The following is a 55,937-nucleotide window of genomic DNA, read 5'->3' on the forward strand; positions in this document are numbered from 1 at the left end:
GTTCAGATACGTCATCAGCGGCATGGGTTCGCCGAAGTTCACGTAGCCCTGACCGAGGTTGCGTAGCTTGCTCAAACCGCGCAGCATCTGCGGCAGGCTCTCTTTCTCTTTGGTCGCACCGCGCAGCTCTTTGGCGTACGTGCCCACTTCCATCACGTGCTCATAGCCAATGTAGATTGGCACCAGCGTGATTGGACGGGTTCCTCCGCGCAGCATCGCCTGAATGGTCATCGACAGCGTGCCGGTCTTCGGATCGAGCAGACGTCCGGTACGGGAACGACCGCCTTCCACGAAGTACTCCACGGAATAGCCGCGGCTGAACAGCTCGCCCAGATACTCGCGGAACACGGTGGAGTAGAGCTTGTTGCCCTTGAAGGTGCGACGGATAAAGAACGCGCCCAGGCGGCGGAAAATCGGACCTGCTGGCCAGAAATTCAGGTTGATACCGGCAGCAATGTGCGGCGGTACCAGCCCCTGGTGATAGAGCACGTAGGAAAGAAGCAGGTAGTCCATGTGGCTGCGGTGGCAGGGAACATAGACAATCTCATGGCCATCGTGCGCCAGCTGACGCACACGTTCAGCATTATGAACGTTGATGCCCTGATACAGGCGGTTCCAGGTAAAGCCGAGAATACGATCGGACAGGCGAATCATCTCGTAAGAGAAGTTCGCTGCAATCTCTTCCATCAGCGCAATGGCGTTCTGCTGGGCTTTCTCATGCGATATTTTCTTGCTGCGCGCTTCGTCTTCAACGGCGCGGGCAATCGCTTTGGAGGCCAGCAGCTTGTTGAACAGATCCTGACGCGCCGGGAGACGCGGTCCTACGGCAGCGAGGCGCTGGCGGGCGAAGTGCATACGCGCCACGCGCGCCAGTTTTTGCGCGATGATCTTGTCGGTACCGTGCTCGTCCGCCATACGACGCAGCGAAACGGAAGGGGAGAAACGCACAAAGCTGTCGCGTCCCAGCCAGGAGACCGCGAAGAACTTCTGGATGCCGTTAAGCATGCGCAGCGGCGGATTCTCTTCACCTTTTTCACGGCCCGGACGACGACCAAACATCACCGATACCGGCACCATCTGCACATCCAGATCGGGGTTGCTGCGGTGCAGGTCAAGATAGTCGTGGAACAGCTTGATGGACTCTTCTTTTGGCGTGTAGTAGGTAAACACGCGCGGTCCACCGTGAATGAACACGTAGCGCGGCAGCAGCGTACCGTCAACTTCAAGCGGTTCAAGCGGGTCCGGTAAGTCATGCGCCAGACACTGGGCGCGAAGCGTCAGTAAGTCTGCCTTCGAGTTATAAGGCAAAACGTACATAATAGGACGCGAGGTATCGAGCCCCAATTCCAGCGCGGGTTCTGCTGGGATAGACTTGCTTTTTACCAGGATGCTTAATGGTAAATTAAGTAATTTGTAGTAAATTCGTGGCCAGCCGGACATAAACGATGTAAAGCCTCTGGTTAATAATGCAATTGCGGCGCAAGGATAACAGAAAGCGCGCAAAATTTCTGTTGTTACCCGTCATACTTCAGGCTGTAGCGAAACGCGCTACAGTTCCTGTTACTGACGCTTTTTTTCATAAAAGGTTCTTTTAATGGCCAATAATACCACTGGGTTAACGCGTATCATCAAAGCCGCCGGCTATTCATGGAAAGGTTTCCGTGCCGCGTGGATCAACGAAGCCGCCTTTCGCCAGGAGGGCGTCGCCGCTATCATCGCGGTGATCATCGCCTGTTTCCTTGATGTTGATGCTATTACCCGCGTACTTCTAATCGGTTCCGTGCTTCTGGTGATGATAGTGGAAATTCTTAATAGCGCTATTGAAGCCGTTGTTGATCGCATTGGTTCAGATTTCCACGAGCTTTCTGGCCGCGCAAAAGACATGGGCTCTGCTGCCGTGTTGCTGGCGATTATCACTGCCGTTATCACCTGGGTCACGCTGCTTTGGTCACATTTCCGATGAGCCTCGAGGAATAATTAAGTCCCTGGTTTTTTGTGCAGTTTTTGGTTCCAAAATCGCCTTTGACTGTATATACTCACAGCATAACTGTATATACACCCAGGGGGCGGAATGAAAGCGTTAACGACCAGGCAGCAAGAGGTGTTTGATCTCATCCGGGATCATATCGGCCAGACGGGTATGCCACCCACGCGTGCGGAAATCGCGCAGCGTCTGGGCTTCCGTTCTCCGAATGCTGCCGAAGAACACCTGAAAGCGCTGGCGCGTAAAGGCGTGATTGAGATTGTTTCAGGCGCGTCACGCGGTATCCGCCTGCTGGTGGAAGAAGAGACGGGCATTCCGCTGATAGGCCGTGTTGCCGCCGGTGAGCCTTTACTGGCACAGCAACATATTGAAGGCCACTACCAGGTCGATCCTGGCATGTTCAAACCGAGCGCAGATTTCCTGCTGCGCGTTAGCGGTATGTCGATGAAAGACATCGGTATTCTTGATGGCGATCTGCTTGCGGTGCACAAAACGCAGGATGTGCGTAACGGCCAGGTAGTTGTCGCGCGCATTGATGATGAAGTTACCGTCAAGCGTCTGAAAAAACAGGGTAACACCGTTCAGCTGCTGCCTGAAAACAACGAGTTCTCCCCGATTGTGGTCGATCTCCGCGAACACAACTTCTCTATCGAAGGACTGGCGGTTGGGGTCATTCGCAACGGTGAATGGCTGTAATCTCTTCCTGACAGGCTATGGCGCCGCTGTAGCCTGCTTCATTCTCCACTCCCGGTATTTTTCATGTCACTGCTGACGGAATCAGATAAGGCATTGTGGCGTCTCGCTCTGCCGATGATTTTTTCCAATATCACCGTGCCCTTGCTGGGGCTGGTCGATACTGCCGTTATTGGTCATCTTGATTCGCCTGTTTATCTTGGCGGCGTGGCGATTGGCGCAACGGCAACCAGCTTCCTGTTTATGCTGCTGCTCTTTTTGCGCATGAGCACCACCGGACTCACGGCACAGGCTTATGGTGCAAAAGATCCGCTGCGTCTGGCGCGCGCGCTGGTCCAGCCGCTGATCCTTGCGCTTGGCGCGGGAGTGTTAATCGTTTTATTACGTACGCCCCTGATCGACCTTGCGCTCCATGTTGTTGGCGGCAGCGAGGCGGTACTGGCGCAGGCGCGACGTTTCCTTGAAATTCGCTGGCTCAGCGCGCCCGCCTCGCTGGCAAACCTGGTTCTGCTGGGGTGGCTACTGGGCGTTCAGTACGCCCGTGCGCCAGTGATTTTGCTGGTGGTAGGCAACCTTCTCAACATTGTGCTGGATGTCTGGCTGGTAATGGGCCTGAATATGAACGTGCAGGGCGCGGCGCTGGCGACGGCGATTGCCGAATACGGAACCTTGATTATCGGTCTGTGGATGGTCTGGCGCGTGCTGGCGATGCGCGGGATCTCCCTGGCGCTGCTCAAAACCGCATGGCGCGGCAATATCCGTAGGCTGCTGGCGCTCAATCGTGACATCATGCTGCGCTCGCTGCTGCTTCAGCTCTGCTTCGGCGCGCTGACGGTTTTCGGGGCCCGACTGGGGCCAGAAATCGTCGCGGTCAACGCGGTATTGATGACGCTGCTGACCTTTACCGCCTACGCGCTGGACGGATTTGCCTATGCGGTAGAAGCGCATTCCGGGCAGGCGTACGGGGCGCGCGAAAGCGAGCAGCTTAGGGACGTCTGGCGGGCAGCCTGCCGCCAGTCTGGGCTGGTGGCGCTGGCGTTTGGCCTGGTTTACGCCTGCTTTGGTGAGCAAATTGTCGCGTTGCTTACGTCTCTTCCTGCGCTGCGCGAGCTGGCGAGTCACTATCTCATCTGGCAAGTCATCTTACCGGTGGTCGGCGTCTGGTGTTATCTGCTGGACGGCATGTTCATTGGTGCGACGCGCGGAGCGGAAATGCGTAACAGCATGGCGGTCGCGGCGGCCGGGTTTGGTCTGACGCTGCTGACGCTTCCCTGGCTGGGTAATCACGGTTTGTGGCTGGCCCTGGCCGTTTTCCTCTCGCTGCGAGGGATATCGCTGGCTTTTATCTGGCACCGCCACTGGCAAAACGATACCTGGTTCCCTTCACGTCACGATATATCGTGACGGTTAAAGATTCCGAATATGAAATCAACTGCCGAATCCTTAACTACAATAATTATCACGTCCAGCAGAAAAGAACGTAACGGACGTTACGACCCGACGCTTAACTAAGAGGACACGATGATGAATAAAGACGAAATCGGCGGCAACTGGAAGCAGTTCAAAGGTAAAGCGAAAGAACAGTGGGGTAAGCTGACCGATGACGATATGACCGTCATTGAAGGTAAACGCGATCAGCTTGTCGGTAAAATCCAGGAGCGTTACGGCTACGCGAAAGACCAGGCGGAAAGAGAAGTGGGCGACTGGGAAAAACGCAACGACTACCGCTGGTAACCGGGCTATACCCGCAAGTACAAGGAAGTACACCCTGAGGGCGGCCATGAGCCGCCTTTTCTTTTGCCGTTAACGCGGTTTTTTCTTCACAAGAATAGAGTGGTCGTGCTGACACGCGTCCTGATGACGGCAGGCTTCCACTTCCACGCAGGCAGAGCACAGTCCGTGCGCTTCAATCACGTTATGACGCAGGGCAAAACCCATTTTCGCCGCCAGCGTATGCATAATATCTTCCACGCCTTCCGCAGCCTCTTCTTTCACCACGCCGCAGCGGTCGCAGATAAACATCGCCGATGTATGGGTGGGCTGATCGAACAGATGGCACAACACATAGCTGTTTGTGGACTCAACTTTGTGCACGAATCCTTGTACCAGCAGGAAATCCAGGGCGCGATACACGGTCGGAGGTTTCGCCTGCGGCTCGCTTTCGCGGAGCAGGTCCAGCAGATCGTAGGCGCTGATAGCACCCTGCTGCAGGCTCATCAGACGTAAGACTTCAAGGCGCTGCGGAGTCAGGCGCACATTGCGTTGCGAACACAGCTTTTCGGCCTGCGCTAACAGCTCTTTTGTGGACTTATCCATTTAGCACCCCGGATGTTATAGGACGGAAACCCCTACTTTATCATGTTCTGGTAAAAACGCCGAGATCCGCCAGTCTGTGCTATACCTGACCCATTGCAAACCGGGAAATAAACAATGAAAAAACCTGACTGTATTCGACACTGGCGCGACGTTGAAGGCGCGGATGATTCGACCTATCCAGATAGCGATGAGCGTTTTTCTATCGGCGCCCCGTTGGCTCGCAAGCTTGGGCTCGGGCGCATTGGTATCCATCACGAGCGTTTACCGCCCGGGCGCAGGACGTCCTATCCGCACGCGGAAAGCGATGAAGAAGAGTTCGTTTATGTGCTCGAAGGTCATCCAGAAGCGTGGATCAATGGCTATTTATGGAAACTTGAACCGGGCGACAGCGTGGGGTTTCCTGCCGGAACCGGTATCTGCCACACCTTTATCAACAACACGGACGAAGAGGTGCGGTTACTGGTCGTTGGCGAGGCCAACAAAAAGCACAACCGCATCTACTATCCGCTCAACCCCGTGTATGCCGCTACCCGTGAGGATCGCTGGGTAGACCACCCGCCCCAGTTTTTTGGACCGCATGATGGAAAACCTGGGAAAAAATAATTTCCTCTTCTATAAATATTGAGGGCCGTCACAAAATATAACAGGCCGTAAGGGAGTTTTACTTAGGGATAGAAATAGCGGGTCTTTTACTACTTATTCACAGCAATAGTTCGTTCCTGTTTGGGTGATAACAGACAGGGGTTATTTCATAACAGACTATAACGGGCATACTGTGAAAAAAAATTTTAAATTTTCGGTGGTTAGTATCGCTGTTTCCTTGTTTATGGCAAATCAGGCGGGAGCAGCCAATACCTGGACAGAATCACGTAGCGACGCAATGGGTGGCACTGGCGTTGCCTCCGGGAGCTATGGTAGCGGGGCGTTAATCAACCCTGCGTTGCTGGCAAAGGCAAAACCGGACGATGATGTGACGGTCATTTTGCCGTCCGTTGGCGTACAGGTGACGGATGAGGACAATCTTCAGGACGAGATTGATACCATCAACGACAAAATCAATCACTATAAGGATGTGGTTGATGACCTCACGCCAAGGGAGATCATCACCAATCCGTTAGGTTCCATTAATCAATTCCAGGGCGCGGCCAAAGATCTGGCCGATGAGCTGGACTATCTCAAGGGTAAAACCGCACGCGCGACGGCAGGTGCTGGGCTTGCCGTGAGTATCCCTAACGATGTGCTTTCCGTGGCCTTTATGGCGAAAGGCTACGCCCATGGGCGGGTGAGTTCGTCTATCGATCAGCAAGATATTGATTATCTGCGCGGTATTCAACAAAGCAAGGTGGTGGCTGCCGGTGTTGCCCTGGACGCTGCGCTGAACGGCACGGATCAAATCACTAAAAATCTCAACTCAACGGCGTCTGGCCGGGCAGCGATTGTGTCCGACTATGGTGTTGCCGTTGCCCGTCAGTTTGACCTCGGCGGTGTCCCTGTTTCCGTGGGCGTGACGCCAAAGCTGCAAAAAACCTGGGTCTATAACTACACCACGTCAATCTACGATTACGACAGTAACAAGTGGAACGACAGCCGCTACCGCACGGACGACACGGGCTTTAACGTCGATGCCGGTATCGCGGCTGATTTCGGCGAACACTGGACGGTTGGCGTGAGCGGTCAAAACCTGATGTCGCGCGATATCGACACCAAAGATATCCGTATCCGCAACGGCCGGACGGGAGAAGTGGTGAGCTACAAAGACACCTACCAGATCCGTCCGCTGGTGACCGCCGGCGCCGCCTGGCATAACGACCTGGTGACGCTGACCGCCGATGGCGATCTGACGGAAACCAAAGGCTTCAAGAGCGAAGATACGTCGCAGTACGTGGGCGTCGGTGCTGAGGTTACGCCGCTCAGCTGGCTGGCGGTGCGTGCGGGCTATCGCGCGGACGTGAAGGGTAACGACAGCAATGTCTTTACCGGCGGTGTCGGCTTCGCGCCGTTCAGTACCGTTCATGTTGACCTGATGGGCCTGTACGGCGAGGACGAAACCTGGGGCGCCGGGGCTCAGCTGAGCATGACGTTCTAAAGTCCACCGGAGGCGCTGCGCCTCCGGCTTTTCTTTGTGCTATAGTAGCGCCCCTTTTCCACCAGATGCTTAAAACTTCGCCATGTCGTCAGAATTACAGACCGCTTTCCCTGCACACCGTTTCTCCATTGCGCCGATGCTCGACTGGACGGACAGACACTGTCGCTACTTCCTGCGCCAGCTCTCCCGCCATACGCTGCTGTACACCGAAATGGTGACCACGGGCGCAATCATTCACGGGAAGGGCGACTATCTGGCCTATAGCGAAGAAGAGCATCCGGTTGCCCTGCAGCTGGGCGGCAGCGATCCGGCCGCGCTGGCGCAGTGCGCGAAGCTGGCGGAAGAACGCGGCTACGACGAGATCAACCTGAACGTTGGCTGCCCGTCCGACCGCGTGCAGAACGGCATGTTTGGCGCCTGTCTGATGGGGAATGCACAGCTTGTAGCGGACTGTATCAAGGCGATGCGCGATGTGGTCTCCATTCCGGTAACGGTCAAAACCCGTATCGGCATTGACGACCAGGACAGCTACGAATTCCTGTGCGACTTCATCAACACGGTATCCGGGAAAGGCGAGTGTGAGATGTTCATCATCCACGCGCGAAAAGCCTGGCTCTCCGGCCTCAGCCCGAAAGAGAACCGTGAGATCCCGCCGCTGGACTATCCGCGCGTGTATCAACTGAAGCGTGACTTCCCGCACCTGACGATGTCCATCAACGGCGGCATCAAGTCGCTGGAAGAGGCCAAAGCGCATCTGGCGCATATGGATGGCGTGATGGTCGGCCGCGAGGCGTATCAGAATCCGGGCATTCTGGCGACGGTCGATCGCGAAATCTTTGGCATCGAAGGCGCGGACACCGATCCGGTTGCCGTCGTGCGTGCGATGTACCCCTACATTGAGCGTGAGTTGAGCAATGGCACCTATCTCGGTCATATCACCCGCCATATGCTTGGCCTGTTCCAGGGTATTCCGGGCGCGCGTCAGTGGCGCCGCTACCTGAGCGAGAATGCGCATAAAGCCGGAGCCGATATTGAGGTGCTGGAACATGCGCTGCGACTGGTGGCGGACAAGCGATAACTTTCGCTAAAAGTTCGTCAAATTCACCACGCCCTGCGAACGTTCGCGGGGCGTTTTGCTTTAATAACAACAGGTTAATACTGGCATGATTCTTGTAATGCTGACTGCATTACTCGGGAACTCGTGGGAGAGCACCATGCTGGAACTACTTTTTGTGATTGGCTTTTTTGTCATGCTGTTAGCGACAGGCGTTTCGCTGCTCGGCATTCTGGCGGCTATCGTGGTGGCGACGGTGGTCATGTTTATTGGCGGACTGTTTGCGCTGACGATCAAACTATTGCCGTGGCTACTGCTGGCCATTGCGGTCGTGTGGGTGATTCGGGCGATTAAAGCGCCAAAAGTGCCCAGTTATCAGCGCAATAACCGCTTCCGTTACTAAGGTATTGAGGGGTTCGTCACATACTTGTAACTTTTCCGGCGGCATGGCTTAGAACAGAATAGGATTTAGTTATCGAATCTGTCACTATGACTGCCGTTAAAGAATTCATCGAGCTGTACCCTACATACAGCCGAACTAAAAAAAGAAAGGGCTTCCCACGGGAAGCCCAATTTCTTTTTGGGGCTCAGGGAATCAACAAGCTCGACCCCTGCGTTGCCCGGCTCTCCAGCACCTCATGCGCACGCTGCGCATCGGTCAGCGCGAATTTCTGCGCATCTGCCACATCCACTTTGATGACCCCGCTGGCGATCAGCGAGAACAGCTCGTTGCTGGCTTCCTCAAGTTCTTCCCGGTTGGTGATGTATCCCTGCAGGGAAGGGCGAGTCACATACAGCGAACCTTTCTGATTCAGAATACCGAGGTTAACGCCGGTGACCGCGCCAGACGCATTGCCGAAGCTAATCATCAGACCACGGCGCTGCAGACAGTCCAGCGACGCCTCCCACGTGTCTTTCCCCACCGAGTCATACACCACGCGCACTTTTTTGCCGCTGGTGATCTCCTTCAGCCGCTCAACAATGCTCTCTTCACGGTAGTTAATCACCTGCCAGGCGCCCGCCTGCAGCGCGCGCTGCGCTTTTTGTGCATTTCCGACGGTGCCGATCAGCTTCGCGCCCAGCGCTTTTGCCCACTGACAGGCGATGAGCCCGACGCCACCCGCTGCGGCATGGAACAGGAACTGCTCGTCGGGCTTAATTTCATAGGTTTTGCGCAGCAGGTAGTAAACCGTCAGACCTTTCAGGAACGAGGCCGCCGCCTGCTCAAAGGAGATGGCGTTAGGCAGCAGGGCGGCTTTATCCGCCGGAATGTTGTGGACGGAGCTGTAAGCGCCCAGCGCAGACTGCGCGTACACCACGCGGTCGCCCTCTTTAATATGCTTAACCGCGCTGCCCACTTTGACGACGACACCGGCTGCCTCGGTGCCCAGGCCGCTCGGCATTGACGGCGGCGGGTAGAGACCGCCGCGAATATAGGTGTCGATGTAGTTAATGCCGATGGCTTTGTTTTCAACCTGCACTTCGTTTTCGCCAGGCGCGGCAGGGGTGAACTCCACCGCTTTCAGTACGTCTGGCCCACCGTGTTTCTGGAATTCAATGCGCGTTGCCATGCTCCCTCCGTAAGAAAAATATGGTAATCTTTCGACCCACTCTTTATCTCGGTAACTCCATTCACTATGGCAGGAAACAAACCCTTCAACAAACAGACTGAACCTCGCGAGCGTGATTTCCAGGTCGCAGGGTTAAAGGTCCCGCCGCACTCGATTGAAGCGGAACAGTCGGTGTTGGGCGGTTTAATGCTGGATAACGAGCGCTGGGACGACGTCGCCGAGCGCGTCGTGGCGGAAGATTTCTACACCCGCCCGCACCGCCACATCTTTACTGAAATGGCGCGCCTGCAGGAGTCGGGCAGTCCGATCGACCTGATCACGCTCGCGGAATCGCTGGAGCGTCTTGGTCAGCTCGACAGCTGCGGCGGGTTTGCCTATCTGGCGGAACTGTCAAAAAACACGCCTAGTGCAGCGAACATCAGCGCTTATGCCGATATCGTGCGCGAACGTGCCGTCGTCCGCGAGATGATTTCGGTGGCGAATGAGATCGCCGAAGCCGGTTTTGATCCACAGGGGCGTACCAGCGAAGACCTGCTCGATCTGGCTGAATCCCGCGTCTTTAAAATCGCCGAAAGCCGCGCCAATAAAGACGAAGGTCCAAAAAACATCGCCGATGTCCTCGACGCCACCGTTGCCCGTATCGAACAGCTGTTCCAGCAGCCGCACGACGGTGTGACCGGGGTAAACACCGGCTATGACGATTTGAACAAGAAAACCGCCGGTCTGCAGCCGTCGGATTTGATTATCGTCGCCGCGCGTCCGTCGATGGGTAAAACTACCTTTGCGATGAACCTCGTCGAAAACGCGGCGATGTTGCAGGATAAGCCGGTATTGATCTTCAGCCTTGAGATGCCCTCCGAGCAGATTATGATGCGTTCTCTGGCGTCGCTGTCGCGCGTGGATCAGACCCGCATTCGTACCGGCCAGCTCGATGATGAAGACTGGGCGCGCATTTCCGGCACCATGGGCATTCTGCTGGAAAAACGTAACATATATATCGATGACTCCTCCGGCCTGACGCCGACGGAAGTGCGCTCCCGCGCGCGCCGTATCGCCCGTGAACACGGCGGCATCGGCCTCATCATGATCGACTACCTTCAGCTGATGCGCGTCCCGTCGCTTTCCGACAACCGTACGCTTGAAATTGCGGAGATTTCCCGCTCGCTCAAGGCGTTAGCCAAAGAGCTGCACGTACCGGTCGTCGCGCTGTCGCAGCTGAACCGCTCTCTGGAACAACGTGCCGACAAGCGCCCGGTCAACTCTGACCTGCGTGAGTCCGGCTCCATCGAGCAGGATGCCGACTTAATCATGTTTATCTACCGTGATGAGGTTTATCACGAGAATAGCGACCTGAAAGGGATCGCCGAAATTATTATTGGTAAACAACGTAACGGCCCAATCGGGACGGTGCGTCTGACCTTTAACGGACAGTGGTCGCGTTTCGACAACTATGCCGGTCCTCAATATGATGATGAGTAATTTCTAAGGAATTCAAATGCAAGCGGCAACTGTTGTTATTAACCGCCGCGCTCTGCGACACAACCTGCAACGTCTGCGTGAACTGGCGCCTGCCAGCAAGCTCGTTGCAGTCGTGAAAGCGAACGCTTACGGACACGGTCTTCTTGAGACCGCGCGAACGCTCCCCGATGCCGACGCCTTTGGCGTCGCCCGTCTTGAAGAAGCCCTCCGCCTGCGTGCGGGCGGCATTACTCAACCCATTTTGCTCCTCGAAGGCTTTTTCGAAGCCACAGATTTACCGACCATTGCTGACCAGCATCTGCACACGGCGGTACATAACGAAGAACAGCTAACCGCACTCGAAACCGCCGAACTGAGCGAGCCGGTGACCGTCTGGATGAAGCTCGACACGGGCATGCATCGTCTGGGCGTGCGTCCGGAAAGCGCGGAAGCGTTTTATCAGCGTTTATGCCGGTGCAAAAACGTGCGCCAGCCGGTGAATATCGTCAGCCACTTCGCCCGCGCCGATGAGCCCGAGTGCGGTGCGACCGAGCGCCAGCTGGATATCTTTAACACCTTTTGCGAAGGCAAGCCGGGGATGCGCTCGATTGCGGCATCCGGCGGTATTCTGCTGTGGCCGCAGTCGCACTTCGACTGGGCGCGACCGGGCATCATTCTCTACGGCGTGTCGCCGCTGGAGAACAAACCCTGGGGGCCGGACTTTGGCTTCCAGCCGGTCATGTCGCTGGTCTCTAACCTGATTGCCGTGCGTGACCATAAAGCGGGCGAGCCGGTGGGCTACGGCGGTACCTGGACCAGCGAGCGTGATACCCGTCTCGGAGTGGTGGCGATGGGCTATGGTGACGGCTATCCGCGCGCCGCGCCGTCGGGTACGCCGGTTCTGGTCAACGGTCGCGAGGTGAAGATCGTCGGCCGCGTGGCGATGGACATGATTTGTGTCGATCTGGGGCCTGAAGCCCAGGATAAGCCCGGCGACGATGTCGTGATGTGGGGTGAAGGTTTGCCCGTCGAACGCATTGCTGAAATTACGAAAGTGAGTGCTTACGAACTTATCACGCGCCTGACGTCAAGGGTTGCGATGAAGTACATCGACTGAGACTCGCAGATAGTCGTCCAACGGCATTAGCTGCCGTTGGACGCGTAACGCTTATTTCAACACGTTATAGATCGCCTGATTAGTCAAATAATCCGACGCGAGCCCTGACTCCGGACTGAAGCGCGAACCCTGGATGGACGAGAACCGTTTTCCGGTGCTGCCCAACGAGACATAACGCTCCCCCCCATCGTTTTCCGAAATGGTGTACACCGTTTTCTGCATTTCGGCGAATAGCGGAGCGTTACGCTGGATGGCCTGATGCAATTCCAGCAGCTGCACTCCATCCAGATTGAGCTTTTTATCCAGCGTGACGCCCCATCTTTGCAGGCAAACTTCGGCGAAATGACGCACGATCGTGCCGGGCTCATGGACCACTTTTTCCCCGCTATTCCCATTGGCCGAAGCATTCCCTACCAGCGTAGCGTGGCGACCAGACATGGGATAAATATGGACTTTTGTCGCGCTATCGGTCTGTGGAATGACGCACGAGAAACCTTTTGATCGCTCATGTCTGGCATAGAAAGCCACATACTCCTTCACGTTGCTGCCCAGAGTGACTTTGTCCGCCTGGAAATTACCCATACCCGGAACCGGATCGACCGCAAAAATATTCACCGGAATCGTCGTTAAAAGGGGATCGGCAAGCATTGCATTGGCAAGCATATGGCAGCTAATTCCGCCCCGGCTCCACCCAACAAGGTTCACCTGAGTGGGCAGGATCTGACCCTGGCGGAAGGTTTTGATGATTTGCTGCTGCAGCGCCTGCTGGGTCACTTTACGATCGCCATAGTCATATTTGCGCCACCAAAATGAGCCGGTAACCTCAACGTCCTGAATCGGTACACCCGCCTTTTTAAGCTGCTCATAGTTTTCTTTTGTGAGCTTCTCACGCTGCCAGTCAACGTGTCCTTTGATAATATTGATCGCATGCTGAACATTCTCATTCCAGCCGCTGCCCAGAAGCTGGGCGCGAAGCTGAGAATATTCTCCGCTTTTGACCCAAAGCTCATCGCTTTGTAGATTGCCGCTCCCCGGACCATCAAGAATGACCCATTCGGCGAACTCTTTACCCTTGTTATTGGCTGCCAGAGAAGAGATGAGCTCGCCGTTCCAGTAATTAGCATGAGACTCATCAAATTTATTAGATCCAGTACCACAGAAATACACTGTTAGTATTGTCATAAATGACCTCATTGAAATATTAATATGTAGGTGGATGGCACGCGTGCAGTAAAATAATAAGTGCCAGCAATATTTCTGGGAATATGCTATTGAGCCCAGGCTGTTTTTAATAACGATAAGATCGTTCTTAATTAAATATGGCTATGTTTAATGTGTAGTACTGCTTAACTTTTTGCTTTGGATATATGACATTTGCCTTATGCCGAATGCTGTTTTTACAGTTTTGTAATAGCACGCATACTTAATTTCGGAATAAGTTGGTTGAATAACCTAAGAAAATAGATTTCACACGGGGTTATGCTACGATGAATATATTAATGATCGATGAATTACCGATCTTCATTCACGGTATGAAAACAGAGCTGGAACGCGTCATGCCGGAATGCACTGTTTTTGCAGCGAGCAATTTTGAAGATGCACACGCAATTTTAACCTCTATGCCGGTCAGCATTATTTTGCTGGATGGTGAAATGAAGTGCCGTGATTTTATCACTAATTTGATGACAAACTGGCCTGAGCTACCGATCGTGGTGATGTTACGAAAAACGACGGATAAGATATTCAACTTCTACATCCGCCAAAGCATTAAGGGCATTTTTACCAAGGATCTCCCCGCCGAGAAAATCAGCCAGATACTTTGTATGGTCTCCTCGGGGGTGGTCTGTTTTCCGGAGCAAGCCGTGGTCCAGCGAGAACAACCCACTGGCGGGTTGCCGATCTACTCCCTGAGTCGTCGGCAGAAGGAAGTTCTTAAGCTGCTGGCGAATGGAGGAACAAATAAGCAGATCAGCCGGCAATTGAATATCAGCGCAGGTACGGTCAAAGTGCATCTGGAATCCATCTTTCACCGACTACAGGTCAACAATCGGACGCAGGCCGCAATGCTCTATTTTAAATATATGTCTAATTAGCCGATTTTCAGCAAAGCGAAGGGCTGCAGTCAAAATGCGTTAAAAGAAAAGCGCAACAGACAGACCTCTGTTGCGCTTTGTTTTTTTAACGGTACTGAGATTTGAAATAATATATCACCACCACCAGCGTTCCGAAGTCCTGCAATAGCCAAAATGGAAAGCTGTCACTCAGTATATCAGCACCGGTAAGAATAAATTTCATGTTTAAGCTGCTCTCACCAAAAAAACCAAAGGCGAGGGCGGCTAAGCCAATTTTACACATTACCGGCAGGGCATGGACTCTTCGGCTATAGGCGGCAAACAAAATCAGCAGCGATGTTATCAGGTCGACGAAGATAATAAAGGGAAGCACCCAGCCATTCATTATGTTAAGCATTTATTCTCCATCGGGTTTGTTGTGGGTTAAATCAGGCGGAGAAAGTGATTCATGTCTGACTTTACTTTTGATGACGCTTGCAACATCAAAAATATCGCGCTGTTCATGCCGGCGAAAAAAGTTTGCCAGCCAGACGATCAGGCCATTACTCATTGCCCCGAGGATATACCCTAAACCAAGCGTGATATCGGCCTGATTAAGGTCTATCTTTAACCAGCGGGCTGCTAATCCACCTAATGCGACGGCCGCGCCCATGCTGATTCCACCAAAAATAATGCCTGCCATAAATCGGCTGTGCTGGTGCAATCGCTGCGGTTGCCAGAAAAACGAGATACTGACGCCGCCAAATAAACCTGAAAAAGCCAGCAAGGCTTCACTGATGAGGGTCGGGAGATAGATGTCAGACATACGTTCATCCTCTGCAAGGATAAATCCCCTCGGAAAAGGGGATTTATTATCGTAACGGGCGCTTATTATTGGCAGGGATCCAGCTCAACAATATGCTGATACTTATCGGTCGTAATAAAGCGCTGTTGCCCTGACAGGCTGTAAATCAAACGCTTGGGAGAGCGATACCCCTTCACGACATCGATATCCGCGCTAAGCCAGGGCTGACTGGAAGGAAGAGCGCGATCGCTGTATTTATCGCCACCGATCCATTTTTGATTGGTGGGTTTAAGACCCCAAAGCGATTCGCTTTCACTTCCCGACCAGCCGAGGCGTTTGGCCTCATCCGAGGTAATATAGCGGTCGGGCAGGCGCCCAAAATTTTTTATATGACGAAGCGTTGTCGCCAGATCGGTCACGTTATTGACGGGCACCATACCCTGAGAAGATAAAAAGGTGTTGGCTTCCTTTATTTCCTCTTCGCAGGTTGGCATGGCGGCGGTTGCCTGTAACACGTTGAATAACGAAACAGACAGTACGGCCATTTTCACTATGTAAAGTGGTTTCATTGTAATTTTCCTGTTGAATTAACTAAGAAATAGCTTCATTTCCGCCTCGCGGCGTCGGGTAAGCCCGGTCAAAACCTTACCGCCTGCCTTATTCCAGCTTTTGAACTGCAGTGCGGCGCCCTGGATATCGCCTGCGTTGAATTTTTTGAGCAGCGTGGATTTCTTTAAATTGCCCACGCCAAGGTTGAAGGCGAACGAAACCAGCGCGTCGAATTGGTTCTGCGTCGAAGCGTTGTTCAGCAGTTTTTTCACGCCGTCCTCGGTGCGTTTCAGATCTTTGCGCAGCAGATCTTTGGCTTCACCGGTGGTAATTTTGGTGAGCTTTTCCATCTCCTCTTTGAGGATCAAATGGCCGTAGCCGATGGTCCATAAACCTACGGCATCGCGATAACGCTCCAGCCTCAGCCCTTCAAACTGGCAAATAAGCTGAATGCCCCTGTCACCTGTACGTTCTGGTTGTTTTTGCATTACGGAGTCTCCTCTGCTTTCGGGCGGGGAATCACCTTGTTGGTGTATTCGTCAATCAAACGCATGACGCTTTCCGGTGGCTCAAGTGCGGTAAATTGCATCTCTACATCGACGTGGCGGCTGTCACGCCCGCCTTTGTTATCGCTGGAAGGCGAAAGGCTGACGTGAAAGCGGCCAAATTCGTTTTCACCGGACTGGCGGGAAGGCGCCTGCATGCCTTCCGTACGGATCGTCAGGTTGACCTTCATCTTTTCCAGCATCAGCCCGCGCGGTGTCGAAAGCGCGACTAAGGGCAGGTCAAAGTAGTGCTTTTCATCCAGCGCCAGCTGTACCGTGCGTGGAATTAACGAACCGTCTTCTGCGGGTTCGAAAAAGGGATCCAGCGCCTTCATATACTGCTGAGCAATCAGTTCGTTGGCCGCAGTGGCCGCGTACTGCATCCCACGCGTGATATCTTCAAGCGAGATCGGCACGCCGGGAATATCGGCTGGAGGCGATGGAAGCGTGTTTTCCTGTACCGGCGGCGTGCCTTCATCCTCTTTGCCCGCACTGTTTTCCGGCTCCTCATCCTTGCCGCCGCGCAGCCATTTTTTAAAAGACATATTTCGCTCCTGGAAAAAGGGCTACCCGGGTAGCCCCTGCGTTACGGAATCGCACGTATGTCGCGGCGTGGAAGATTATTGCGCGGCGACAGGCTTGGTTTTGGCGTTGGTCAGGTAATCAATCACGCGCTGCAGAGCTTCAGGTGGCTCCTGGCGTTTAATCTGGGTATGAATGGAATATTTCGCGCGTGTATCGGTCGAACGGGTCTGCTCCGATTTATGGGAGACCTTGCCGGTCATTTTCGCTTTGAAAACGCCCCAGCCGACGGACGCTTCCACGGAGGCCTCCGCTTCGGTGCTGCTGGAACTGGCTTCGCTCTGGCTCACTTCCAGCTCAAAGTCGATGGTACCGTCCTCGATACAGATGATGGGGTGGGTGACCGCCGCCAGGAGCGGAATACTCATCTTGCGAGTCACGCTGCCTTTATTGACCCCCTGTTCGTCTACCACGGTTTCGTCGTAATCGAACTCGATCGCGACAGCTTTGCCGTCTTTAATACAGACGGAGAGCAGGAAGTCGGTATAGGCCTTACTCGCCTGGACCTGTGCTTTGATCATCGCCTGCAGCGGACCGCCGATCATATGTTCCAGCGGCAGGGCGTTAATAACTGAACCAATAAATTGTGAATCCATGATGTGAACTCCTTGAATCAGTGAATGCGCGGTTGCGCAGGAGCCACATTACGAAAAGCGAGAAGGGGAAAATATTGGGTAAATGTCATGGCGAGAGGACGCAAAAAACCTATGCCGATCGCAGGATAATCTTAAGGGGTGGTGTTGAGTGATATTCCGGTTTATTGTTGAAATCCCTGCCTCATCGAATTCCGGAGAACCATCGCGTGTTTCAGAAAGTTGACGCCTATGCCGGCGACCCTATCCTCTCCTTAATGGAGCGTTTCAAAGAAGATCCTCGCAGCGACAAAGTGAACCTCAGCATCGGTCTGTATTACAACGAGGATGGCATCATTCCTCAATTAAAAGCCGTTGCCGAAGCCGAAGCGCGTCTGAACGCTGTTCCACACGGTGCTTCTCTTTATCTGCCGATGGAAGGGTTAAACGCCTACCGCAACACCATCGCTCCGCTGTTATTCGGTGCCGATCACGCGGTGCTCGCGCAAAAACGCGTGGCGACCATCCAGACGCTGGGCGGCTCGGGTGCGCTGAAAGTGGGTGCAGACTTCCTGAAAAAATACTTCCCGGATTCAGGCATATGGGTCAGTGACCCGACGTGGGAAAACCACGTTGCGATCTTCGAGGGCGCAGGTTTCAACGTGGCGACCTATCCGTGGTTCGACGGTAAAACGAACGGCGTACGCGTTGAAGCGCTGCTGGAAAAACTGAACACCCTGCCGGCGCGCAGCATTGTGCTGCTGCACCCATGCTGCCATAACCCGACCGGGGCAGATCTCACCAACGCCCAGTGGGATGCGGTGATTGAGGTACTGAAGGCCCGCGACCTGATTCCGTTCCTCGACATCGCCTACCAGGGCTTTGGCGCAGGTATGGAAGAAGATGCTTACGCCATCCGCGCCGTGGCCAGCGCCGGGCTGCCAGCGCTGGTCAGCAACTCCTTCTCTAAAATCTTCTCCCTGTACGGTGAACGCGTTGGCGGTCTGTCCCTGGTCTGTGAAGACGCCGAAGCGGCGGGTCGCGTCCTGGGCCAGCTGAAGGCGACGGTGCGCCGTATTTACTCCAGCCCGCCAAACTTTGGTGCGCAGGTGGTGGCGACGGTTCTCGGTGACGAACAGCTGAAAGCGTCCTGGCTTGCCGAAGTGGAAGCGATGCGTAAGCGCATCCTGTCCATGCGTCAGGAGCTGGTTAACGTGCTGAAAGAGGCCGTGCCGGGACATAACTTCGACTATCTGCTCAAGCAGCGTGGGATGTTCAGCTATACCGGTCTGAGCGCGGCGCAGGTCGATCGCCTGCGGGAAGAGTTCGGCGTCTACCTGATCGCCAGCGGCCGTATGTGCGTGGCGGGCCTGAATGCCAGCAACGTTCATCGCGTGGCGCAGGCATTTGCTGCTGTGATGTAAGCGCTTACCAACCGGCCCTCTCCCCGTGGGAGAGGGCCGGGGTGAGGGCATCAGGCCGCACAAATACGTTGCCCGGCATTCTGTGATCGTCTTCTTTTTATTCCGCTTCATAAGCAAAAACTCCTTCCCTTCACCTCCCGCTGGGGTTATGGTCGGATAGTTTTTTGACCATCCGCTCAAATTAAAACGATAACAAACTGAATATTCAGGGGAAAATATGCGCAAGATCACACTGGCGCTCAGCGCCGCCTGCTTATTGTTCTCGCTTAACAGCGCCGTCGTCGCGCGAGCTTCTGCCCCGACGCCGCTTTACACCGGCACCACCGCCGCCATTCTCGCCGAGCAGGCGCCCATTCACTGGGTTTCCGTGGCCCAAATCGAAAACAGCCTGATTGGCCGCGCGCCAATGGCCGTGGGCTTTGACATTGACGATACCGTGCTGTTCTCAAGCCCCGGCTTCTGGCGCGGGAAGAAAACGTATTCACCCGACAGCGAAGCGTATCTGAAGAACCCGGAATTCTGGGAAAAAATGAATAACGGCTGGGACGAATTCAGCATCCCGAAAGAAGTTGCCCGTGCGCTTATTGCCATGCACGTGAAGCGCGGTGATAGCATTTACTTTGTCACCGGCCGCAGTCAGACCAAAACGGAAACCGTCTCGAAAACGCTGCAGGATGATTTCCAGATCCCGGCGACCAGCATGAATCCGGTCATTTTTGCCGGTGACAAAGAAGGGCAAAACACCAAAACCCAGTGGCTGGAAAAGAAAAATATCAAAGTATTCTACGGCGATTCGGATAACGACATCACCGCCGCGCATGACGTGGGAGCCAGAGGGATCAGGGTGTTACGTGCTTCTAACTCGACCTATCGACCGCTGCCGATGGCCGGAAAGTTTGGCGAAGAGGTGATCGTCAACTCGGAGTATTAAGTACCCAGCAGCGTGTTTGACTCTTTTTTAATCAAATCTCGCTGCTGCGGGTTTTACCTTTCGTCTTCTTGCTGCACACTTAGAAAGATTCATCTTTCATCACGGAGCAGCACATGTGGTACCAACAGACCCTGACCTTAAGCGCTAAACCACGCGGATTTCACCTGGTGACGGATGAAGTCATCGGGCAACTCCGCGACCTGTCGCGGGTGAAAACGGGTTTGCTGCATCTGCTGCTTCAGCACACGTCCGCCTCTCTCACGCTTAATGAAAATTGCGATCCCACCGTCCGGTCCGACATGGAGCACCATTTTCTGAAGAGCGTCCCGGACAACGCGCCTTACGAGCATGACTATGAGGGGGCGGACGATATGCCTTCGCATATTAAATCCTCCCTGCTGGGCGTATCGTTGATACTGCCGGTTCACAACGGGCGGCTGATGTTGGGAACGTGGCAGGGGATCTGGCTGGGAGAGCATCGCATTCACGGTGGTTCGCGTAAAATTATCGCCACGCTACAAGGGGAATAAAGATGACAATTTCGGAGATACTTCAGTACTGCATGAGCAAGCCCGGCGCGGCGCAGAGCGTCCACAGCGACTGGAAAGCCACGCAGATTAAGGTGGGAGATGTCCTGTTTGCGATGGTGAAAGAGGTGGAAGGCCGTCCGGCGGCGTCGCTGAAAACCAGCCCTGAACTGGCGGATTTGCTACGCCAGCAGCATGATGACGTGAGGCCGAGCAAGCACCTCAATAAGGCGCACTGGAGTACCGTCTATCTGGATGGGTCGATTCCAGGCTCGCAGATTTACTACCTGGTGGACGCGTCCTATCAGCAGGCGGTTGAGCTGCTGCCGGAAACCACCCGACAGCAACTCTCCGTGTGACAATTACAGCAACGGTTTAAGGAAGCGCGCGGTGTGCGAGGCTTCGCACTCTGCAACGGTCTCTGGCGTACCGGAGACGAGAATTTCACCGCCGCCGCTGCCGCCTTCCGGACCGAGATCGACAATCCAGTCCGCGGTTTTAATCACGTCCAGGTTATGCTCGATGACCACGATGGTGTTGCCCTGGTCTCTGAGCTGATGCAGAACCTCGAGCAGCTGCTGGATGTCGGCAAAGTGCAGGCCGGTGGTCGGCTCGTCCAGAATGTAGAGCGTCTGACCGGTGCCGCGTTTTGACAGCTCACGCGCCAGCTTCACGCGCTGCGCTTCACCGCCGGACAGCGTGGTTGCCGACTGCCCAAGACGAATGTAGGTCAGGCCTACGTCCATCAGCGTCTGCAGCTTACGCGCCAGTGCAGGCACAGCGTCAAAGAACTCGCGCGCCTCTTCAATGGTCATGTCCAGCACTTCGTGGATGGTCTTGCCTTTGTACTTAATCTCCAGCGTTTCGCGGTTATAGCGTTTGCCTTTGCACTGGTCGCACGGCACGTAGATATCCGGCAGGAAGTGCATCTCAACCTTGATCACGCCGTCGCCCTGGCACGCTTCGCAGCGGCCGCCGCGAACGTTAAAGCTGAAACGTCCTGGCGTATAGCCGCGGGAGCGCGCTTCCGGCACGCCGGCAAAGAGTTCACGTACGGGCGTGAAGACGCCGGTATAGGTTGCCGGGTTAGAGCGCGGGGTACGGCCAATCGGGCTCTGGTCGATGTCGATAACTTTATCGAAATGCTCCAGACCCTGGATGTCGCGGTACGGTGCAGGCTCGGCCAGCGTCGCGCCGTTCAGCGCCGTCTGCGCAATCGGGAACAGCGTATCGTTGATCAGCGTCGATTTACCGGAACCGGACACGCCGGTGATGCAGGTAAACAGGCCAACCGGCAGCGTCAGGGTGACGTCTTTCAGGTTGTTGCCGCGCGCGCCGGTCAGCTTCAGCACTTTTTCCGGATCTGCCGCTACGCGCTGTTTTGGCACCTCAATCTTACGCTTGCCGCTCATGTACTGGCCGGTCAGCGATTCGGGTACCGCCATGATGTCCTTCAGCGTTCCCTCCGCGACCACCTGGCCGCCGTGCACGCCAGCGCCTGGGCCAATGTCGATGACGTGGTCGGCCGCGCGGATCGCATCTTCATCGTGCTCGACCACAATTACCGTGTTGCCGAGGTTGCGCAGGTGAACCAGCGTCCCGAGCAGGCGCTCGTTGTCGCGCTGGTGCAGGCCGATGGACGGCTCATCCAGCACGTACATCACGCCGACTAAGCCCGCGCCAATCTGGCTCGCCAGACGGATACGCTGGGCTTCACCGCCGGAGAGCGTTTCTGCCGAGCGGGAAAGTGTCAGGTAGTTCAGGCCGACGTTCACCAGGAATTTCAGGCGATCGCCAATCTCTTTCAGCACTTTTTCGGCGATTTTCGCGCGCTGGCCGGAGAGCTTCAGATTGTTGAAGAAGTCCATCGCATGGCCGATGCTCATGTCTGAGATGGTCGGCAGCGCGGTGTTTTCCACAAACACGTGGCGCGCTTCGCGACGCAGACGCGTTCCTTCACAGGTGGCGCAGGAGCGGTTGCTGATGAACTTCGCCAGCTCCTCGCGCACCGCGCTGGATTCGGTCTCTTTGTAGCGGCGCTCCATGTTGTGCAGCACCCCTTCGAACGGGTGGCGGCGCACGGAGGTATCGCCGCGATCGTTCATATACTTGAACTCGATGTTCTCTTTGCCGGAACCGAACAGGATCACTTTATGCACGTTCGGGCTCAGGCTCGCCCACGGTGCTTCGACGTCAAACTTGTAGTGCTCTGCCAGCGATTTCAGCATCTGGAAGTAGTAGAAGTTACGCTTGTCCCAGCCGCGAATGGCCCCGCCCGCCAGCGACAGCTCCGGGTTCTGGATCACGCGGTCCGGGTCGAAATACTGCTGGACGCCCAGGCCGTCACACGTCGGGCACGCGCCCGCCGGGTTGTTGAATGAGAACAGGCGCGGCTCGAGCTCGCGCATGCTGTAGCCGCAAATCGGGCAGGCGAAGTTGGCGGAGAAGAGCAGCTCTTCCGCTTTTGGGTCGTCCATGTCGGAGACCACGGCCGTGCCGCCAGAGAGTTCCAGCGCCGTTTCAAAAGATTCCGCCAGGCGCGTGGCGAGATCGTCGCGTACCTTAAAGCGGTCAATCACCACTTCGATGGTGTGCTTCTTCTGCAGCTCCAGCTTTGGCGGGTCGGACAGGTCACACACCTCGCCGTCGATACGGGCGCGGATATAGCCCTGGCTTGCCAGGTTTTCCAGCGTTTTGGTGTGTTCGCCTTTTCGCTCTTTAATGATCGGCGCCAGCAGCATCAGGCGTTTGCCTTCCGGCTGCGACAGCACGTTATCCACCATCTGGCTTACGGTCTGGGCCGCCAGCGGGACGTCGTGGTCCGGGCAGCGCGGCTCACCCACGCGGGCATACAGCAGACGCAGGTAGTCATGAATTTCGGTAATGGTACCGACCGTTGAACGCGGGTTATGCGAGGTGGACTTCTGCTCAATAGAGATAGCAGGGGACAACCCTTCAATGTGGTCGACATCCGGTTTTTCCATCAGCGACAGGAACTGACGCGCGTACGCAGAGAGCGATTCAACGTAACGACGCTGTCCTTCGGCATACAAAGTGTCGAAAGCCAGTGAGGATTTGCCAGACCCCGAAAGCCCGGTCACGACAATGAGTTTGTCGCGAGGGATTATGAGGTTGATATTCTTGAGATTGTGGGTGCGGGCGCCCCGAACTTCGATCTTATCCATTCACCTTTCCCGGTTGGAACACGGATTGCCTGATTTGTTTGAAGGACAAACGGCTGTCAGAAACGGCTAATTATGACACAATTTGACCTGTTTGAATATACAGTATTGGAATGCATTTTCTGATTGGCTGTGTAACAATGTAGAGTCCGCGAGAGATTTCTGAACCGACTACGCAACTATGCAAATTGCCGCGTGGAAATGGTACACTCGCGCGTTTACACTATTAAGAAACGTATTCAGGAGACACGAACATGGCCAGCAGAGGCGTAAACAAGGTGATTCTCGTCGGTAATCTGGGCCAGGACCCGGAAGTACGCTACATGCCGAGTGGTGGCGCAGTTGCCAACATTACGCTGGCTACTTCCGAATCCTGGCGTGATAAAGCGACCGGTGAGATGAAAGAGCAGACCGAATGGCACCGTGTAGTGCTGTTTGGCAAACTGGCCGAAGTGGCCGGTGAGTATCTGCGTAAAGGTTCTCAGGTCTATATCGAAGGCCAGCTGCGTACCCGCAAATGGACCGATCAGGCCGGCGCTGAGAAGTACACCACAGAAGTCGTGGTCAACGTGGGCGGCACCATGCAGATGCTGGGTGGCCGTCAGGGCGGTGGTGCACCGGCAGGTGGCGGTCAGAGCCAGCAGCAGGGCGGTTGGGGTCAGCCTCAGCAGCCGCAGGGCGGCAACCAGTTCAGCGGCGGCGCACAGTCTCGTCCGCAGCAGCAGTCTGCTCCGGCGCCGTCTAACGAACCGCCAATGGATTTCGACGACGACATTCCGTTCTGATTTCCGCGTGCTGAAAACAAAAAACCCAGACTAGCGTCTGGGTTTTTTTATTCCGGAAGGGATCAGGTAATCACCATCGGCCAGTCTGGCGGCGTATGGCTCATCGCCTCAACCATCACCACTTTAATGTTTTCCCAGACGGCAGCGATATCCAGCAGGGTGATGCCAAGCAGGCCCGTTGCAAACCAGCAGGCCGCACCCAGCCCCAGCAGGGTGCTGATGACAGCAAGGCCCGCATAGTCAGATTTACGAAACTGAATGTTCAGCGTGCTGGCTAGAAACATCAGTACCGCACTCAACAAAGGCCAGCGCAGGAGAACCATGCTGGTAGTAATGGTTGCCATAAAACCCATCCTCTATAAAACAGACGAACTGAATGAAACGGTGTTTCTCGTTACAAAATATGTGTGAACTATATCGCATTTGTTGATTTATTCGCCAGTATCTGTGCGATCAAAAAAGAGGATTTTATTCCTCAGAAAAGGCGATTGTGCGGGCTGGTCCTGCCTTCGGCGCATGAGGAGGCGGACCCACAGCGTGCCGAAAACGCGCTTCGGGCAAGTGGGGATAGCGCAAATTCGTTTTTTATAAGAGGGGCATTATTCTCCGCCAATACTCAAAATATTGTGGTGTAGGCTGACTATTTATAAATCAACGGACACAATGCCTCAGAGCAAATAGCATAAAACGTCATGATGAAATTGTACTTTTTTCATGCTGTCAGACGTTTGGCTTAATCAACGATTGTCTGTTGTGTTATCTTCCCGTCTGCCTGACGGGCTGGATAATTATTTTCCTTAATTGAAACGGAACGAATACTTACAGTTTAACTTACGGGAAAATATTATCGGCATAACGAAATTTAAGATTTTTAATACTAAAAGTCAGTTGCTAACTTCGCATGATTCATGCAACGTAATCACCTGTTTAACAAAGCATCCGGCCTTAAGTACTACAGGCGTACAACATGCAGGGATATAGGGCGGGAAATGAATCGTAGCGCGCGGCGCAAAATGCTCAGGGTGGTAGGGATCATCATGGTAGTTATGCTGCCGGTGATGCTTGCGCTATGGTTTGCCCAACTGCGTGCCGTGTCTGAAACAAGCGCCCAGCTACGCACATTTGCTGAACTGGCTTTAGACAAAACAGAGCTGGTTATTCAACAGGTTGAGCTTGCCAGGGACGAGGCGGTAAAATATCAGGGCGAGCTTTGCACGCCGGGACACCGTCAATATATGCTGAACGTTGTTCGTGGCCGCCTGTTTGTCGCCGATTTAATTTACGCTGAAGGTCAGAATTTTCTTTGTTCGACCGTTTTTACACCGGATCACCCCTACGCCATTCCTGTCGCTAATTACACGCGCAAACCTGACGTCGCTATCTATTATTATCGCGATACCCCATTTTATACTGGCTATAAAATGACATATATGCAGCGCGGAAATTATGTGGTGGTCGTCAATCCGCTTTCATACAGCGAAGTCATGTCCGCGGATCATTCTCTCTCCTGGGGTGTGTACGACACGGTAACCAATGCTTTCTTTTCCGTCAGCCAGAAAGCCAATGTTTCTTTATTAAATTCGATGATTCGGGATAAGGAATCGGTATTTCAAAAAGATAACCGCTTTTATACGATCGTAACATCTCCCAAAAGACCGATTGCGGCCATTGTCTCGACATCAAATAAACGCTTTTATGAAACGCTTTATCACCAGGCGACGTTGACGCTACCGCTGGGCATGATCTGCAGCATTATTATTTTGCTGGTATGGTCGCGTACCCATCGTGAGCTTAATTCGCCGGGGCGCTTACTGCACCGCGCGCTGAACAAACGACAGCTTTGCGTCCACTATCAGCCGATTATTGATATTAAGAATAACCAGTGTGTGGGTGCGGAGGCGCTGTTGCGCTGGCCTGGCTTTAATGGGCAGGTGATGAGCCCGGCTGAGTTTATCCCGCTGGCGGAAAATGAGGGGATGAGCGAGCGGATTACGGACTATGTCGTTGAGGAGGTGTTCAACGATCTGGGCCATTTCCTGGCCGAGCATCCGCATCTCTATATTTCGATTAACCTGTCGGCCACGGATTTCCACTCCTCGCGGCTGATCGCCATGATTTCCGACAAGGCCCGCCACTACGCCGTCCGTGCGCAGCAAATCAAAATAGAAGTGACGGAACGCGGTTTTATCGATGTGCCAAAAACCACCCCGGTGATTCAGGCTTTCCGTCAGGCGGGTTATGAAGTCGCGATCGATGATTTCGGTACCGGTTACTCGAACCTGCACAACCTCTACTCGCTGAACGTGGATATTCTGAAAATCGATAAATCGTTTATCGATACCTTAACGACCAACAGTACCAGTCACCTGATCGCCGAGCATATTATCGAGATGGCGCAAAGCCTGCGGCTGAAAACCATTGCGGAAGGGGTAGAGACGGCAGAGCAGGTAAGCTGGCTGTTGAAGCGCGGCGTCCAGTTTTGTCAGGGATGGCACTTCGCGAAAGCGATGCCGCCCCAGGAATTTATGACCTGGCAGCAGCAGCCTTTGCACTGAGGGCGATTAATTCAACTGGTGGCGATAGTCGCTCGGCGTGCGGTCAAACTCGCGGCGAAACACGCGGGAAAAGGTTTGTTGCGACACATAGCCAAGGTCCATCGCGATATCAAAAATGGGCCGCTGCGTTGAGCGTAGCGCCTGCGCCGCCAGCAGCAGTCTGCGCTGGCGAATGTACTCACCCAGCGTCTGATGCATGACCGTGCGGAACATTCTCTGTAAATACCATTTCGAATAGCCCGACTTTTTAGCGACCACATCAATGTTCAACGGTTGGTCGATATGTTCATCAATCCATTCAATAAGCGTCTGAATAATCTGCTGATGCGACATAAGGTTGCCCCTCTGTAGATACAACTATCTCGGTTAATTCGTCGTTTTCTCTGCGGGCGAGTATAATTCCTCAAGTTAACTTGAGGTAAAGAGGTTTTATGGAAAAGAGATTGCCGCGAATTAAAGCGCTGTTAACTCCCGGTGAAGTGGCGAAGCGAAGCGGCGTTGCGGTATCCGCGCTCCACTTCTATGAAAGCAAAGGGTTAATTAAAAGCATCCGCAACGGGGGCAACCAGCGTCGCTATACTCGCGACGTGCTCCGCTACGTGGCGATTATCAAAATTGCGCAACGAATCGGAATTCCCCTGGCCACGATCGGCGAGGCGTTTGGCGTGCTGCCGGAAGGGCATACGCTTAGCCCGAAAGAGTGGAAAGAGCTGTCGTCCCAGTGGCGTGAAGAGCTGGACAGGCGTATTCATACGCTGGTCGCGCTGCGTGACGAGCTGGATGGCTGCATCGGCTGCGGCTGCCTGTCGCGTAGCGATTGTCCGTTGCGTAACCCCGGCGACAGGCTGGGCGAGCAGGGGACGGGGGCGCGGCTGCTGGAAGAGGATTGAGATTGTGCGGCCGGTTTGCCGGGTGGCGGCTGCGCCTTACCCGGCCTACAAAACCGGGAACGTAGGCCGGGTAAGCGAAGCGCCACCCGGCAAAAGCATTATAAAGAACTAAAGCGCCACATAAGGGCGCTTTAGTTTTTCCCGGTCTTTGTCTTTCACTCTATCCCGCTGGTTCACGGGAGGGTTTCCCCCGACATCAGCACCCCTCAGTGTCGAGCTGGTTGGGGAGGTTCCGGATTGTGCTGACACTTTAATTCTATGCAAGACCCGTTTTTTCGCCAGCCTCACCGACCGTTTTTTAGACGAATTTTTTTCGCGGTGTTGTTCAATTTTCTATAGTTAAAAAGTATGAATAACAGGAGAAAACCATGCTCACGGTACACCACCTTAACCAGTCGCGCTCGCACCGCGCGATCTGGGCGCTGGAAGAACTCGGCCTGCCTTATGAGATCGTCCACTACCAGCGCGAAAAGAATATGCTGGCGCCGGAGGCTCTCAAAAAGGTGCATCCGTTGGGCAAATCGCCGGTTATCGAAGATAACGGACTGATCCTTGCAGAGTCGGGCGCCATCCTGGAGTACCTGCAGGAAACGTACGATCCCGAGTCACGCCTTAAACCTTTAGATCCGGCGCATAAGGTGCAATACCGCTTCTGGCTGCATTACGCCGAAGGATCGCTGATGCCGCTGCTGTTAATGAAGCTTGTCTTCAACAGCCTCGGCAAGCCGCCGGTGCCGTTTGGTATCAGAACCCTGGGCAAAGCGCTGGGGCAGGGGGTGCAGAAAGCGTATCTCAACCGTCAGCTGGAAACCCATGCGCGCTTTATTGAGTCACATCTTGCCGAAAACAGCTGGTTTGCCGGGGATTCGCTCAGCATGGCCGATATCCAGATGAGCTTCCCGATCTTTGCCCTGCTGGCGCGAGGCGGTATCGCTAATCTGCCGCATATTCTGGCGTGGAAGACAAAAGTTGAGAACACCCCAGGCTGGCAAAGAACCCTGGAACAGGGGGGCCCATTATCTATCCCGGGCGAGGACTGAAATGTAAACAAATTGCGCATAGACGATAACGTTTGCGCATCCTCTGTTTATTTCTTCAGCGTCATAAGTGAATTTTAGCGAAAAACGAGAAAGTTCAGTTGAAAAGGGCGGGGATTACGCTAGATAATCGTTTGCCTTAATTTGACCACCCGTTTGTAAGCGCGGAGCTAAACGTTTGCTTTTTTTGTGACGCCCTTTCGTCACAAACGCAACACAAGGATTTGACGTTCAGCTGGCAGTGGCGTCTCCACCTCGCTTACGGACTTCCTAAAAAACTCTCAGGGGATGTTTTCTATGTCTACGCCATCTGCGCGTACTGGCGGTTCACTTGACGCCATGTTTAAAATTTCGGCCCGCGGCAGCACCGTGCGCCAGGAAATTGTTGCCGGTTTGACAACGTTTCTGGCGATGGTTTATTCCGTCATCGTTGTGCCGGGCATGCTGGGCAAAGCAGGCTTCCCGCCAGCGGCTGTCTTTGTGGCGACCTGTCTTGTGGCCGGCGTGGGCTCCATCGTGATGGGTCTGTGGGCGAACCTGCCGCTGGCGATTGGTTGCGCCATCTCTCTGACCGCGTTTACCGCGTTCAGCCTGGTGCTGGGTCAGCACATCAGCGTACCGGTTGCGCTGGGTGCCGTGTTCCTGATGGGTGTGCTGTTTACCGTGATTTCAGCGACCGGCATCCGTAGCTGGATTTTGCGCAACCTGCCGCAGGGCGTGGCGCACGGTACCGGCATCGGTATCGGCCTGTTCCTGTTGCTGATCGCCGCCAACGGCGTCGGTCTGGTCATCAAGAACCCGCTGGACGGTCTGCCGGTAGCTCTGGGCCACTTCGCCAGCTTCCCGGTGATCATGTCGCTGATCGGTCTGGCGGTGATTATCGGTCTGGAAAAACTGAAGGTGCCTGGCGGCATTCTGCTGACCATTATCGGCGTTTCTATTGTCGGCCTGATTTTCGATCCAACCGTACACTTCTCCGGTATCTTCGCCATGCCGTCGCTGAGCGATGACAAAGGCAACTCCCTGATTGGCAGCCTGGATATCGTTGGCGCGCTGAACCCGGTGATCCTGCCAAGCGTGCTGGCGCTGGTCATGACCGCCGTGTTTGACGCGACCGGTACCATTCGTGCGGTGGCCGGTCAGGCGAACCTGCTGGATAAAGACGGTCAGATTATTGACGGCGGCAAAGCGCTGACTACCGACTCCCTGAGCAGCGTCTTCTCCGGCCTGGTGGGCGCGGCGCCTGCGGCGGTGTACATCGAATCCGCAGCGGGTACGGCGGCAGGTGGTAAAACCGGCCTGACGGCGATCACCGTCGGCGTGCTGTTCATGCTGATCCTGTTCCTCTCTCCGCTCTCCTATCTGGTTCCGGCGTATGCGACCGCGCCAGCGCTGATGTACGTTGGCCTGCTGATGCTGAGCAACGTAGCGAAAATCGACTTTGCGGACTTCGTGGACGCGATGTCTGGCCTGATTACCGCGGTCTTCATCGTCCTGACCTGTAACATCGTGACCGGCATTATGATCGGCTTCGCGTCGCTGGTGATTGGTCGTCTGGTCTCCGGTGAATGGCGCAAGCTGAACGTCGGCACCGTGATTATCGCCGTTGCGCTGGTAGCGTTCTACGCGGGCGGCTGGGCAATCTAAGTTGTCCATTGATGCGAAAACGGGTGGCTCAGGCCGCCCGTTTTTATTTTCAGGACTCATCCTGTTGCCTTTTGCGTTACTCTGGAGAAGATAGAATAAAAGGCACGACGCCTTCCGGAGTACATAAGCAACATAGCAAACAGGGAACGCATGGAAATCTTCTTCACAATACTCATCATGACCCTTGTGGTCTCGCTATCCGGGGTGGTTACACGCGTACTGCCCTTTCAGGTCCCCCTGCCATTAATGCAAATTGCCATCGGCGCGCTGCTGGCTTGGCCGACGTTTGGCCTGCACGTGGAATTTGACCCCGAACTGTTCCTCGTGCTGTTTATTCCGCCGCTGCTGTTTGCCGATGGCTGGAAAACGCCCACCCGCGAATTCCTTGAGCACGGGCGCGAGATTTTCGGCCTGGCGCTGGCGCTGGTGGTGGTCACCGTCGTCGGGATTGGTTTTCTGATCTACTGGGCGGTACCGGGTATTCCATTAATACCGGCTTTTGCGCTGGCCGCCGTGCTGTCGCCAACCGATGCCGTGGCGTTGTCCGGCATTGTGGGTGAAGGTCGTATTCCGAAGAAAATCATGGGGATTTTACAGGGTGAGGCGCTGATGAACGACGCCTCCGGCCTGGTCGCCCTGAAGTTTGCCGTGGCCGTTGCGATGGGCACGATGGTCTTTACCATCGGCGGCGCAACCCTGGAATTCTTCAAGGTGGCGATTGGCGGTATTCTGGCGGGCTTCGTGGTGAGCTGGCTGTACGGCCGCTCATTGCGCTTCCTCAGCCGCTGGGGCGGCGATGAGCCCGCAACGCAGATCGTACTGCTGTTCCTGCTGCCGTTTGCCTCTTATCTGATTGCCGAACATATCGGCGTGTCGGGCATTCTGGCTGCGGTTGCGGCGGGGATGACCATCACCCGTTCCGGCGTAATGCGTCGCGCGCCGCTGGCCATGCGTCTGCGTGCCAACAGCACCTGGGCCATGCTGGAATTTGTCTTTAACGGCATGGTGTTCCTGCTGTTGGGCCTGCAGCTGCCGGGCATTATGGAATCCTCGCTGGTGGCGGCGGAGGCCGATCCGAACGTTGAGGTCTGGATGCTGTTTACCGACATCGTGCTGATCTACATGGCGCTGATGCTGGTGCGTTTCGGCTGGCTGTGGACGATGAAAAACTTCAGCGTACGTTTCCTGAAGAAAAAGCCGATGGAGTTCGGCTCGTGGACAACGCGTGAGCTGCTGATCGCCTCTTTTGCGGGCGTACGCGGGGCGATCACCCTTGCCGGTGTGCTCTCCATTCCGCTGCTGCTGCCCACGGGCGACGTCTTCCCGGCGCGCTACGAGCTGGTCTTCCTGGCGGCGGGCGTGATTCTGTTCTCCCTGTTTGTCGGCGTGATTATGCTGCCGATTTTACTCCAGCATATTGATGCCGGTGATTCGACTCAGCAGCATAAAGAGGAGCGTATTGCCCGGGCGGCCACCGCCGAAGTAGCAATTGTCGCGATTCAGAAGATGGAAGAGCGTCTGGCCGCGGATGCGGAAGAGAACATCGATAATCAGCTGCTGACGGAGGTCAGTTCCCGCGTGATTGGTAACCTGCGCCGCCGCGCGGACGGGCGTAACGATGTGGAAAGCTCGCTGCAGGAGGAAAACCTGGAGCGCCGGTTCCGCCTGGCGGCGCTGCGCTCAGAGCGCGCCGAGCTGTACCATCTGCGCGCCACGCGGCAGATCAGCAACGAAACGCTGCAAAAGCTGCTGCACGATCTGGACCTGCTGGAAGCGCTGTTGATAGAGAATCAGTAGCGCTGTTTTTGCCCGGTGGCGCTGCGCTTACCGGGCCTGCGTGCTCGATCGCTTCCCTCTCCTTGTGGGCTGAGGGTTTCCCACAAAATAATGCCTGCACGGACGACCCCCTCTCCCTTGAGGGAGAGGGCTGGGGTGAGGGGGAACATACGGCTGTGGAGGTCATTCCGTTCACTTTATGTTCCTTGCTACTCTGTAACGACATGACCGGTGAACGTGCCAGGGTGGCTCAATCGCCACCACCCTGGCGACCCGGGCTCCCGGCGGTAAATCGCCGCTTCGCGGTGCCCTCAGCTTATTCCTTCAGGCTATCGGGTCGGGCATGAGCCTGCATCCCTGCAGGCCACGCCCTCTCGGCGCATCCCTGCGCCTCGCCCCGGCCTTACGGAAACGCTTCGGCGATTTACAGCCGGACCAGGGTGTCGCTGTAAGCCATTAATTTTGCAGAAGAAGTGTTCATCGCTTCAGGCAAAAAATTACTGGGGATTCCTCAGCCCTGTGGGAGAGGGTTAGGGTGAGGGCACCCAAAACCCCTCACAACACTGCAGCCACGCCTGCGCGCTCTGCGATAAATACACCCCTTCGCGCCAGATCATCCCCAGCTGCCAGTGCAGGTCGCTCTCCAGCGGGATCCAGCGCAGCGTGTTTTTATCCAGACGCTCGCAAATCGGCTGCGGCAGGATGGCAATCCCCACGCCGGCCTGCACCATCGCCGCCAGGAAATCCCACTGTCCGCTGCGCACCGCTATGCGCGGCTTGACGTTATGCTGGTTAAACAGCGTCATCAGCTGGCGGCTGAGGGCGAAGTCTTCGTTGTAGATCAGCAGAGGGTGCTCGCCGAGCAGTTCAGGTCTCACCGAGTCCAACTTCAGCCAGTCGCCGGAGCGGGGAACCAGCACGCACAGCGGGTGGCTAAAGAGCGGAAGCGTCGCCAGACCGCTCTCTTCCTCAACGGGGAGGGCGGTCATTGCCACGTCGAGCTCGCCGTTGGTGACGGCCTGCTGGACGGTTAACCCACCAAACTCCGAAATCTTCAGCTCAACGCCGGGATAACGCTGGCGAAACAGGCTAATCGGCCCGGCCATCATCATCCCCACCATGGGCGGAATGCCGAGGCGAAGCACACCTTTCTTCAGATGATTGATATCGCCCAGCTCTGCTTCCAGCTGGCGAAACTCCGCCAGAATAGCCAGCCCGCGTTCGAATACTACGCGTCCGGTGTCGGTCAGCAACAGCTTGCGCCCGTCGCGGATCAGCAGGGTACAGTTCAGTTCATCTTCGAGGTTTTTCAGCATTTTGCTGATGGTGGGCTGGGTAACAAACAACTTCTCCGCTGCGCGGGTAAAACTTTGCTGACGAACCACTTCGACAAAATAGCGCAGCGTTCTTATGTCCATGATTATTCCTCGAAACTATACCTTTGATGATTTTAATTCATTTCAGTCCATACCGTGCGCTCTCTATACTGGCGCCTCGTCTCATTTTTGAGGAAAACCCTCATGGCCGTGGCGTTAAGCCGTGTTACGCCTGCCGTTGTGCAACGACTCCAGGTCCCGGTGCAGGTACTGCTCTACGCGGGACTGTTTGTTTTCGCGGAATATCTTGTCGGCTGGCTGCATCTGCCGCTGCCCGCCAATCTTGTCGGGATGCTGCTGATGCTCACGCTTATTCTGTGCCGCGTGATCCCCCTTAACTGGGTGCGCGCCGGGGCGCGCTGGCTGCTGGCGGAGATGCTGCTGTTCTTTGTCCCTGCCGTGGTGGCGGTGGTGAACTATGCGCAGCTGCTGATGGTGGACGGCTGGCGAATCTTTGCGGTTATCGCGCTGAGTACGCTGATGGTGCTGGGGGCGACCGCCTGGGTGGTGGATAAAGTGTATCGCTATGAAATCAGCAGGCATAAACATGACTAATTTTCAGATCAGCGTCTTGTGCCTGATTGCGACGCTGGCGATCTACTTTGCCAACAAGCGGCTGTATCGCCGCTTTCATGCCCTGCCGCTGATGCCGCTGGTCTTTACGCCGATCCTGCTGGTGCTGATGCTGGTCTTCGGCCACATCTCCTGGCAAAACTACATTGGCGAATCCCACTGGCTGCTGTGGCTGCTCGGCCCGGCGACCATCGCTTTTGCCGTCCCCGTTTACGACAACCTGGCGATTATCAAACGCCACTGGATGTCGCTCAGCGCGGGCGTCATCACCGCCACGGTGGTCGCGGTGTGCAGCTCCGTCTGGCTGGCGCGGCTGTTTACGCTGCCCGATGAAATTCAGCGCAGCCTGGCGGTGCGTTCGGTGACCACGCCGTTTGCGCTGGCGGCCGCTAAACCGCTCGGCGGGCAGCCGGACCTGGTGGCGCTGTTTGTTGTCGTGACGGGTGTGTTCGGTATGGCGGTCGGCGATATGTTGTTCCTGCGCTTGTCGATCCGGGAAGGGATGGCGAAAGGCGCGGGGTTTGGCGCGGCGTCGCACGGGGCGGGTACGGCACGTTCGTATGAGCTGGGGCAGCAGGAGGGCGTTGTCGCAAGCCTGGTAATGATGCTCTCAGGCGTAGTGATGGTGCTGATTGCGCCGCTGGTGGCGTGGGTGATGTTTTAAGCTCCCCGGCCAGAATGACCGGGGAGAAAGGCTTAGTGCGCGCGGCCCTGCTCAACGCCCAGGCCGGTTTGAGAACGGATGAACTGGGCGCGGAATTTCTCTCGCTCCAGGTTACCCTCCGGCGAATTGTCGGTGGCCGAGAAGAACCAGATGCCGATAAACGCCACGGCGATAGAGAACAGCGCCGGGTATTCATACGGGAAGATAGCGCTTGCGTGACCGAGGATCTGCACCCAGATGGTCGGGCCCAGAATCATCAGGATCACCGCCGTCAGCAGCCCCAGCCAGCCGCCAATCATCGCGCCGCGCGTGGTCAGCTTCGACCAGTACATGGAGAGCAGGATGATCGGGAAGTTGCAGCTTGCCGCAATCGAGAAGGCCAGCCCCACCATAAAGGCGATGTTCTGCTTCTCAAACAGAATGCCTAACAGAATCGCCACCACGCCCAGCACCAGCACGGTGATTTTCGAGACCTTCAGCTCGTCGCGCTCGCTCGCGCCTTTGCGGATAACGTTGGCGTAGAGGTCATGCGACACCGCAGACGCGCCGGCGAGCGTCAGCCCTGCAACCACCGCAAGAATGGTGGCGAAGGCCACGGCGGAGATAAAGCCGAGGAACAGGTTACCGCCCACCGCGTCCGCCAGATGCACCGCCGCCATGTTGTTACCGCCAATCAGCGCGCCCGCCGCGTCTTTAAACGCCGGGTTCGCCCCCACCAGCATGATCGCGCCAAAGCCGATGATAAAGGTCAGGATATAGAAGTAACCCATGAAACCGGTGGCGTAGAAGACGCTCTTGCGCGCTTCACGCGCATCGCTCACGGTGAAGAAGCGCATCAGGATATGCGGCAGGCCCGCAGTACCGAACATCAGGCCGAGACCGAGCGAGAGCGCGGATATCGGGTCTTTCACCAGCCCGCCCGGGCTCATGATCGCTTCCCCTTTCGGGTGGACCGCCATCGCTTCGGTGAACAGGTTATTGAAGCTGAATCCGACGTGCTTCATCACCATAAAGGCCATAAAGCTGGCGCCGAATAGCAGCAGGACGGCTTTGATGATCTGCACCCAGGTGGTTGCCAGCATGCCGCCGAACAGCACGTACATCACCATCAGCACGCCAACCAGCACCACCGCGACGTGGTAGTTCAGGCCGAACAGCAGTTCGATCAATTTACCCGCGCCGACCATCTGCGCAATCAGGTACAGCGCCACCACCACCAGCGAACCGCAGGCGGAGAGGGTGCGAATCGGCCCCTGCTTCAGGCGATAGGAGGCCACGTCAGCGAAGGTATAGCGGCCCAGGTTACGCAGGCGTTCGGCAATCAGGAACAGGATGATCGGCCAGCCGACGAGGAAGCCGAGGGAATAAATCAGGCCGTCATAGCCGGAGGTATACACCAGCGCGGAGATCCCGAGGAACGAGGCGGCGGACATAAAGTCACCCGCAATCGCCAGCCCGTTCTGGAAGCCGGTAATGTTGCCGCCAGCGGTGTAGTAATCGTTACGGGAGCGCACGCGTTTCGACGCCCAGTAGGTGATGTACAGCGTCAGCAGGACGAAAATCAGGAACATCACAATGGCCTGCCAGTTGGTTGGCTGGCGCTGGACCTCGCCGGTAATGGCATCCGCCGCGTGGGCGGCAAAGGGAAGCGTGGCGGCGAGCGCCGTCAGAACTCTCTTCATGATGCTTTTACCTCTTGCAGTACCGCTTTATTAAGTCGATCGAATTCACCGTTCGCGCGCCAGACGTAGACGCCGGTCAGCAGGAATGAAATCACAATCACGCCAATGCCAATCGGAATACCGCGCGTTACGCTGGTCCCCTCGTGCAGCGGGGTGCCCAGCCAGTGCGGGGCAAAGGCGATCAGCAGAATAAAGCCGACGTAGATAACCAGCATGATGATGGAAAGGATGAAGGCAAACCGTTGCCGCTTATCGACGAGCTCCCTGTAGTGCGCACTATTCTCTATCTGCTGACAAATATCGTTATTCATCACAGAGTCTCCAAAGGTAAGGTAGGTTTGTTTTTAGTCCCCTCTCCCTTTTGGGGAGAGGGTTAGGGTGAGGGGAGGAAGGTGCGGTCTGATGCCCTCACCCCAGCCCTCTCCCACAGGGAGAGGGAGAAAACACTAGGAAGGCATCGCGATGGCCTGCTTCTCTTCGAGCAGTTTTTCCACCACGCCAGGATCCGCGAGCGTTGAGGTATCACCGAGGTTGCTGGTGTCTCCAGCCGCGATTTTGCGCAAAATACGACGCATAATTTTGCCGGAACGGGTTTTCGGCAGCGAGTCGGTCCAGTGCAGCACGTCCGGCGTCGCCAGCGGGCCAATCTCTTTACGCACCCAGTTGCGCACCTCAGCGTAGAGCTCAGGCGACGGTTCTTCGCCGTGGTTCAGAGTGACATAGGCGTAAATCGCCTGGCCTTTGATGTTATGCGGAATGCCCACAACCGCCGCTTCGGCAATCTTCGGATGCGATACCAGCGCCGATTCAATCTCAGCGGTGCCCAGACGGTGGCCGGAGACGTTCAGCACGTCGTCCACGCGCCCGGTTATCCAGTAATAGCCGTCTTCGTCACGACGCGCGCCGTCGCCGCTGAAGTACATGTTTTTAAAGGTCGAGAAGTAGGTCTGCTCGAAGCGATCGTGATCGCCGAACAGAGTACGCGCCTGACCCGGCCAGGAGTCTGTGATCACCAGGTTGCCTTCGGTGGCGCCTTCCAGCGGGTTGCCTTCGTTATCCACCAGCGCAGGCTGCACGCCGAAGAACGGACGGGTTGCGGAACCGGCCTTCAGCTGCGTGGCGCCCGGCATCGGAGTGATCATGAAGCCGCCGGTTTCGGTCTGCCACCAGGTGTCCATCACCGGGCATTTCTCGTTGCCGATTTTCTTCCAGTACCACTCCCAGGCTTCCGGGTTGATTGGCTCACCCACGGAACCGAGGATGCGCAATGAAGAGCGGTCAGTGCCTTCGATGGCTTTATCGCCTTCCGCCATCAGTGCGCGGATCGCCGTTGGCGCGGTGTAGAGAATGTTGACCTGGTGTTTGTCGACCACCTGACACATACGCGCCGGGGTCGGCCAGTTTGGTACGCCCTCAAACATCAGCGTTGTTGCGCCACAGGCCAGCGGTCCGTACAGCAGGTAGCTGTGTCCGGTAACCCAGCCCACGTCGGCGGTACACCAGTAGATGTCGCCCGGATGGTAGTCGAAGACGTATTTGAAGGTGGTGGCCGCATAGACCAGATAGCCGCCGGTGGTGTGCAGGACGCCTTTCGGCTTACCGGTGGAGCCGGAGGTATAAAGAATGAACAGCGGATCTTCTGCGTTCATCTCTTCCGGCTGATGCTGGTCGCTCGCGTTCTCAATCAGGTCGCTCCACCACAGGTCGCGCCCCTCGGTCCAGTCGATTTTGCCGCCGGTACGCTTAAGGACGATGACGTTACTGACCGTTTTGACGTTCGGGTTTTTCAGCGCTTCGTCGACGTTTTTCTTCAGTGGGATACCGCGTCCGGCGCGCACGCCTTCATCGGCGGTGATCACCAGTTTTGAACTGGAATCGACAATACGGCCCGCAACCGCCTCCGGCGAGAACCCGCCGAAAATGACCGAGTGGATCGCGCCGATACGCGCGCAGGCCAGCATGGCCACCGCAGCTTCCGGCACCATCGGCATATAGATAGCGACCACATCGCCTTTTTTAATGCCCTTTTCCAGCAGGACGTTGGCGAAGCGGCACACGTCGCGGTGCAGCTCTTTGTACGTAATATGTTTGCTTTGCGAGGCGTCATCGCCTTCCCAGATGATGGCCGTCTCATTCCCGCGCTCGGCGAGGTGACGATCGAGGCAGTTCGCCGCCAGGTTCAGGGTGCCATCTTCATACCATTTAATGGAGACATTGCCGGGCGCAAAGGAGGTGTTCTTCACCTTCTGATAAGGTTTGATCCAGTCAAGGATATGACCCTGCTCACCCCAGAAGGTGTCCGGGGCGGTGATAGATTGCTGATATTTCTCGTGGTACTGCTCCGGGGTGATCAGGCAACGGTCCGCAATATTTGCGGGAATGTCGTGTTTATGTATTTGGCTCATGGCTTTTTTTCTCCTTGTAAGATGTTAATAATATGTCGCAAAAACGTTAATTGTAGGGGCTTTACAAGCTTTGTTTATTATTTGGGCTACAGATCACGCATTGTTTGAAGAGTATGAAAATTGAGCGAATGAAACTTTGAAGGAAAATAATTGATGCTGACGATTATTCACATTTATGTTTAAAAAAGCGTTTTTATAACAAAAGGTTATTTATCAGAATTAGAACAAACTCCCGTCATCGTCGCTTTTGTGAGTGAAACGCGTCGTTCTTTAAGGCTTGCGCAACAGGTCGCGCAAATGATACTCATACGCCGCGTTAAAAAATCCCATAAACCAACGCAACACAATTCATACCCTTTCAGTATGTCTCCCTGTTCATGCAGTTTGAGTGAACAAGGCGCTTCATTGAGGAAGTCAGTTTCTATGAAAAACGTTAAAGTCAGCCTTGCCTGGCAGATCTTAATCGCCCTTGTGCTGGGCATCTTGCTGGGCAGTTACCTCCACTATCATAGCGACAGCCGCGAATGGCTGATTGCGAACTTGCTTTCACCGGCAGGGGATATCTTTATTCATCTGATCAAGATGATCGTGGTGCCGATTGTGATCTCGACGCTGGTGGTCGGTATTGCGGGCGTCGGCGATGCGAAGCAGTTAGGCCGTATTGGTGCGAAAACCATTATCTATTTCGAAGTGATCACTACGGTTGCGATTATCCTCGGTATCACGCTGGCGAACGTGTTCCAGCCGGGTTCCGGGATTGATATGTCGCAGCTGGCAACGGTGGATATTTCGAAATACCAAAGTACGACCGCTGACGTGCAGAGCCATGCGCATGGCCTGATGGGCACTATCCTGTCGCTGGTGCCGACCAATATCGTGGCGTCGATGGCGAAGGGCGAGATGCTGCCTATCATCTTCTTCTCGGTGCTGTTTGGTCTGGGGCTCTCTTCCCTGCCGGCGACGCACCGTGAGCCGCTGGTGACCGTGTTCCGCTCTATCTCCGAAACCATGTTCAAAGTGACGCACATGGTGATGCGTTACGCGCCGGTAGGGGTGTTTGCGCTTATCGCCGTCACCGTGGCGAACTTCGGTTTTGCCTCCCTGTGGCCGCTGGCGAAGCTGGTGCTCCTGGTGCACTTCGCCATTCTGTTCTTTGCGCTGGTGGTGCTGGGGATCGTGGCGCGCCTGTGCGGGCTGAGCATCTGGATCCTGATTCGCATTCTGAAAGACGAGCTGATTCTGGCGTACTCCACGGCAAGTTCTGAGAGCGTGCTGCCGCGCATCATTGAGAAGATGGAAGCCTACGGCGCGCCTGCCTCTATTACCAGCTTCGTGGTACCAACCGGCTACTCCTTTAACCTGGACGGTTCGACGCTGTACCAGAGCATCGCCGCTATCTTTATTGCGCAACTGTACGGCATTGACCTGTCGCTGTGGCAGGAGATCGTGCTGGTGCTGACGCTGATGGTGACGTCCAAAGGTATTGCAGGCGTTCCGGGCGTCTCCTTTGTGGTGCTGCTGGCGACGCTTGGCAGCGTCGGTATTCCGCTGGAAGGTCTGGCGTTTATCGCCGGTGTGGACCGTATCCTCGACATGGCGCGTACCGCGCTGAACGTGGTGGGGAATGCCCTGGCGGTGCTGGTTATCGCCAAGTGGGAACACAAATTCGATCGTAAAAAAGCGCTGGCGTATGAACGCGAGGTGCTGGGTCGTTTTGATAAGACGGCTGACCAGTAATGTTAAAAGCCGGGTGGCGGCTTCGCCTTACCCGGCCTACACAAGCCGTAGGCCCGGTAAGCGCAGCGCCACCGGGCAATGCTTTACTCTCCGCTCAGCGCATCAAACTCTTCGCATCCCGTATCAAACCCTTCAGTGCAGCTCAGGTTCAACCAGTACAGCGCTTTCTGTTTATTGGGTGTGATAAAGCCTTTCTCACCCTGCCTGAACAACATCCCCGCCCAGTACTCGGCGTAGCCCGTGCGTGAAAGTGCCGAGCTCCGCTTGAACCACGAGGCGGCCTGCACGTCGTCCTGGACCACTTCAACGCCGTTGGCATAAATCAGCCCCAGCAGCATTTGCGCATCTACCGCAGAGTCGTTGTCGATATCTTCGGTCGCCGTTTGCAGCAGTTTGATGGCCTGGGGATAGTCGGTTGTACCTGCCTGAGTGTTGACCAGCACGCGCGCCAGCATGATCGCGCCGCGTTTGCTGCCCGCGATGGTTGCCTGCTGCGCCAGTGCCTTAGCTTGCGCATAATTTCCCTGGGTAAAGAGGATTTGAGAGAGCAGCCCCATGGCGTCGACATCGCCACCTTTAGCGGCTTTCTCGGCCCACAGCGCGGCCTGCTTGCTGTCACCGGAGCTAAAGTATGTATCGGCCAAATAATACTGGGCACGGGCGTCACCCGCTTCAGCCTGTTCTTTGTACTGACTGCCAATCTCGTCGGCACGGACAAGCGATGTAAAAAGTAACAACAACAGAAAAATATGTTTCATGGGTTCTTATCATCGGGGTACACGCCGCGCAGTATAATCGCGGCGACAGAAGAAAAAAATGGGTGCATTAAGACCTCAGCATCCTGCAAGCCGGGCGGAACAGTGGTTCCGCCCGTAGAGATTAGCCTGCGTTACAGGCTAATTTTGCCGCCACCTCCTGATGTTCACCCTTTATTGAAAACTCGCATAACTTACCTCGAGTAATAAAGGTAAAGATCACTATCGTCAGGCAAATAATAAAGACGATGCCTAACGCAGTTTTTAATGGCGTCATGCCTTTTACTCCTTGTCAAAAAAAGAATAAGAGGCTACTCTCAACTTGTCGGAGTTGAGGGAGAGTAGCCTCGGGTAAATGAAAATTTCCCGGGGCTTTCTACTTTCTGTCCCTCAACAATGCTCAAGACAGAAAGTCTTAAGCACCCGCCGCACATCTTATCCCTCTGAATTAAAATGCAAAGATGTAATTCTTTTTCGCGAGAATTACATTATTTCTGCGAGCCGCTTTCCAGAATAATAATTGATATATTTGATGAGTTAATCGGAAATAAAAAGGGAGTGAATATCTCACTCCCTTTATTCACTGATTAATTAACGGCTTCAGCCCATTGCGCTTTCGCGCAGTCGGGCTTTCAGCTTGTTATATTCGTCGATGACATACTGTTCCGCAGCGTGCTGATCCGCAATCGGCTCCACGCGTACGGCGCAGTATTTATACTCCGGCGTTTTGGTTATCGGACTTAAGTTCTCCGTCACCAGCTCGTTACAGGCGCCAATCCACCACTGGTAGGTCATATAGACCGCCCCTTTGTTCGGACGATCGCTGACCTGCGCACGGGTAATGATCCGGCCTTTGCGCGAGTTCACCCACACCAGCGCTTCATCCTCAATGCCGAGGCGCTCAGCGTCGGCGGTGTTGATTTGCGCGTAGCCCGGTTCGTCCGCCAGCGCCGCCAGCGCGGCGCAGTTACCCGTCATCGAACGGCAGGAGTAGTGGCCCACTTCTCGCACAGTGGAGAGCACCATCGGATACTCGTCGGTGAGCTTATCGATTGGCGCGACCCAGTCGCAGGTGAAGAACTGCGCCAGCCCGTTCGGGGTGTCGAACTTCTCTTTAAAGAGGTATGACGTCCCCTGATCGGCTTCTGACTCATCGCGACACGGCCACTGGATGTACCCCAGCTCACCCATTTTTTCATAGGTTGCCCCGTAGAAGTCCGGACACAGATTGCGCAGCTCGTCCCAGATCTCCTGAGTGTTGTTGTAGTGCATCGGGTAGCCCATGCGGGTGGCTATTTCGCTGATGATCTGCCAGTCCGTTTTCAGGTCCCACTTCGGCTCGACCGCCTTAAAGAAGCGCTGGAAGCCGCGGTCCGCCGCCGTGTAGACGCCTTCATGCTCGCCCCAGGAGGTCGACGGTAAAATCACATCCGCCGCCGCCGCGGTTTTGGTCATGAAGATATCCTGGACAATCACCAGCTCCAGATCCTCAAACCCCTTGCGCACCGCAGACAGCTCGGCGTCGGTCTGAAGCGGATCTTCACCCATGATGTAGGCCGCACGTACTTCGCCGTGCGCCGCGCGGTGCGGCAGCTCGCTGATGCGATACCCGGTGTGTTCCGGCAGGCTTTCCACGCCCCAGGCCTTCGCGAACTTAGCGCGGTTTTCCGGGAACTTCACGTACTGGTAGCCCGGGTAGGTGTCCGGCAGCGCGCCCATATCGCAGGCGCCCTGGACGTTATTCTGACCACGTACCGGGTTAACGCCGACGTGCGCTTTACCCAGATTGCCGGTCAGCATCGCGAGACTCGTCAGAGAACGCACGGTTTCCACGCCCTGATAGAACTGGGTCACGCCCATTCCCCACAGGATGGCGGCGGTTTTCGCCCCGGCATACATCCGTGCCGCCTGGCGGATCTCCTGCGCGCTGACGCCGGTGATTGTTTCCACCGACTCTGGCGTATAGCCTTCGACAATTTTCCGATACTCTTCAAAACCTTCCGTACGGGTCGCGACAAACGCCTGGTCGTACAGGTTCTCCTCAATAATGACGTGCCCCATTGCGTTCAACAGCGCGATGTTCGAGCCGTTTTTCAACGCGATGTGCATATCCGCAATGCGCGCGGTTTCAATTTTGCGCGGATCGCAGACGATGATTTTCGCCCCGTTCTGCTTAGCGCGAATAACGTGGTTCGCGACGATAGGGTGAGAATCCGCCGGGTTATAACCAAAGATGAAGACGAGATCGGTGTTATCTATCTCGTTGATGGCATTACTCATTGCGCCGTTACCGACCGACTGGTGCAGACCTGCAACCGATGGGCCGTGTCAGACGCGAGCGCAGCAGTCGACGTTATTGGTTCCAATAACGGCGCGCGCGAATTTTTGCATCACATAGTTGGTTTCATTCCCCGTCCCGCGTGAGGAGCCGGTGGTCTGAATTGCATCCGGGCCATACTTGGCCTTGATGGCGCTCAGACGCGTGGCGACGTAATCCAGCGCCTCGCTCCAGGAGACGGCTTCCAGCTTGCCGCCGCGCTCGCGGCGGATCATAGGGGTTTTCAGGCGCGGGGTGAGGATTTGGGTATCGTTAATAAAATCCCAGCCGTAGTAACCTTTCAGGCATAGCGTGCCCTGGTTGGTTTTCCCCTGTGCGGCCTCCGCCCGGACGATTTTGCCGTTATCGACCACCAGGTGGATCTTGCAACCTGAGGCACAATAAGGGCAAACCGTGACGACTTTTTTCATCAGTCTGCTCCAGTTAATCGAATCATTCGCACCCACTATGCAGCTTCTATGCCATGTTTTTTGTATGGGTATACCCTGACTTTACGGTCCCTTCGCGGTGAAAACCCTGACAAAAAGCAGCCAATCGTCAAAATTGACGTGTCGACAGGGCAGCGGATGTGACATGGGTTGAATTTCCGTCACTGAAAAAACCATTTGACTGGAGCCGACGGCAGAATGGTTCAGACTTAACATAATCCCCTGACGGAAGCATACGATGAAACCGGCGATCCTGGTGGTTGATGACGATACGGCAGTCTGCGAACTGCTTCAGGACGTGCTGAGCGAGCACGTCTTTAGCGTGCTTGTCTGCCATAACGGCCAGGATGCACTGCGGCAGGTACAGCAGGAGCCGTATATCGCGCTGGTGCTGCTGGATATGATGCTGCCGGATATCAACGGCTTACAGGTTTTGCTGCAGCTGCAAAAGCAGCGCCCGGCGCTACCGGTGATCATGTTAACCGGGCTGGGTAGTGAGTCAGACGTGGTGGTGGGGCTGGAGATGGGGGCTGACGATTATATCGGCAAACCTTTCAACCCGCGCGTGGTGGTCGCCCGCGTAAAAGCGGTATTGCGCCGTACCGGCGTGCTGGCGGCGGAAGTTCCCGCAGCGCCCGTCGCGGGCATTGCTTTTAACGGATGGACGCTCGATACCACCCGCTGTGAGCTGAGCGATCCGCAGCGTAACCCTGTCCCCTTAACCCAGGGCGAGTACGGCCTGCTGCTGGCGCTTACGCAAAATGCCCGTCGGGTGCTGAGCCGTGACCGGCTGCTTGAGCTGACCCACAGCGAAAGCGCGGACGTGTTCGACCGCACGATTGACGTGCTGATCATGCGCCTGCGCCGGAAGATCGAGGCTAATCCGCATCAGCCTGCGCTCATCAAAACCATCCGTGGGCTGGGCTATGTGTTTGCCACCGATGTTTCCCATAGCGAGAAAGCGGCCTAGGTATTCTCTTTGATAAACAGCTGCAGCTCGGCCAGCGTTTTCGCGCCGTCAATCGCATTGGCGGCCAGCAGGCTGGCCCGCGCGCAGGCGTGCGCCAGATAAATGCTCTCCGTGAGCGGGAGCGATTCGTGGCAACCGTATAAAAACCCCGCGCAAAACGCATCGCCCGCGCCAACGCTGCCGACAATCTCTTTTTGCTCCAGCAACCATGATGGGATCCAGCGGCCTTGCTCACCCGGTGCTTCACCCCACGCGCCTTCCGGGCAGTGGATCACCACCCGCTGGCGAACGCCTGCCGCCAGCAGCTGCGTCGCGGCATCGGCGATATGGGCGATATTCAGCGCATCGTCGGCGTCGCGCATCTCCAGTCCGCTAAACTCCCCGGCTTCCAGCTCGTTAATCACCAGATAATCAAGGTGGCGCAGGGCAGGGAGCACCAGCGGCTGATAGCGCGGGTCGCCCTTGCGGGAAACCAGATCGAGCGACGTTTCATACCCCTGGTCGCGCATCTGCGCCAGCAGGCGCGCGCTGCGGGTGCCAAACTCGTCATCGGGCATATCCAGGCTGTCGAGCAGCAGCAGGTAGCCGAGATGGAAGATCTTCATCGATCCGTCTAAGCGATCGAAGGCGGGAAGATCCAGCAGGCGGTTGGCGCCCGGCGAGTGGAAAAAGGTGCGCTGTCCGCTGGGATCGGTCATCACCTGCGACATGGAGGTTGGTGCAAAGGTGGTGCGCTGGACGCGCTGGCGGTTGACGTGGTACTGGTCCAGCATCGCCAGAATGTAATCCCCGTCGGCATCTTCGCCAATCAGCCCCACCGCCTGCAGCGGCAGGCCAACGTGCATTTTCGCCAGCGTCAGCAGCACGTTGAGCGGCGCGCCGCCGGTTGAGCGTTCGCTGTGGGTAATTTCCGCCAGCCAGCCGCGCTCCGGCCACTGCACTATCTGGTGGACGTGATCCACCAGCATGTTGCCTGCGGCGATGATGCCTTTGCGTTCCATTATGCCTGCCCCGCGCTGCCGAAGATGCGCATCTGTTCGGCGACCGTATCGGCAATCGCCTCTTCTATCCCCAGCAGCAGCTCGGCAAATTCATCGTACAGCGGCTGGCGGTTCGCCATGCGCTGCTCAACGGCGGCGAGTGCGGCCTGCGACATGCCGGTGTAGAAGTTGATTTTATGAATGCCGAGCTCGATGGCGCGGCGGAAGTCGGCATCGCTAATCCCGGAGCCACCGTGTAAAACCAGCGGCAGGCCCGTCTGCTGGCGAATGGCGTCCAGGCGTGGGAAATCGAGTTTCGGCTCGCCCTTGTATTTGCCGTGCGCGTTGCCGATAGCAACCGCCAGCGCGTCAATGCCGGTTGAATCGACAAATTCGCGCGCCAGCTGCGGGTCGGTAAAGAACGCTTCATCCGCATGCCCGTACAGCGCGCCGCCTTCATCGCCCCCGACCGCGCCCAGCTCCGCCTCCACCGATACGCCCACCGCGTGGCACATCTTCACCACTTCCCGCGTCTGGCGAATATTTTCCTCGTAGCTCAGCGTAGAGCCGTCGAACATCACCGAGCTGAACCCTAAGCGCAGGGCGCGCACCACCGCCTCGAAATGCAGGCCGTGATCGAGGTTGAGCACCACGGGAATGTCGTGACGGGCGGCTTCGAACTTCACCGCTTCGACAAGCGAATCCAGCGACACGTACTTAAAGTGCACTTCGGCGATGTTGATGATAAACGGCGAGCGCTCCTGCTTTGCGGCGGCGAACAGAGCGCGCAGGAAGTGGGAGTCGAGCACGTTAAACGCGCCCAGCGCGTAGCGATGCGCCCTGGCGTGCTCCAGACCGTCGGCAAGAGAGATCAATGGCATCATTTACTCCTTATATCCGGAACAGGTTGTACTCGTTGCACAGCACCAGCAGCGCCGGTTCGTCTTCTTCGATGTTGTTATAGCGGGCAACGGGCTGCAAAAAGTGGTTGTCGTGCTCGTCGTCGTTTACCGATGACACCTCCCCAACCAGCACGTCGCCGAAGCCGCGTTCGCCCCAGAAGCTGTGGTACAGAGTGGGTGTCAGGCAGATGCTTTCCCCTGGTGTGAGGCGCAGCTGGCTTCCGGGCGCGTGGGTCTGACGGCAGCCGTCGACGGTGACCGTCACGTCGGTGTTTTCCGTCTCTTCATGCGCCCCGGCATTCCATAACTCAATAATCAGATTCCCGCCGCCCCGGTTGATGATGTCTTCCCGCTTGCGCCAGTGAAAATGCATCGGCGTCACCTGGCCGTCGCGCACGTGCATAATTTTTTCGGCATAGCACTTTTCATAAGGCACGCCGTTGGGCGAGCCGTTGCGCAGGGTAAACAGCGTCAGGCCCTCAGCGGCAAAGCTGTTGCCGCCGAACGCCGTCACGTCCCAGCCGAGCTTGAGGTCGAACACTTCCTGCCATGCGGCCTGGTCAAGCTGCTGCCATTTTGTGGGCGGAAAGCTGGCAAACGGCGGGAGGTGCACGTCGTGCATGGAAAAAAACTGTCGCGTGTGGCCGAGAATTTCATTGATGTCGGAGCGTTTCATGGGGACTCCTTGAATTTTATGCCACCTCCTCACCCCGGCCCTCTCCCTCAAGGAGAGGGGGAAATAAGTTCCCTCTCCCTGTGGGAGAGGGTTAGGGTGAGGGCATCAGGCCGCAACGAGGTTACTTAACCGTCCACCCCTTATAGGTCCCGACGTTCTTTTTATCGATCATCGTCACCGGGATCAGCACAGGCGCTTTCGGCGCAGGTTTGCCCTGTAGAATGTCATAGCCGATCTCCACCGCTTTTGCCGCCATCACCTGCGGATCCTGCGCCGGGGTTGCGACAAACAGGGAGTTTTCGCGCTTCAGCGCTTCCTCACCGTCCGGGCTGCCATCCACGCCGACGATAAAGAACTCGTTGCGTTGAGCCTGTTTCGCGGCCAGATCGGCGCCGATCGCCGTCGGATCGTTAATCGCAAACACGCCGTCGATCTTCGGATTGGCCGCCAGCAGGGAGGTCATGACTTCCAGACCGCCTTCACGACTGCCCTTGGCGTTCTGGTTATCCGAGAGCACCTTGATATCCGGATGTTTTTTGAATTCCGTCTGGCAACCTTCCACGCGGTTTTGCACCGCAGAGACCGGCGGTCCGTTGATGATCACCACGTTGCCTTTGCCTTTCAGGCGATCGGTAATGTACTTACAGGCCATTTCGCCCGCCTGGGTGTTATCGGAGGTGATGGTCGCATCCGCCCCTTCCGCCGCCACGTCAACCGCAACGACCACGATCCCGGCGTCCTTCGCGCGCTTCACCGCCGGGCCGATCCCTTTGGAATCCGCGGCGTTGAGGATGATCATGTCCACCTTCGCGGCGATGAAGTTATCGATCTGCGCCACCTGCTGGCCCAGATCGTAACCGCTGGAGACCAGCGTCACCTTGACGTTATCGCCAGCCAGCTTGCGCGCTTCCAGCTCGGCACCTTTGGTGATCTGCACAAAGAACGGGTTGGCCAGGTCGCCCACCGTCACGCCGATGGACTTCAGATCTTTTGCCTGCGCAAACGGCGTTGCGGCAAGCAGCGCGCCAGCACAGAGCGCGGTCACTAACGGTTTCAAACGCATGTTGTTTTCCTCGAAGCTGTAGGGTTTTGTTGTTATGCACTTTGATGGTGTCGGGTACGGTATTTGTCGATCAGCACCGCTATGATGATCACCGCCCCTTTGATCACCAGCTGCCAGAAGTAGGAGACGCCCATCAGCGTCATGCCGTTGTTGAGGGTGGCGATGATTAATGCGCCGACCAGCGTGCCGGTGATCGTGCCGATCCCGCCGACGAAGCTGGTGCCGCCGAGGATCACCGCCGCAATCGCATCCAGCTCGTAACCCGTGCCGAGGTTGCCGTTGGCGCTGTAGAGGCGCGAGGCGCTCATCACGCCGCCGAGCCCGGAGAGCAGGCCGCTCATGCCGTAGACAAACAGCAGCACCAGCCAGACCTTGATGCCGGTCAGTCGCGCCGCCTGCATGTTGCCGCCCACCGCGTAGATGTGGACGCCGAGCGTGGTGCGGCGCAGGATGAACCAGCAGATAGCAATCACCGCAAGGGCAATGACTACCAGCCACGGGATCGGGCCGAGGTAGTTATTGCCGATCCACTCGAAGCTGATGTTGGAGTTAATGACCGTCGTGCCGTCCGCCAGCAGATACGCCGCGCCGCGCAGCGCCGTATAGGTGCCGAGCGTCACGATGAAGGGCGGCAGCCCGGCAAAGGCCACCAGCGCGCCGTTGAACAGACCCAGCACCATGCCGAGCATCAGCGCGGCCGGAATGGAGAGCATCGCAAATTCAGGGATAAGCGAGACCACCATCGCCGCTACCGCCGTGGTACCCAGAATCGAGCCCACGGAGAGGTCAATCCCGCCGGTTAAAATGATGAAGGTCATTCCCGCCGCCAGCACGATGTTGATCGACGCCTGACGGGTAATGTTGAGCAGATTGCTCTCGGTGAAGAAGTTCGGGGCGATAAAGCCAAATACCGCCACAATCAGGATAAGAATCGGCAGGATGCCGACCGTTTGCATCAGATCGCTCATCAGCATTTTTTTGGCGGAGGCGGATTTCGCCACCTGCTGCGGATGGGTTGGAGTTGTCATGATTGCACCGCCTGATGATGAGTGTCGTTCACGCCGGTTGCCAGCGTCATAATGTTTTCCTGAGAGATGTCGCGCCCGTGGAGTTCACCCGCAATGCTGCCTTCCCGCATCACGTACACCCGGTCGCTCATGCCCACCACTTCCGGCAGTTCGCTGGAGATCATTAAAATCGCCACCCCTTTGCGCGCCATCTGGTTCATGATGCGGTAGATCTCGCTTTTCGCGCCGACGTCCACGCCGCGCGTGGGTTCGTCCAGAATCAGAATGCGCGGACCTATGGCCACCCAGCGGGAGATCAGCAGCTTTTGCTGATTGCCGCCGGACAGCCCGCCCGCGCGAACCTGCGAATGGGGCACGCGGATGTTAAGCAGGGCAATGGCGTCATCGGAAATGGCCTGCGCTTTTTTGCGGTTTAACATACCGAAGGTCGCGTCGCGCTCCAGCGTCGCCATGGTGATGTTCTCCTGCGCCGCCAGCTCCAGAAACAGCCCCTGCTCCTTGCGGTTCTCGGTGAGAAAACCGATGCCGTTTTCGATGGCCGCACGCGGGGAGTGGATCACCACCGGCTCGCCGTCGACCTCAATCATGCCGCCGGTGGCTTTACGCACGCCGAAAATCAGCTGCGCCAGCTCGGAGCGCCCGGCCCCCACCAGGCCCGCCAGCCCGACGATTTCGCCGGAACGGACCTGCAGGCTGCACGGCTGTACCTTTTTACCGTCGGTGAGGTGGTGGACGTTGAGGCGCGGGCTGCCGAGGGGAATATCACGCTCTTTGTTGAACAAGTCGCTTAACGGGCGGCCCACCATCATGCGCACCAGCTCGGAGGCGTTTAGCTTGTCGCGCGTCAGGCTGCCGACGTACTGCCCGTCGCGCAGAACGCTGACGCGGTCAGAAAGTTCATACACTTCCGCCATGCGGTGGCTGATATAGATGATCGCCATCCCTTCATCGCGCAGGCGCAAAATCAGTTCAAACAGGCGATGCGTTTCCCGCGAGGAGAGGGCGGCGGTGGGCTCATCCATCACCAGAATGCGGCTGTTGCGGTGCAGCGCGCGGGCGATTTCCACCTGCTGCTGCTCGGCGATGGTCAGCTTCATCACCAGGTCGGTGGCATTGAACTGTGCCCCGAGGCGCTCAATCACCGCCTGCGCCTGGGCGGCCATCTCTTTGCGCTGCACCATCCCGCCGCGCGACAGCTCGCTGCCAAGAAAAATATTTTCGGCAACGGTCAGGTTGGGCGCGAGCTGCATCTCCTGATAAATCAGGGTAATGCCTGCGGCCAGCGCATCTTTCGGCCCTTTAATGTGAAACGGCTGACCGTCGATCAGGATCTCACCGCTGGTGGCGGTATAGGCTCCCGCGAGGATTTTCATCAGCGTGCTTTTTCCCGCGCCGTTTTCGCCCATCAGCGCGTGGATCTCTCCGGGAAAGACCGTCAAATCCACACCCTTGAGCGCGTGGAAACTGCCAAACGTTTTGGCAATGCTGCGCATCTCTAATACCGGGGTTCTGCTCATGGCGGATCTCCTGCGAATGCCGATATCTGCACTTCATCACAGGTGCGTAAATGCAAAATGTCAGAAGCTGTTCATATTTGTCATAGTTATGAATAGCTAATGTAGATCACAGTTATTGAACTACCCTCACCCCGGCCCTCTCCCTGAAAGGGAGAGGGAGCAAATCATTCCCTCGCCCCTTTGGGGAGAGGGCCAGGGTGAGGGCACCAAACCGCACAGGAGCCCAAGCCCATGCCATCACGCCGCCCGCCCTTTTTCGCCAGCGCCCGAGGCCGCCTGCTGATTTTTAATCTGCTGGTGGTCGCCGTGACGCTAATGGTGAGCGGCGTGGCGGTGCTCGGCTTTCGTCACGCCAGTCAAATCCAGGAGCAGGTTCAGCAGCAAACGCTGGACGATATGACCGGCAGCATGAACCTGGCCCGCGATACCGCCAACGTGGCGACGGCGGCGGTGCGGCTTTCGCAGGTCGTCGGGGCGCTGGAGTACAAAGGCGAAGCCGAGCGCCTGAAGCAGACGCAAATGGCGCTGCGCCGCTCGCTGGAACAGCTTGCGGAAGCGCCGCTGGCGCAGCAGGAGCCGGCGCTGGTGGCGCGTATTATTCAACGAAGCAATGAGCTACAGCAGAGCGTGACGGAGATGCTTGAGCGCGGACAGCGCCGCCATCTGGAGCGTAACGCGCTGCTGAGCTCGCTGTACCAAAGCCAGAGCTACCTGCGTCATCTTCAGGACATCAACCGCCGTTACGACAGCAACGTGCCGGATGCGCAGCAACTGATGGAGATGGACCGGCTGATCGCCGCCGCCATCGACACTCCTTCGCCGCGCGCGACCGTTCAGCAGCTGGACGCCGTGGCCGCAGCGCTGCCCCGGAGTGCCGTACAGCCGGTCGTGAAGGGGGTTCTGCCTGATTTTAATGCCGAGTTAGGCAAGCTCGCCCCGCTGTCGAAGCAGCTGGAAGAGAGCGACCTGGCGATAAGCTGGTATATGTTCCACATCAAGGCGCTGGTGGCGATCCTCAACAGCGATATTAATCAGTACGTCGGGCAGGTGGCGCAGGCCTCCCGACTTCGCACTGCCCAGAGCCATCACGAGCTGCAGTCCATCAGCGTGTTTATCAGCTTCTTCGCCGTGCTGGCGCTGATCATCACCGGGTGCGCTTGCTGGTATATCTACCGCAATCTGGCCTCTAACCTGACGGCGATTTCCCGGGCGATGTCGCGCCTTGCTCACGGCGAGCAGGATGTCTCCGTTCCCGCCCTCCAGCGGCGCGATGAGCTGGGCGAGCTGGCGCGCGCGTTTAACGTTTTTGCCCGCAATACCGCCTCGCTTGAGCACACCACGCGCCTGCTGAAAGAGAAAACCACGCAGATGGAGATCGACCGCGTTGAGCGTCAGGGACTGGAAGAGGCGCTGCTGCACAGCCAGAAGATGAAGGCGGTCGGACAGCTGACCGGCGGGCTGGCGCATGATTTTAACAACCTGCTGGCGGTGATCATCGGCAGCCTTGAGCTCACCGACCCCGAATCGAAAGACGCGCCGCGCATTACCCGGGCGCTGAAGGCGGCCGAGCGTGGTGCCTTACTGACGCAGCGCCTGCTGGCGTTTTCCCGCAAGCAGTCCCTGACGCCGCATGCGGTAGAGATGCTGCCGCTGCTGGAGAACCTCCGGGAACTGATGCGCCACTCCCTGCCTGCCACCCTGACCCTGGAGATTGAAGCGCAAACCCCGGCGTGGCCCGCGTGGATTGACGTTAGCCAGCTGGAAAACGCCATCATCAACCTGGTGATGAACGCGCGCGATGCGATGGAAGGGCAAAGCGGGGTGATTAAAATCCGGACCTGGAATCAGCGCGTCACCCGCAGCGACGGGCGCAGGCAGGATATGGTGGCGCTGGAGGTGATTGACCGCGGCAGCGGCATGTCGCAGGAGGTGAAATCCCGGGTCTTTGAACCGTTCTTCACCACCAAGCAGACCGGAAGCGGGAGCGGATTAGGCCTGTCGATGGTCTACGGCTTTGTGCGCCAGTCCGGCGGCCGCGTGGAAATTGAAAGCGCGCCGGGGCAGGGAACGACCGTTCGGCTTCACCTCCCGCGCTCGGTGCTGCCTGCTGCGGCAGACGATGAAGCGCTGTCAGCCACCGCCTCCGTCGATAGCGAGCGGCTGGTCCTGGTGCTGGAAGATGAGGCGGATGTTCGGCAAACCCTGTGCGAGCAGCTGCACCAGCTTGGTTACCTGACGCTGGAAGCGGACAACGGCGAGCAGGCGCTGAATATGCTGGCGGCGTCGCCGGATATTGGCATGTTTATCAGCGACCTGATGCTACCCGGCAGCCTGAGCGGCGCTGAGGTGATTAACCATGTGCGCAGCCATTATCCGCAGCTTCCTGTGCTGCTGATCAGCGGCCAGGATCTACGGCCCGCGCATAACCCTCAGCTGCCGGACGTCCAGCTACTGCGTAAGCCGTTTACGCGGGTGCAGCTGGCGCAGGCGCTGCGCAAGGTTATGGTAATTTGAGATTCCTCCGCTACCCCGGCTTCCCGCCGTTCATTATCGTAAGGCCAGTTCACCTGCGAGTCTGGCCTTATGAAACGTTACTCAACTGCTCTGTTATTCGGTCTGCTGTCACTCACCAGCCAACTGGCTCATGCCGATATTGTTGATGATGCTATTGGCAACATTCAGCAGGCGATCAACGATGCCTATAACCCCAGCAGCAGCCGCAGCAATGACGACGACGATCGTTATGACCGCAGCCGTCAAATCGACAGTCGACAATACGACGATCGTCGTCGGCAGCTTGAAGACAGACGCCGTCGTTTAGATGAACGTCAGCGTCAGCTGGATGACGACAGACGTCGTCTGGAAGAGGATGAGCGCAGGTTAGAAGACGATTACGATCGAGGCTAAGTGCGGCCTGTTGCCCTCACCCCAACCCTCTCCCACGGGAGAGGGAGAAAACCTAATCCAGCACCAGCACCATCCCGTCATAGCCCGCTTCTATGCCCTGCGGCAGCGGGTTATCCATCATCCAAACGTCAAACTGATGGCTGATATGCGTCAGGATCACCTGCGGGCAGCCAATTATCTCGTTTAACGCAATCACGGTATTTAAGTCGCAATGGTTTCGCGGCGTTTCCTCGCGCGGCTCATGGCTGCAGTCGATAATCATCGCCTGCGGCTGGTTGTTGAGCAGGAACTTCACCGTTTTCTCCGGCAGTCCGGCGGTGTCGGAAAGCCAGGCCACGCGGCTGTGGGCCGATTCCAGCAAATACCCGAAGGTCAGTTTCGAATGGTTGAGCGGCAGCGGCGTGACCCGCAAACCCTGAAGCTCAAACATCACAAACGGTTCGACCGTGTGGCTGAAATCCAGAATGCCGGGGTGCTTAAACAGGTCGTCGCATCCGGCGTCGTCCGGCGGACCGTAAACCGGGATCGTCGCCCCCACGCCCCAGCGCAGGGGGAAAAGCCCCTGAACGTGATCCATATGGTAATGGGTGAGCAAGAACTGCTGGAAGCTGCCCGCCGGCCAGTCGTCCATCAGGTGCGGAATACCGGCATCCAGCAGGGTGACGGCATCGTTGAATTTCACCACCGCGCTGCACGGGCGACGGCGATAGTTATCCTGCAGGCGCGCCCGGCGACACGCCGCGCAGTCGCAGCCAAAGACCGGCACCAGCTGGGCGCCACCCGTTCCCGTCAACGTGATGGTCAGACTCATAGCGCACCTCTACAGCGGTTTGGTGAATCGGAAATGGCTCTGCGTGTATCCTTCACGAACGTAAAAACGGTGCGCGTCGGTGCGCTTCACGCTGGTGGAAAGTTCGGTCAGTTCAGCGCCAGCCTGTCGCGCTACCTCTTCCGCCCAGGCCAGCAGCTGACTTCCGACCTTTAACCCTCGCGCCTGCGGCATTACGACCAGCTCCTGGATCTCGCCGATCCAGCGCGCATGGTGCAGGTGAAACTGCATGTGCAGGCCGATCATGCCGATGACCTGTCCCTCTCTCTCCGCAAGCTGGTAGCGCATGTTGCGATCCTGCAGGTTGGCAAGAAACCCGGCGTGGAACGCCTGATGGTCGAACTCTGCCTGCTTGAGCTCGCAGATAAGGGCGTAAACACTCTGCGCATCGTCGGCGGTGGCGGGGCGAAGCTGGCAGTCAGGCATGCTGTTTCTCCTTCTGACGGATAAGCGATAAAAAGGTATCGACTGACTGTAGCAAACTTCCGTCGTTATTGAGGATGTGGCAGTCCGACGGGGCATAGCGGGCCGCACGCTCAAGCCGCAGATCGATCTCACGGGCTGATTCACGCCCCCGACTCTGCAACCGGCTGCGCAGGACGTCCGGCGAAACCTGCAGGCAGACCGGCAGCAGAGCCGCCTCATAGCGGGCGCGCGCTTGCGGCAGATGCGCACGCGAGCCGTTAACCAGCACGTCGAACCCCGCATGCAGCCAGAGGTCGATTTCGATGCCCACGCCATAGTAATAACCGTTGGCGTGCCAGCTCAGCGCCAGCAGGTTTTGCCCGGCACGGATGAAAAACTCCTGCTCGCTCAGGGCGATATGGTTTTCACTCCCGGCATTGGCCGCGCGGGTAATATAGCGATGCGCGACCAGCAGTTGCGGATGTTCCCGCTGCCGTAAGGCGGACAGCAGGCTGTCCTTACCGGAGCCGGAGGGCCCCATTAACCAGATGAGCCTTCCCATCAG

The 55,937-nt window shown here is 56.5% G+C and carries 57 protein-coding genes (2 of these 57 running past the window's edge); 27 read left to right on the top strand and 30 right to left on the bottom strand.

The genetic code is table 11. The annotated features are described in order from the left end of the window. Positions 1-1,440, bottom strand: partial view of a glycerol-3-phosphate 1-O-acyltransferase PlsB gene (gene plsB / locus LBF07_RS12840; RefSeq protein ID WP_033144402.1) — the 5' portion only. Its footprint begins 981 nt before the window's first position; the window shows 1,440 of its 2,421 coding nt (coding positions 1-1,440); it begins with the start codon at positions 1,438-1,440; its stop codon lies off the left edge, out of view. A 154-nt stretch (positions 1,441-1,594) separates the two neighbouring features. Here plsB and LBF07_RS12845 point away from each other — a divergent pair, with 154 nt between their 5' ends. From LBF07_RS12845 to LBF07_RS12860, 4 genes are all read left to right on the top strand, one after another. After that, positions 1,595-1,963 carry a diacylglycerol kinase gene (locus LBF07_RS12845; RefSeq protein WP_023334158.1) on the top strand — a complete coding sequence of 123 codons (369 nt, stop codon included), beginning with the start codon at positions 1,595-1,597 and terminating at the stop codon, positions 1,961-1,963. A gap of 108 nt (positions 1,964-2,071) precedes the next feature. Then, on the top strand, positions 2,072-2,680 hold the full coding sequence (gene lexA / locus LBF07_RS12850; RefSeq protein ID WP_023310039.1) for a transcriptional repressor LexA: 609 nt from the start codon (positions 2,072-2,074) through the stop codon (positions 2,678-2,680). Positions 2,681-2,743: 63 nt separating this feature from the next. Next, positions 2,744-4,081, top strand: a complete 1,338-nt coding sequence (dinF, locus tag LBF07_RS12855) for an MATE family efflux transporter DinF (RefSeq protein ID WP_094935060.1) — start codon at positions 2,744-2,746, stop codon at positions 4,079-4,081. 120 nt (positions 4,082-4,201) lie between these two features. Then, a complete protein-coding gene (locus LBF07_RS12860) occupies positions 4,202-4,411 on the top strand; it encodes a CsbD family protein (protein WP_094935059.1) in 210 nt (69 codons plus the stop codon). Between the two features lie 69 nt (positions 4,412-4,480). Here LBF07_RS12860 and zur read toward each other — a convergent pair whose 3' ends face one another. Then, the gene (gene zur, locus LBF07_RS12865; RefSeq protein ID WP_094935058.1) at positions 4,481-4,993 is read right to left on the bottom strand and encodes a zinc uptake transcriptional repressor Zur; all 513 of its coding nucleotides are present in this window, start codon (positions 4,991-4,993) and stop codon (positions 4,481-4,483) included. A 114-nt stretch (positions 4,994-5,107) separates the two neighbouring features. On the opposite strand from zur, the gene LBF07_RS12870 reads away from it, so the two are divergent. From LBF07_RS12870 to pspG, 4 genes are all read left to right on the top strand, one after another. Then, positions 5,108-5,596 carry a cupin domain-containing protein gene (locus LBF07_RS12870; protein ID WP_023310041.1) on the top strand — a complete coding sequence of 163 codons (489 nt, stop codon included), beginning with the start codon at positions 5,108-5,110 and terminating at the stop codon, positions 5,594-5,596. A 172-nt stretch (positions 5,597-5,768) separates the two neighbouring features. Continuing rightward, complete coding sequence (locus tag LBF07_RS12875) at positions 5,769-7,079, top strand: conjugal transfer protein TraF (RefSeq protein ID WP_033144404.1); 1,311 nt, start codon at positions 5,769-5,771, stop codon at positions 7,077-7,079. Positions 7,080-7,161: 82 nt separating this feature from the next. Further along, positions 7,162-8,157, top strand: a complete 996-nt coding sequence (gene dusA / locus LBF07_RS12880; RefSeq protein ID WP_045355242.1) for a tRNA dihydrouridine(20/20a) synthase DusA — start codon at positions 7,162-7,164, stop codon at positions 8,155-8,157. A gap of 136 nt (positions 8,158-8,293) precedes the next feature. Further along, positions 8,294-8,536 carry an envelope stress response protein PspG gene (gene pspG, locus LBF07_RS12885; protein WP_023310044.1) on the top strand — a complete coding sequence of 81 codons (243 nt, stop codon included), beginning with the start codon at positions 8,294-8,296 and terminating at the stop codon, positions 8,534-8,536. Positions 8,537-8,720: 184 nt separating this feature from the next. On the opposite strand, the gene LBF07_RS12890 is transcribed toward pspG, so the two are convergent. Beyond that, entirely contained in the window at positions 8,721-9,704 is a 984-nt protein-coding gene (locus tag LBF07_RS12890) for a quinone oxidoreductase (protein WP_094935057.1), read from the bottom strand. Between the two features lie 66 nt (positions 9,705-9,770). On the opposite strand from LBF07_RS12890, the gene dnaB reads away from it, so the two are divergent. Both dnaB and alr read left to right on the top strand, forming a co-directional pair. Next, entirely contained in the window at positions 9,771-11,183 is a 1,413-nt protein-coding gene (dnaB, locus tag LBF07_RS12895) for a replicative DNA helicase (protein ID WP_023310046.1), read from the top strand. 16 nt (positions 11,184-11,199) lie between these two features. After that, positions 11,200-12,279, top strand: coding sequence for an alanine racemase (gene alr / locus LBF07_RS12900; RefSeq protein ID WP_094935056.1), 1,080 nt, complete (start codon positions 11,200-11,202; stop codon positions 12,277-12,279). Between the two features lie 51 nt (positions 12,280-12,330). Here alr and LBF07_RS12905 read toward each other — a convergent pair whose 3' ends face one another. Further along, positions 12,331-13,461, bottom strand: coding sequence for a hypothetical protein (locus tag LBF07_RS12905; protein WP_032662597.1), 1,131 nt, complete (start codon positions 13,459-13,461; stop codon positions 12,331-12,333). A 317-nt stretch (positions 13,462-13,778) separates the two neighbouring features. Between LBF07_RS12905 and LBF07_RS12910 the strand changes: the two genes are divergently transcribed. Then, positions 13,779-14,372, top strand: a complete 594-nt coding sequence (locus LBF07_RS12910; RefSeq protein ID WP_224435039.1) for a response regulator transcription factor — start codon at positions 13,779-13,781, stop codon at positions 14,370-14,372. Between the two features lie 85 nt (positions 14,373-14,457). Here the strand turns inward: LBF07_RS12910 and LBF07_RS12915 are convergent, their stop codons facing one another. From LBF07_RS12915 to LBF07_RS12940, 6 genes are all read right to left on the bottom strand, one after another. Further along, positions 14,458-14,748, bottom strand: coding sequence for a hypothetical protein (locus tag LBF07_RS12915; RefSeq protein ID WP_032662594.1), 291 nt, complete (start codon positions 14,746-14,748; stop codon positions 14,458-14,460). After that, complete coding sequence (locus LBF07_RS12920) at positions 14,749-15,156, bottom strand: hypothetical protein (RefSeq protein WP_033144411.1); 408 nt, start codon at positions 15,154-15,156, stop codon at positions 14,749-14,751. A 65-nt stretch (positions 15,157-15,221) separates the two neighbouring features. Then, positions 15,222-15,704, bottom strand: coding sequence for a ribonuclease domain-containing protein (locus tag LBF07_RS12925; RefSeq protein ID WP_094935055.1), 483 nt, complete (start codon positions 15,702-15,704; stop codon positions 15,222-15,224). A gap of 18 nt (positions 15,705-15,722) precedes the next feature. Further along, positions 15,723-16,172 carry a lysozyme gene (locus LBF07_RS12930; RefSeq protein ID WP_048976345.1) on the bottom strand — a complete coding sequence of 150 codons (450 nt, stop codon included), beginning with the start codon at positions 16,170-16,172 and terminating at the stop codon, positions 15,723-15,725. Beyond that, the gene (locus tag LBF07_RS12935) at positions 16,172-16,774 is read right to left on the bottom strand and encodes a DUF2589 domain-containing protein (protein ID WP_094935054.1); all 603 of its coding nucleotides are present in this window, start codon (positions 16,772-16,774) and stop codon (positions 16,172-16,174) included. Before LBF07_RS12935 ends, LBF07_RS12930 begins: the two co-directional genes overlap by 1 nt. Positions 16,775-16,849: 75 nt before the next feature. Next, on the bottom strand, positions 16,850-17,407 hold the full coding sequence (locus LBF07_RS12940; RefSeq protein WP_023334176.1) for a DUF2589 domain-containing protein: 558 nt from the start codon (positions 17,405-17,407) through the stop codon (positions 16,850-16,852). Positions 17,408-17,613: 206 nt separating this feature from the next. Between LBF07_RS12940 and tyrB the strand changes: the two genes are divergently transcribed. From tyrB to LBF07_RS12960, 4 genes are all read left to right on the top strand, one after another. Then, positions 17,614-18,807: an aromatic amino acid transaminase gene (tyrB, locus tag LBF07_RS12945; protein ID WP_094935053.1), complete on the top strand. Its 1,194-nt coding sequence runs from the start codon at positions 17,614-17,616 to the stop codon at positions 18,805-18,807. A gap of 217 nt (positions 18,808-19,024) precedes the next feature. Then, positions 19,025-19,738, top strand: coding sequence for an acid phosphatase AphA (gene aphA / locus LBF07_RS12950; RefSeq protein WP_032662578.1), 714 nt, complete (start codon positions 19,025-19,027; stop codon positions 19,736-19,738). A 113-nt stretch (positions 19,739-19,851) separates the two neighbouring features. Beyond that, entirely contained in the window at positions 19,852-20,268 is a 417-nt protein-coding gene (locus tag LBF07_RS12955; RefSeq protein WP_094935052.1) for a secondary thiamine-phosphate synthase enzyme YjbQ, read from the top strand. Between the two features lie 2 nt (positions 20,269-20,270). Next, positions 20,271-20,624, top strand: a complete 354-nt coding sequence (locus LBF07_RS12960) for an MmcQ/YjbR family DNA-binding protein (RefSeq protein ID WP_094935051.1) — start codon at positions 20,271-20,273, stop codon at positions 20,622-20,624. A 3-nt stretch (positions 20,625-20,627) separates the two neighbouring features. On the opposite strand, the gene uvrA is transcribed toward LBF07_RS12960, so the two are convergent. Next, positions 20,628-23,450, bottom strand: a complete 2,823-nt coding sequence (gene uvrA / locus LBF07_RS12965; RefSeq protein WP_042718374.1) for an excinuclease ABC subunit UvrA — start codon at positions 23,448-23,450, stop codon at positions 20,628-20,630. Positions 23,451-23,701: 251 nt separating this feature from the next. On the opposite strand from uvrA, the gene ssb1 reads away from it, so the two are divergent. Then, positions 23,702-24,232 carry a single-stranded DNA-binding protein SSB1 gene (ssb1, locus tag LBF07_RS12970; protein WP_029740211.1) on the top strand — a complete coding sequence of 177 codons (531 nt, stop codon included), beginning with the start codon at positions 23,702-23,704 and terminating at the stop codon, positions 24,230-24,232. A 62-nt stretch (positions 24,233-24,294) separates the two neighbouring features. Here the strand turns inward: ssb1 and LBF07_RS12975 are convergent, their stop codons facing one another. Next, positions 24,295-24,576 carry a YjcB family protein gene (locus LBF07_RS12975; protein ID WP_008503385.1) on the bottom strand — a complete coding sequence of 94 codons (282 nt, stop codon included), beginning with the start codon at positions 24,574-24,576 and terminating at the stop codon, positions 24,295-24,297. 645 nt (positions 24,577-25,221) lie between these two features. Between LBF07_RS12975 and LBF07_RS12980 the strand changes: the two genes are divergently transcribed. Further along, the gene (locus tag LBF07_RS12980) at positions 25,222-26,787 is read left to right on the top strand and encodes an EAL domain-containing protein (RefSeq protein WP_029740210.1); all 1,566 of its coding nucleotides are present in this window, start codon (positions 25,222-25,224) and stop codon (positions 26,785-26,787) included. A gap of 6 nt (positions 26,788-26,793) precedes the next feature. On the opposite strand, the gene soxS is transcribed toward LBF07_RS12980, so the two are convergent. Beyond that, a complete protein-coding gene (gene soxS / locus LBF07_RS12985) occupies positions 26,794-27,120 on the bottom strand; it encodes a superoxide response transcriptional regulator SoxS (RefSeq protein ID WP_013095071.1) in 327 nt (108 codons plus the stop codon). 98 nt (positions 27,121-27,218) lie between these two features. On the opposite strand from soxS, the gene soxR reads away from it, so the two are divergent. The 4 genes from soxR (at position 27,219) to LBF07_RS13005 (ending at position 32,158) form a co-directional block, all read left to right on the top strand. After that, positions 27,219-27,677 (top strand): redox-sensitive transcriptional activator SoxR, encoded by a 459-nt coding sequence (gene soxR / locus LBF07_RS12990; RefSeq protein ID WP_023331806.1) that lies wholly within the window; start codon positions 27,219-27,221, stop codon positions 27,675-27,677. Between the two features lie 368 nt (positions 27,678-28,045). Next, positions 28,046-28,717: a glutathione S-transferase family protein gene (locus LBF07_RS12995; protein ID WP_069303531.1), complete on the top strand. Its 672-nt coding sequence runs from the start codon at positions 28,046-28,048 to the stop codon at positions 28,715-28,717. A gap of 294 nt (positions 28,718-29,011) precedes the next feature. Next, positions 29,012-30,361 carry a guanine/hypoxanthine transporter GhxP gene (gene ghxP, locus LBF07_RS13000; RefSeq protein WP_023310059.1) on the top strand — a complete coding sequence of 450 codons (1,350 nt, stop codon included), beginning with the start codon at positions 29,012-29,014 and terminating at the stop codon, positions 30,359-30,361. A gap of 150 nt (positions 30,362-30,511) precedes the next feature. Beyond that, entirely contained in the window at positions 30,512-32,158 is a 1,647-nt protein-coding gene (locus tag LBF07_RS13005) for a Na+/H+ antiporter (protein ID WP_033144417.1), read from the top strand. A gap of 509 nt (positions 32,159-32,667) precedes the next feature. On the opposite strand, the gene LBF07_RS13010 is transcribed toward LBF07_RS13005, so the two are convergent. Further along, positions 32,668-33,555 carry a LysR family transcriptional regulator gene (locus LBF07_RS13010; protein ID WP_023310061.1) on the bottom strand — a complete coding sequence of 296 codons (888 nt, stop codon included), beginning with the start codon at positions 33,553-33,555 and terminating at the stop codon, positions 32,668-32,670. Between the two features lie 102 nt (positions 33,556-33,657). Between LBF07_RS13010 and LBF07_RS13015 the strand changes: the two genes are divergently transcribed. After that, positions 33,658-34,068 (top strand): CidA/LrgA family protein, encoded by a 411-nt coding sequence (locus LBF07_RS13015; RefSeq protein ID WP_047059294.1) that lies wholly within the window; start codon positions 33,658-33,660, stop codon positions 34,066-34,068. Further along, positions 34,061-34,750 (top strand): LrgB family protein, encoded by a 690-nt coding sequence (locus LBF07_RS13020; RefSeq protein WP_023310063.1) that lies wholly within the window; start codon positions 34,061-34,063, stop codon positions 34,748-34,750. The genes LBF07_RS13015 and LBF07_RS13020 overlap by 8 nt, the downstream gene beginning before the upstream one ends. A 32-nt stretch (positions 34,751-34,782) precedes the next feature. On the opposite strand, the gene actP is transcribed toward LBF07_RS13020, so the two are convergent. The 3 genes from actP to acs all read right to left on the bottom strand — a co-directional run bounded on the left by actP (position 34,783) and on the right by acs (position 38,837). Then, complete coding sequence (actP, locus tag LBF07_RS13025; RefSeq protein WP_033144419.1) at positions 34,783-36,432, bottom strand: cation/acetate symporter ActP; 1,650 nt, start codon at positions 36,430-36,432, stop codon at positions 34,783-34,785. Next, positions 36,429-36,743 (bottom strand): DUF485 domain-containing protein, encoded by a 315-nt coding sequence (locus LBF07_RS13030; RefSeq protein ID WP_023310065.1) that lies wholly within the window; start codon positions 36,741-36,743, stop codon positions 36,429-36,431. Before LBF07_RS13030 ends, actP begins: the two co-directional genes overlap by 4 nt. A 135-nt stretch (positions 36,744-36,878) precedes the next feature. Continuing rightward, a complete protein-coding gene (gene acs / locus LBF07_RS13035; protein ID WP_048976116.1) occupies positions 36,879-38,837 on the bottom strand; it encodes an acetate--CoA ligase in 1,959 nt (652 codons plus the stop codon). 423 nt (positions 38,838-39,260) lie between these two features. Here acs and gltP point away from each other — a divergent pair, with 423 nt between their 5' ends. Further along, positions 39,261-40,574 carry a glutamate/aspartate:proton symporter GltP gene (gene gltP / locus LBF07_RS13040; RefSeq protein ID WP_023310067.1) on the top strand — a complete coding sequence of 438 codons (1,314 nt, stop codon included), beginning with the start codon at positions 39,261-39,263 and terminating at the stop codon, positions 40,572-40,574. A gap of 83 nt (positions 40,575-40,657) precedes the next feature. On the opposite strand, the gene LBF07_RS13045 is transcribed toward gltP, so the two are convergent. The 3 genes from LBF07_RS13045 to fdhF form a co-directional block, all read right to left on the bottom strand. Beyond that, on the bottom strand, positions 40,658-41,332 hold the full coding sequence (locus LBF07_RS13045) for a tetratricopeptide repeat protein (RefSeq protein WP_064672981.1): 675 nt from the start codon (positions 41,330-41,332) through the stop codon (positions 40,658-40,660). Between the two features lie 121 nt (positions 41,333-41,453). Next, positions 41,454-41,606, bottom strand: coding sequence for a Hok/Gef family protein (locus LBF07_RS13050; RefSeq protein ID WP_032644722.1), 153 nt, complete (start codon positions 41,604-41,606; stop codon positions 41,454-41,456). Positions 41,607-41,929: 323 nt separating this feature from the next. After that, the gene (gene fdhF, locus LBF07_RS13055) at positions 41,930-44,077 is read right to left on the bottom strand and encodes a formate dehydrogenase subunit alpha (RefSeq protein ID WP_080352831.1); all 2,148 of its coding nucleotides are present in this window, start codon (positions 44,075-44,077) and stop codon (positions 41,930-41,932) included. Between the two features lie 256 nt (positions 44,078-44,333). On the opposite strand from fdhF, the gene LBF07_RS13060 reads away from it, so the two are divergent. Next, complete coding sequence (locus tag LBF07_RS13060) at positions 44,334-45,065, top strand: response regulator (RefSeq protein WP_094935050.1); 732 nt, start codon at positions 44,334-44,336, stop codon at positions 45,063-45,065. Here LBF07_RS13060 and LBF07_RS13065 read toward each other — a convergent pair. The 6 genes from LBF07_RS13065 to LBF07_RS13090 form a co-directional block, all read right to left on the bottom strand. Continuing rightward, on the bottom strand, positions 45,062-46,066 hold the full coding sequence (locus LBF07_RS13065) for a carbohydrate kinase family protein (RefSeq protein ID WP_039262394.1): 1,005 nt from the start codon (positions 46,064-46,066) through the stop codon (positions 45,062-45,064). The genes LBF07_RS13060 and LBF07_RS13065 overlap by 4 nt on opposite strands. Beyond that, on the bottom strand, positions 46,066-46,926 hold the full coding sequence (locus LBF07_RS13070; RefSeq protein WP_033144425.1) for a ketose 1,6-bisphosphate aldolase: 861 nt from the start codon (positions 46,924-46,926) through the stop codon (positions 46,066-46,068). The genes LBF07_RS13065 and LBF07_RS13070 overlap by 1 nt, the downstream gene beginning before the upstream one ends. A gap of 10 nt (positions 46,927-46,936) precedes the next feature. Continuing rightward, the gene (locus LBF07_RS13075; RefSeq protein WP_047059282.1) at positions 46,937-47,623 is read right to left on the bottom strand and encodes a D-lyxose/D-mannose family sugar isomerase; all 687 of its coding nucleotides are present in this window, start codon (positions 47,621-47,623) and stop codon (positions 46,937-46,939) included. A 121-nt stretch (positions 47,624-47,744) separates the two neighbouring features. Next, the gene (locus tag LBF07_RS13080) at positions 47,745-48,686 is read right to left on the bottom strand and encodes an ABC transporter substrate-binding protein (RefSeq protein WP_021242935.1); all 942 of its coding nucleotides are present in this window, start codon (positions 48,684-48,686) and stop codon (positions 47,745-47,747) included. 32 nt (positions 48,687-48,718) lie between these two features. Further along, complete coding sequence (locus LBF07_RS13085; RefSeq protein WP_032662554.1) at positions 48,719-49,714, bottom strand: ribose ABC transporter permease; 996 nt, start codon at positions 49,712-49,714, stop codon at positions 48,719-48,721. Continuing rightward, positions 49,711-51,231: a sugar ABC transporter ATP-binding protein gene (locus LBF07_RS13090; protein WP_039262390.1), complete on the bottom strand. Its 1,521-nt coding sequence runs from the start codon at positions 51,229-51,231 to the stop codon at positions 49,711-49,713. The genes LBF07_RS13085 and LBF07_RS13090 overlap by 4 nt, the downstream gene beginning before the upstream one ends. Before the next feature lie 231 nt (positions 51,232-51,462). Here LBF07_RS13090 and LBF07_RS13095 point away from each other — a divergent pair, with 231 nt between their 5' ends. Both LBF07_RS13095 and yjdP read left to right on the top strand, forming a co-directional pair. Continuing rightward, complete coding sequence (locus LBF07_RS13095) at positions 51,463-53,745, top strand: ATP-binding protein (protein WP_033144427.1); 2,283 nt, start codon at positions 51,463-51,465, stop codon at positions 53,743-53,745. Positions 53,746-53,814: 69 nt separating this feature from the next. Continuing rightward, a complete protein-coding gene (yjdP, locus tag LBF07_RS13100) occupies positions 53,815-54,138 on the top strand; it encodes a DDRRRQL repeat protein YjdP (protein ID WP_033144428.1) in 324 nt (107 codons plus the stop codon). A gap of 52 nt (positions 54,139-54,190) precedes the next feature. Here yjdP and phnP read toward each other — a convergent pair whose 3' ends face one another. Then, on the bottom strand, positions 54,191-54,949 hold the full coding sequence (gene phnP, locus LBF07_RS13105; RefSeq protein WP_094935049.1) for a phosphonate metabolism protein PhnP: 759 nt from the start codon (positions 54,947-54,949) through the stop codon (positions 54,191-54,193). A gap of 9 nt (positions 54,950-54,958) precedes the next feature. After that, positions 54,959-55,393, bottom strand: coding sequence for an aminoalkylphosphonate N-acetyltransferase (gene phnO / locus LBF07_RS13110; protein WP_033144430.1), 435 nt, complete (start codon positions 55,391-55,393; stop codon positions 54,959-54,961). Beyond that, a complete protein-coding gene (phnN, locus tag LBF07_RS13115; protein ID WP_094935048.1) occupies positions 55,386-55,937 on the bottom strand; it encodes a ribose 1,5-bisphosphokinase in 552 nt (183 codons plus the stop codon). Before phnN ends, phnO begins: the two co-directional genes overlap by 8 nt. Next, positions 55,934-55,937 carry the end of an alpha-D-ribose 1-methylphosphonate 5-triphosphate diphosphatase gene (gene phnM / locus LBF07_RS13120; protein ID WP_069303539.1) on the bottom strand. The gene runs 1,133 nt beyond the window's last position, so the window shows 4 of its 1,137 coding nt (coding positions 1,134-1,137); its start codon lies beyond the right edge, outside the window — the gene reads right to left on this strand; the stop codon is at positions 55,934-55,936. The genes phnN and phnM overlap by 4 nt, the downstream gene beginning before the upstream one ends.

The organism is Enterobacter cloacae complex sp. ECL352, from assembly GCF_020149545.1.
In the GTDB taxonomy this organism is placed as follows: Bacteria; Pseudomonadota; Gammaproteobacteria; order Enterobacterales; family Enterobacteriaceae; genus Enterobacter; species Enterobacter asburiae_B.

What these genes read in the sequence shown, in the direction of transcription:
- LBF07_RS12845 (WP_023334158.1), top strand. Translation starts at nt 1,595, where the DNA reads ATGGCCAATAATACCACTGGGTTAACGCGTATCATCAAAGCCGCCGGC.
- lexA (WP_023310039.1), top strand. Translation starts at nt 2,072, where the DNA reads ATGAAAGCGTTAACGACCAGGCAGCAAGAGGTGTTTGATCTCATCCGG.
- dinF (WP_094935060.1), top strand. Translation starts at nt 2,744, where the DNA reads ATGTCACTGCTGACGGAATCAGATAAGGCATTGTGGCGTCTCGCTCTG.
- LBF07_RS12860 (WP_094935059.1), top strand. Translation starts at nt 4,202, where the DNA reads ATGAATAAAGACGAAATCGGCGGCAACTGGAAGCAGTTCAAAGGTAAA.
- zur (WP_094935058.1), bottom strand. Translation starts at nt 4,993, where the DNA reads ATGGATAAGTCCACAAAAGAGCTGTTAGCGCAGGCCGAAAAGCTGTGT.
- LBF07_RS12870 (WP_023310041.1), top strand. Translation starts at nt 5,108, where the DNA reads ATGAAAAAACCTGACTGTATTCGACACTGGCGCGACGTTGAAGGCGCG.
- dusA (WP_045355242.1), top strand. Translation starts at nt 7,162, where the DNA reads ATGTCGTCAGAATTACAGACCGCTTTCCCTGCACACCGTTTCTCCATT.
- pspG (WP_023310044.1), top strand. Translation starts at nt 8,294, where the DNA reads ATGCTGGAACTACTTTTTGTGATTGGCTTTTTTGTCATGCTGTTAGCG.
- LBF07_RS12890 (WP_094935057.1), bottom strand. Translation starts at nt 9,704, where the DNA reads ATGGCAACGCGCATTGAATTCCAGAAACACGGTGGGCCAGACGTACTG.
- dnaB (WP_023310046.1), top strand. Translation starts at nt 9,771, where the DNA reads ATGGCAGGAAACAAACCCTTCAACAAACAGACTGAACCTCGCGAGCGT.
- alr (WP_094935056.1), top strand. Translation starts at nt 11,200, where the DNA reads ATGCAAGCGGCAACTGTTGTTATTAACCGCCGCGCTCTGCGACACAAC.
- LBF07_RS12905 (WP_032662597.1), bottom strand. Translation starts at nt 13,461, where the DNA reads ATGACAATACTAACAGTGTATTTCTGTGGTACTGGATCTAATAAATTT.
- LBF07_RS12910 (WP_224435039.1), top strand. Translation starts at nt 13,779, where the DNA reads ATGATCGATGAATTACCGATCTTCATTCACGGTATGAAAACAGAGCTG.
- LBF07_RS12915 (WP_032662594.1), bottom strand. Translation starts at nt 14,748, where the DNA reads ATGCTTAACATAATGAATGGCTGGGTGCTTCCCTTTATTATCTTCGTC.
- LBF07_RS12920 (WP_033144411.1), bottom strand. Translation starts at nt 15,156, where the DNA reads ATGTCTGACATCTATCTCCCGACCCTCATCAGTGAAGCCTTGCTGGCT.
- LBF07_RS12925 (WP_094935055.1), bottom strand. Translation starts at nt 15,704, where the DNA reads ATGAAACCACTTTACATAGTGAAAATGGCCGTACTGTCTGTTTCGTTA.
- LBF07_RS12930 (WP_048976345.1), bottom strand. Translation starts at nt 16,172, where the DNA reads ATGCAAAAACAACCAGAACGTACAGGTGACAGGGGCATTCAGCTTATT.
- LBF07_RS12935 (WP_094935054.1), bottom strand. Translation starts at nt 16,774, where the DNA reads ATGTCTTTTAAAAAATGGCTGCGCGGCGGCAAGGATGAGGAGCCGGAA.
- LBF07_RS12940 (WP_023334176.1), bottom strand. Translation starts at nt 17,407, where the DNA reads ATGGATTCACAATTTATTGGTTCAGTTATTAACGCCCTGCCGCTGGAA.
- aphA (WP_032662578.1), top strand. Translation starts at nt 19,025, where the DNA reads ATGCGCAAGATCACACTGGCGCTCAGCGCCGCCTGCTTATTGTTCTCG.
- LBF07_RS12955 (WP_094935052.1), top strand. Translation starts at nt 19,852, where the DNA reads ATGTGGTACCAACAGACCCTGACCTTAAGCGCTAAACCACGCGGATTT.
- LBF07_RS12960 (WP_094935051.1), top strand. Translation starts at nt 20,271, where the DNA reads ATGACAATTTCGGAGATACTTCAGTACTGCATGAGCAAGCCCGGCGCG.
- uvrA (WP_042718374.1), bottom strand. Translation starts at nt 23,450, where the DNA reads ATGGATAAGATCGAAGTTCGGGGCGCCCGCACCCACAATCTCAAGAAT.
- ssb1 (WP_029740211.1), top strand. Translation starts at nt 23,702, where the DNA reads ATGGCCAGCAGAGGCGTAAACAAGGTGATTCTCGTCGGTAATCTGGGC.
- LBF07_RS12975 (WP_008503385.1), bottom strand. Translation starts at nt 24,576, where the DNA reads ATGGCAACCATTACTACCAGCATGGTTCTCCTGCGCTGGCCTTTGTTG.
- LBF07_RS12980 (WP_029740210.1), top strand. Translation starts at nt 25,222, where the DNA reads ATGAATCGTAGCGCGCGGCGCAAAATGCTCAGGGTGGTAGGGATCATC.
- soxS (WP_013095071.1), bottom strand. Translation starts at nt 27,120, where the DNA reads ATGTCGCATCAGCAGATTATTCAGACGCTTATTGAATGGATTGATGAA.
- soxR (WP_023331806.1), top strand. Translation starts at nt 27,219, where the DNA reads ATGGAAAAGAGATTGCCGCGAATTAAAGCGCTGTTAACTCCCGGTGAA.
- LBF07_RS12995 (WP_069303531.1), top strand. Translation starts at nt 28,046, where the DNA reads ATGCTCACGGTACACCACCTTAACCAGTCGCGCTCGCACCGCGCGATC.
- ghxP (WP_023310059.1), top strand. Translation starts at nt 29,012, where the DNA reads ATGTCTACGCCATCTGCGCGTACTGGCGGTTCACTTGACGCCATGTTT.
- LBF07_RS13005 (WP_033144417.1), top strand. Translation starts at nt 30,512, where the DNA reads ATGGAAATCTTCTTCACAATACTCATCATGACCCTTGTGGTCTCGCTA.
- LBF07_RS13010 (WP_023310061.1), bottom strand. Translation starts at nt 33,555, where the DNA reads ATGGACATAAGAACGCTGCGCTATTTTGTCGAAGTGGTTCGTCAGCAA.
- LBF07_RS13015 (WP_047059294.1), top strand. Translation starts at nt 33,658, where the DNA reads ATGGCCGTGGCGTTAAGCCGTGTTACGCCTGCCGTTGTGCAACGACTC.
- LBF07_RS13020 (WP_023310063.1), top strand. Translation starts at nt 34,061, where the DNA reads ATGACTAATTTTCAGATCAGCGTCTTGTGCCTGATTGCGACGCTGGCG.
- actP (WP_033144419.1), bottom strand. Translation starts at nt 36,432, where the DNA reads ATGAAGAGAGTTCTGACGGCGCTCGCCGCCACGCTTCCCTTTGCCGCC.
- LBF07_RS13030 (WP_023310065.1), bottom strand. Translation starts at nt 36,743, where the DNA reads ATGAATAACGATATTTGTCAGCAGATAGAGAATAGTGCGCACTACAGG.
- acs (WP_048976116.1), bottom strand. Translation starts at nt 38,837, where the DNA reads ATGAGCCAAATACATAAACACGACATTCCCGCAAATATTGCGGACCGT.
- gltP (WP_023310067.1), top strand. Translation starts at nt 39,261, where the DNA reads ATGAAAAACGTTAAAGTCAGCCTTGCCTGGCAGATCTTAATCGCCCTT.
- LBF07_RS13045 (WP_064672981.1), bottom strand. Translation starts at nt 41,332, where the DNA reads ATGAAACATATTTTTCTGTTGTTGTTACTTTTTACATCGCTTGTCCGT.
- LBF07_RS13050 (WP_032644722.1), bottom strand. Translation starts at nt 41,606, where the DNA reads ATGACGCCATTAAAAACTGCGTTAGGCATCGTCTTTATTATTTGCCTG.
- LBF07_RS13060 (WP_094935050.1), top strand. Translation starts at nt 44,334, where the DNA reads ATGAAACCGGCGATCCTGGTGGTTGATGACGATACGGCAGTCTGCGAA.
- LBF07_RS13065 (WP_039262394.1), bottom strand. Translation starts at nt 46,066, where the DNA reads ATGGAACGCAAAGGCATCATCGCCGCAGGCAACATGCTGGTGGATCAC.
- LBF07_RS13070 (WP_033144425.1), bottom strand. Translation starts at nt 46,926, where the DNA reads ATGCCATTGATCTCTCTTGCCGACGGTCTGGAGCACGCCAGGGCGCAT.
- LBF07_RS13075 (WP_047059282.1), bottom strand. Translation starts at nt 47,623, where the DNA reads ATGAAACGCTCCGACATCAATGAAATTCTCGGCCACACGCGACAGTTT.
- LBF07_RS13080 (WP_021242935.1), bottom strand. Translation starts at nt 48,686, where the DNA reads ATGCGTTTGAAACCGTTAGTGACCGCGCTCTGTGCTGGCGCGCTGCTT.
- LBF07_RS13085 (WP_032662554.1), bottom strand. Translation starts at nt 49,714, where the DNA reads ATGACAACTCCAACCCATCCGCAGCAGGTGGCGAAATCCGCCTCCGCC.
- LBF07_RS13090 (WP_039262390.1), bottom strand. Translation starts at nt 51,231, where the DNA reads ATGAGCAGAACCCCGGTATTAGAGATGCGCAGCATTGCCAAAACGTTT.
- LBF07_RS13095 (WP_033144427.1), top strand. Translation starts at nt 51,463, where the DNA reads ATGCCATCACGCCGCCCGCCCTTTTTCGCCAGCGCCCGAGGCCGCCTG.
- yjdP (WP_033144428.1), top strand. Translation starts at nt 53,815, where the DNA reads ATGAAACGTTACTCAACTGCTCTGTTATTCGGTCTGCTGTCACTCACC.
- phnP (WP_094935049.1), bottom strand. Translation starts at nt 54,949, where the DNA reads ATGAGTCTGACCATCACGTTGACGGGAACGGGTGGCGCCCAGCTGGTG.
- phnO (WP_033144430.1), bottom strand. Translation starts at nt 55,393, where the DNA reads ATGCCTGACTGCCAGCTTCGCCCCGCCACCGCCGACGATGCGCAGAGT.